This is a genomic window from Proteiniclasticum ruminis (genome assembly GCF_900115135.1).
Lineage (GTDB): Bacteria > Bacillota > Clostridia > Clostridiales > Clostridiaceae > Proteiniclasticum > Proteiniclasticum ruminis_A.
On sequence record NZ_FOVK01000014.1, the window covers coordinates 1 to 50,858 of the forward strand.

Below are 50,858 nucleotides of genomic sequence, written 5' to 3' on the forward strand. Positions count from 1 at the left end.
AATGGTGGTCGATCAGGGGTTCGAACCCTGGGCCCTACGATTAAGAGTCGCATGCTCTACCAGCTGAGCTAATCAACCTTGTTTACTGACAAAGATTATTATACTTATTCTACTGTTTTCTGTCAATAGAAGAATTATAATTTCTTGATGTTACCACACTCCCATCCAATCAAAATCAGGTCCACCGTGCTCTATTTCCACTGAATTTCAAAGAATTTTGGATCTGGATCTGAACATAAATTAGGAGGTAATCTTATTGTTCGAATTTACATTCCATATGCCCACTTCCATCATCGCCGGTAGAAGCTGTCTGGTAAAGAACAGCGTAAGACTCCGTGAATTTGGCAAAAAGTGCCTGATCGTCACCGGTGAGACTTCCTCAAAGCTCAACGGTTCACTGGAAGACAGCATTCTAGCCCTGGAGAACGAAAACATCAAGTATGTGATTTTTGACAAAATCGAAGAAACTCCTACCCTTTCCACCGTCGAAAAAGCCCATCGTGAAAACAAAGAAAAAGGCATTGACTTCATCCTTGCCGTTGGAGGCGGCTCTGCCATTGATGCGGCAAAAGCCATCTCCATCCTGTTCAAACAGGATATTTCAAAAGAAGAACTTCTTTCCCGAAAAAACCTCAAAGGTATTCCCATTGTGGCAGTGCCCACCACTGCTGGTACAGGTTCAGAGACCAATCCTTATTCCATCTTAGCCATACCGGAAGAGGGTGTGAATAAGAACATCGGGCAACAGGTTTACCCTGTTCTGGCCTTTCTGGATGCCAGATACACGCTGAACATGACCTATGAACTCACAGTGTGTACCGCGGTGGATGCTTTCTCACATCTGGCCGAAGGATACCTCAATACTAGAGCAAATCTTTTTACAGATACCTTGGCCGAAAAAGGCCTGCGCTTATTTGGCGAATGCATCGAACCCCTAAAAAACATGGACTGCAACATTGATATGCGGGAGAAGCTTCTCCTTGCATCCACCATAGGAGGTATGGTCATTTCTCATACCGGCACCAGTCTCCCTCACGGCATGGGATACCCCCTCACCTACGAGAAGAACATCCCCCATGGGGTTGCCAATGGAATTCTGTATCCTGGTTACCTGAAAGTCTTCAAGAAAAGCGATAAACTGAAAAGGATGCTTACTCTTATCAACGTTTCATCGGTGGAAGAGCTTTCTGGTATCCTTCAAAAAATTCTGCCCATGAAACCTCTGACACTATCTCAGGAGGAAATCAGGCGTTATGTCAACGGTCTTCTGTCCAACGAGAAAAAACTGAAGAATCATCCGGAGAAAGTGTCTCGGGACGACCTGATCAAGATTTATAAGACAATACTCACCCCTTAAGGAGGACGTTATGTGCGGACGGTTTCAGCTGGAACTCACCATGGAGGATATCATCAACCTCCTGGATGTCATCGGAGAAGTGAAGGAGCGGTATCAGGAAGACCGTTTGTCCTCTTTTGTGCAGGAGAAGAAGGATTTTCATCCTGGAAGCCTTTCTGTTACCGTGGATAAGAATGGCCTTCATAAAAACCTGTGGGGATTTCCGTTGGGCAAAAAACTGGTGTTCAACGCCAGACAGGAAACTCTTTTTGAAAAGCCCTTCTTCAGGCAGGCAGTCTTGAAAGAACGGTGCCTGGTTCCCGCTACGCTTTTTTATGAGTGGCAGGGAAAAGAAAAAATCAAGCATCTCATCAGGACTGAAGAACCCCTCTTTTTCATGGGGGCAGTGAAGGAAAAGTTTCCAGACAGCAGCGGCTCCATCACTGAACACTTTTCCATCATCACCACCGCTTCAGAAGGTGAAATGAAAAAAATCCATGAAAGAACCCCTTTTATTCTCGACAAGAAAGATATCCGAAGGTTTCTGGATCCGAAGGCTTCTCCCGATGAAATCAAGGAGATCTTAAACAAAAAGAACCTGAATCTTCTCATTGAGCGCGCAAGCAATGAGGAGCAGCTTTCATTCTTCTGAAGTCTCTTATAAAATAAGTTAAAAAAAGCTCCCTGCTTAAAAACAGGGGGCTTTACTCATTCTATACTTCTTTGTTATGGAAGAACTCAAGAACTTCTTTAGCTTTTTCCATAAGATCCTCCAGGCTTCCATCGTTATTGGCGATGAAGTCTGCTTTTTCTACAAGCAATGCCACTTCCTTTTCTGTATTGTGGTTTGGATTGCTGTTTTTTGCAACTTCTTCCCCGTCACGAATGGCCAGTCTGTGGAATCTGTTTTCCTTGGTAGCTGTGATCCCTACGATCAGAAAACCAGCTTTCTTCCAGAAATCAAAATCATCCTTCGTACGGCCACCAACGATCATTGGAAGAATGTTCTCATTGACTCTTCTCAGATTCTCATAAAGATCTTCCCATTTATTCTCCTGGGTTACCTTGTGAAGCTCCGCATTTTCGGTGATCATCTTTGCCAGAGCATACTTGTTGAGAATGTTCATGTCAATCTCCCTAAGCTTGTCTGCCATCAGCTGAAAAAATCCTCTTTCATTGCCGGACCATTCTGGGGAAATAGAAACGATGGGTTTCATATTTCTGATGATGTCTCCAAGACCATACTTCTTGGTCTTTGGTTCCATCTCAATGATGAAGTCCGCAAGGGTATCCTTTCCTGAACCCATTTCTCCAAAAATAATAATTCCGTTATAATTCATATTAACCTCCATAAACTCTCAGTTTTATCCGCTTCCGCACCAGAAGGGCAGGATGGTTTTTTCTGAGGTGTATCTAAATATTTCTTTCTAATCTCTTTCAATACTTCAATAAGTATATAGAGAATGCGCTTAGAATTCAAGAGAAAATCCTAGGCAATTTCCTCCACTTTCTCATCCTTGATCTTCAGGAAGAAGTATGCGCCAAGGATAAAGAGGATAATCAGGCTCAAAATTCCATGTCTGGTCTCCCCTGTGATGCTGATGACAATACCCATAAGAAGAGGACCAAAAATCGAGGAGACCTTACCGAATATGTTGAAAATAGAGAAGTACTCTGCGGATTTATTCTTTGGAATGAGCTTTCCAAAATAAGACCTTGAAAGAGCCTGAATTCCCCCCTGAGCGCTGGCTACCAGCATGGCAAGGATCCAGAAATCCAGCTCTGTCTTTAAAAAGAAGCCATAGATGGAGATCACCGTATAGGTGATGATTCCGGCCATGATCATTTTCCTTGCGCCGAAAACCTTAGCCAGTTTGCCATAAAGAATCGCAAAGGGAAATGCCACCAGCTGAATGGCCACAAGGATGATGAGAAGCCTGTCAGAATCTACGCCCACATCCACCCCATAGGCCGTGGCCATGGTGATGACGGTATGCACCCCATCAATATAGAAGAAATAAGCAATCATGAAATACAGGACCATCTTGTTCTTTGTGATCTCCAGAAGGGTTTTCCAGAGCACAGAAAAGCTTTCTTTGATCTTGGAAGGTTCTCCTTCAATATAGTATTTCTGCTTCACATTCTTCAGCATAGGGATTGTGAAAACCATCCACCAGAGTGCAGTGATGAGAAACGCCATCTGTGTAGCAAAGGTCACCGTGAGCCCCAGATTTTCAGCGCTTAGAATCAGCCCTAGGGAAAGCACAAAAGGAATGGTGCCACCCAGATACCCAAATCCGAATCCTTTGGAGGAGATGTCATCCATTCGGTCATCTGTGGTGACGTCCGTAAGAAAGGCATCGTAATAAATGCTGGACCCATTAAATGCCACGGCAGTGATGATGTAGATCACAAGAGCGTAAATCCACCGCCCTTCTCCCACGGTAGCAAGAAGTGCTGAGGAGATGATCGCAGTCAGTGTGAAGGCCGCAAAAAGCTTCTTCTTCACCCCTTTAAAATCTGCGATGGTGCCAAGAAGAGGAGCCAGAAGCGCAATTAGAAGCGTAGCAAGAGAATTGGCATAGCCCCAATACGCCGTGGAGGTGGCATCCGGCAGCTGACTGGCGGCAACCCCTTTAAAAAATATAGGTAAAATTGCTGTGGTGATGGTGATGGAATAGGCTGAGTTGCCGAAATCCTGCAAGATCCAGCTTCTTTCTTCTTTTGTCATAAAAGTTCCTCCTAACGCGTTATCCATTTAGAATCAGTGCAAAGGTATAGTGGTCTTGCCATTTTCCATTGATATAAAGATATTTTTCATTCTTCCCCACATAGTTGAATCCAAGTTTTTTAAGGACCTTTTGTGACCGCTCGTTGAAAAGGAGTGTAGAGGCTTCCAACCGGTGAAGCATCAGTTCTTCGTCAGCATATTGGATGACAGCCTGGAGCGCATCCTGCATGAGGCCTTTGCCTTCAAAATCCCGGTGGAGCGCATAACCAAGATGCGCACTTCTCAGTCCTCCGTATACCAGATTGGAGAGCTGCACCTTGCCGATGAGCTTTCCCTCAAGATACACGCCGAAATTGATGGCCTGTCCGTTCATATACTGCTTGAAACTCTCATCCAATGATCTTCTTTGTCCCTCCAAGGTATAGAACTCCGGACTTCTCTGGGGTTCATAGGGCCTTAGAAATTCTCTGTTTTCCATATAATACTGAAGATAATCCTGTGCTTTTTCAGGAGAAGCAAGGCTCAGATGCACTCTTTCTCCATCCAGCGCCAGAAGCTTGAACTCTTTCAGCTGGTTGAACCGTGTCTGGTCTGTTCCAAAAACATACTCATTGCTGATGAGCGAATTCTCATAGCGGTTCCCCACCAGAATCCCTTCCAAAGTGTAGCCAAGTTCCGTAAAAGGGAGCGTGGACACTTCATCCGCCACCAGAACATTCACCTTGTAAATACTGCCATCTTTCAGAAAGGTCCTGGTCATGATCCTTAGGGCCTCCCGCAGTAGAATCCGGTCTTTTTTATAGAATCTCAGACGGATCATCATGTTCTTCTGTCCCAGATTTCTCTCGAGAAGGGTAAATCTTCCGATGGTGATCCGGTCTGTATCTCTTAAAATATATTCTTTCCCCTCTGTATCTCTAATCTCTTCCATGGTAAGTTTCATTTTTTCCATTCACTTCTGTCTCCGTTCTATAAGATTTTCTATTGCAGTGCTGTTTCCTCGTTTTTTGTCTTTATTCTGATGAAGATCATAAGACACAGCGATATCCCCATGGAAAGGGGCAGCAGGAAGATGGCGAGCCTCGGCCCGATCCCATCCATGAGAATCCCCATCACAAGGTTCATGCTGTTCAGGATAAATGCCACCATTGTCATGATGAACCCCGTGGCCATGCCTGGTCTCTCTTTGAAAATCTTGGACACCAGGGACATGGTGGACGGAAACACGATGGAGAAGAACAGTCCTGAAATACTGATGACAAAAAGATAGGAGTTTCCAAAGAACACCCCGATAAAAAGCAGAATGAGTGCGGCGATTTCTGTGAAAATCACCGTACGCATGACTCCTGTTTTCTGGACTATGAATCCGCCTAAAAGCCTTCCCACAGCAAAAAGAAGGAAGAAGGCGCCTAAGTATCTAGCCCCAATGCTCTCCCTCAGCCCAAAGGCTTCTTTCAGATAATTGGGGAGCCATAAGGACATGCCCTGCTCCGCAAACACATAAAATCCCAGTGCTGCACCAAAAACATAAAGCATGGGATTCTTGAAGACTGAAACCTCCCCTTCTTTTACAGGGACCCGCTGTTTGTCCGGAAACCGGGTGAATTTAAACGCCAGCAGCACAATCACGTAAAGTGCGGCAATGAACAGATAGATGGTTCTCCAGGTTATGCCAAAATCAAGAAGAACACCAATGGCGTTTTGTGAAACCGTAGAGCCCGCTCCATACATAAAATGGAACAGGTTCATGGCCAAAGTGGAAGAACCCACAAAAATCATCGGCACCATGGTGTTGGAGGCTACACTGTATATGTTCAGTCCTGCAATGATTGGGATAAACCCTACAAAGAACATGAAATAGCTGTTGGAGAGTGCTTGGACCACCATACCGAGAATAAGGCAGAGGATACCAAGAAGTACCGTCTTCTTCTGTCCAATTTTCTCAATGAGCGCTCCACCTATGAAGGTTACCGCCATCCCCGCCAGGGAGACTCCGGTGATCATGGAAGAAATGGCGGTATTGGAAACTGAAAAATCTTCTTTGAAGATTGGGATAAAAATCCCTCTTGTATTTTCTATAAATGGAGCTAGGAACATCAGGGTGAATAACAGGAAAACCCCCAGCTTGTTCACTTTCGTCTCTTTCATCAAACGTACCTCATTTTCATAATCTATCGGGAGTTTTCGCCCGAATATATACATTATTATAAGCCATTGGGATATAATATAATAGAAGCGGCAGGCAAAATAATTCCCGAAGCCCTGCTCTTCAGAAACAGCGAGGTGTAAAAAATGAATAAAACAACCCTGGATAAGATGGCTTTCTTTTTCCTTGGTCTCAACAGCAGATACAACGAGAACAGAGAGATTTTCATAGAAATAGAGGTACGGTTCAAAGCTGGTTTAAAGTCATTTAAAGGAATCGGTATTCTGAACGAGGAGGAAACCCTCTCCTATAACTATAACGGGGTCACACGACTTCTGCCTTTTGACGATGTGCTGGAGGACATAAAAAAAGAGGCTGTGCACTATGACAGCCTTATTCTGACTTATAAAGAACGAGGAACGAAGCTCCTCATCGAGGCCAGCGCCAAAGGTGTTTCCATGAACACAGAAGCACTGAAATATGAAACTACAAAAGAAGAAAAGGAAACATCCACACTTCTGACCAGAGACTATCTCATTAAATCAAAAGAAGCAGCCCCTCTTCTGAAAGCCATTGGCATCATGTCCAAGGATGGAAAAGTCAAAAATGACAAGATCAGAAAGTACAATCAGATTGACCACTATGTGGAGCTTCTCAGCAAAAATTTTGAAACGCTGAAAAAGCAGGAAACCATCCACATCATGGATGTGGGCTGTGGAAAAAGCTATCTCAGCTTTGTCCTGAACTACTACTTAACAGAGGTGCTTCGAATGAAATGCCATTTCATCGGTATTGACATCTCTGAAGAAGTCATCGAGACCTCCAGAAAGATTCAAAAAGAGCTGGGATACCGCAACATGGAGTTCCACGCCATGGATGTGAAAGACTTCAAGGACTCCAGAAAAATCGATGTGGTACTGTCTCTTCACGCCTGTGATACTGCCACAGACATGGCTCTCTCCTACGGGGTCTATAAAGAGGCGGATTTCATCGTGGCAGTGCCCTGCTGTCATAAAGAAATGCTGAAAACTTACTCTTATGAACCATTTGAAGGTATTATGAAGCACGGGATTCTGAAAGCAAGGCTTGCAGATACCCTCACCGATGGTCTCAGAGGACTGCTTCTGGAGTCCCATGGATACGAGGTCTCCATTGTGGAGTATATCTCCCCTCTGGAAACTCCAAAAAACCTCATGATCCGTGCCATGAAAAAATGCAACTCTAACGAAAAGGCTGAAAAAGAAGCTTCTGCACTGATAAAGGCTCTTCAGATATATCCAGCATTCAATTATTATCTGGACCAGTATACCTATGGTACCGGAGAAGGATTCGGTGATTTCACATGATGGCTTATACCCTTGGGCTTCTAGTGACCCTCATGGTCATCCTTTTCCTTGCCATGATCCATGTCGGCTCCAAAGAAGCCTATACACTGAACAGAATCTATCAGAAGGAGAAAAATGGCATTCGCCTTTTCAACCGGTTTTACCTCAGCTATCTTCTTCCTTGGATCTTCCTGCCCTTTATCGGTTCCATCTATTTCAGAACCTATTATGTGCTTTATATCCTGATCTTCACCTTGGCTCTGGAAGATGGCCTCTATCTTTACGGATTATCCACCGGAAAGAACAAGGAGAAATTCATCGTGATGCTCCTTTTTAATGTCCTGTTGCTGGGCCTAATGTATCTTCTCATTCTGCAGTTCCTGAAAGGATTCACGCCTTTTCCGATGAACTAAGAAACGATACCTGGAGGTGATTTTATTGAAGATGACAAAACTAATCAGTGATGCCCCAGAGCTGACCAAAATCAAAGCCAAAAAACTTCTGAAAGAAAACAGTATCGGAAAGATCACCTACCGGAAAAATCTTCTTCAGGCACGGACAGAAGACGGTATGGACTATATCCAGAAAATCCTTCTGGAAGATCAGGAAGTGAAAAGCTACAGCTGCAGCTGCAACCACGAAGAGATCCTTTGCCCGCATCTTCTTGCCCTGCTCATGAAATGGGCAGAAAAACCTATAAAAGAAGTCACTGTGGACAAAACGCCTAAAGCTACCCTGAAAAACACCAAGAGCAATCTGAAGGAGATTCTTGACGGCGCCGATAAAGAAGAACTCATTGAATTTATTCTGTCTTTACGAAGTTATTATAAAGACATCCCAGTCATCATCAGAAAGAGTTTTCTAAGCTCCACCGATGAGGAGTTTATCCGGGAGACAAGAGAAGAACTCCTTTCTCTTTATCATGGGCTGAAACCCACCAGCAGCAAGGAGATCTTTTCCAGATATTTCAACAAACTCCTCTCTGCCCATGAAGAAGCGAGGCACGAAGCAAAGGAAAGAAACTATCTGAGAGCCACCCTTCTTTATCTCCTTCTCTTTGAAATGGTCAGTCTCCCCAGCGTCGGGATGGAGAGCTTTCTTTTTAACAGCCACTACATCAAGGTCTATCAGGAGGCCCTTTTTCCCCTTGCCGAAAAAAAGTACACGGTGCGCGAATCCCAGATGATCTTTGAATCCCTGAGGTCCATCTGCGTTTCACTGAAGGACCTCAGTAATATCACCACTCTCTTACGGATCATGAAGGATTACATCACCACAGAAAAAGACTTTGACCATTATTATGAAACACTTCTTCTGGTCTATGAAAAAGACACCGTGCTGCCTTATGACAAGAACAATCTCCTGTATCTTGAATATGAGCTCCTGATGATGATCGGAAAAGCTGAAGAAGCCAAGGAGCTGAGGCGTGAAAACCCCTCTGTTCCTGAGTTCCGCTTCATGGATGCGGAGTCTTATTTAGGACGCGGAAAACTCCACGAAGCCCTTCTCATTGTCCGGGATGGAATTGAAAAGGCTGGACGGAACTGGGATGAACTCATCCGCTGGCTGTACATGGAAGCAAGTATCCTGAAGCTTCTCCACAATCAGGAACAGTATGTTGAGGTCACGAAAAAACTGCTAACCTTGGGAGAATACAGAGCTTATACCGATCTCAAAAGAACCATCAGCCCCATGGAGTGGCATGGCATTTATGAAAAAATCATCGAAGACGAAGAAGTGAAGAAAAACCTGAAGGGCGTCTACAAAAGAATCATTCTGGAAGAAAAGGACAAAAGAAGACTGCTCGCTTATATTGAAGAAAACAAAGAGTTCATACCGGAGCATTATGATTTTCTCAGTCCTGAATATAATCTGGAAGCCTCCAGGATCCTGTCTGAGTTCATCGAAGACTCCGCCAGCAGCGCCAATGGAAAAAGAGACTACGAGTACCTTGCCCAACTGGTGGAAAAGCTCTATATCTATGGTCAGACGAAGCTGGGGAACGATACCATCATGAATCTTGTCATGAGATACAAAAACAAAAAATCACTGCATGCAATTCTCTTTGAGCTGAAAGACTCCTATAGTCAAAGCGGACCCTATATGCCTGAATAAATAAAAGAAGCAAAGTCTTGCACCTTATGAAGCGATGCAGGTTCTTTGCTTTTGTCCATTTTACAGCCTCTATCTATTTCAATCAAAGGAGCGACTGCCATGGAAATCATCAAAATCACAGGACTGAAAAAATACTACGGGAAGCAAAGAGGGGTGGAAGATGTTTCCCTTACGGTCAATCAAGGTGAAATTTTCGGGTTCATCGGTCCCAATGGTGCCGGAAAATCCACCACCATCAGAACGATGCTGAGCCTACTCTATCCAACAGCTGGCGAAATCAGCCTCTTTGGGATGGACATCCGAAACAGCACCGTGAAGATCGCTGAAAAAGTGGGGTATCTCCCTTCTGAGGTTGCCTATTATGAAGGCATGACGGTGAAGGAGCTCCTATACTACTCGGCTTCCTTCTATAAGAAAGACTGCAGCAATAAAATAGCGGAACTGTCCTCGCTGCTTGAGCTGGATCTTTCGAAGAAAATCGAGGATCTTTCCTATGGAAACCGGAAAAAAGTGGGTATTGTCCAAGGTCTGCTCCATGATCCGGAACTCATCATTCTGGATGAACCCACAGGAGGACTGGATCCTCTCATACAGCAGAAGTTCTTCACACTGCTTCAGGAAGAAAACAGAAAAGGGAAAACCATCTTCTTCTCTTCCCATATTCTCAGTGAGGTGCAGAGGCTCTGCCACCGGGTTGCCATCATTAAGGAAGGGAAGATCCTGAAAGTAAGCACCATGAAATCCCTTCGGGAAGAAAACTACAAGAAAATCACAGTGGAAACCAAGGATTCTTCAAGAGAGCTTTTCATGCACCTTCCTGGGGTGAAAGATCTTACAGAGAAGGAGCAGGAGCTGAAATTCATGTATAAAGGAAACTTGAAGGAGATTTTATCTCAGTTGCAGACTCTTGATCTTCAGAACCTTCTCATCGAAGAACCCAGCCTGGAAGAGATTTTTCTTCACTACTACGAAAAGGAGGAGATATAAGTGCCTCTATTTCGTTGGACTCTAAAAACGGAGAAGAAAGCCCTTATCCTATGGGCCGTTTCCCTCACTATAACTCTCCTTCTTTTTCTGTTCATGTACCCTTCTATTCTGAAAGAAAAAGAAGCCTATGAAAAAATACTGGCTGTCTATCCCAAAGAGGTTTTGGAGGCTTTTGCCATAGAACTGGATACTCTTCTCAGTTTCCATGGCTATCTTGGCTATGTCTACGGATACATCCTTCTCGCCCTTGGAATCTACAGCATGCGTCTTGGCCTCACCACCATCGGGAAAGAGATTTCAAGAAACACGTCGGAATTTCTTTTCACAAAACCCGTGAAAAGATCCCGCGTTCTTCTGGAGAAAGGTCTTGCGGCATTCCTTCTGATGCTGTTTCTTACACTGTCTCTCCTTTTGGCAGCACTCTTCATGGAGTATCTCTACGCAGAGAAAAAAGAACCGGGCATCACCTTTCTCATCGTATTCTCCGCATTTTTCCTCCAGATGCTGTTCTACAGTCTGGGTCTTCTCATGGGTATCCTGAAACGCAAAGTGCGCTTTTTCAGTTCCAGCGCCATTGGTGTTGTTTCCGCCTTCTACATCCTGTCCATGGTCAGTCAGGTGCTCCAAAAAGACTATCTCCGCTATGCTGCGCCTTTTCGTTACTTTGATGTCTCTGAGATCATGAGAAGTGGAACCTACGACAGGGTTTTTCTTCTCTTCTCTTTGCTTCTTACCACTCTGCTTCTGCTTTTTTCTTTCACCGCACTGAAGCGCAAAGCGCTTTCAGCAGGATAGGAGGGGAACGACTGATGAATCTATTTAAAAAAGAGCTGAAATTTGAACGTCTTTCCTTCTTTTACTGGACTGCGGGTCTCTCTTTGACTGTGTTTCTGTCCATGATGGCTTATCCCATCATGAAAGACACAGGGCAGGATTTTAGCGTATTTCTGGAAGCGATGCCAAAAGCCCTTCTTGTGCTCTTCGGTATGAACGGACTCAGCATCTCAAATGCCCTGGAGTTTCATGGCATCATCTATTTCTATGTGGTGTTCGGAGGGATTCTATATGCCGTAACCTTAGGAAACAGACTGGCTGCCAAAGAAGAACTTTTAAAAACAGGGGAGTTTCTTCTGGTGAAGCCTCTGAAGAGAAGCGCCATTCTGCTGTATAAAGCCCTTGCAGGAATCTTTCTTCTGAGCTTTCTTGTGCTGCTACTCCACGGCACAACGCTCCTCAGTTTCACTATGTATGCCAAGGAGGAAATTTCCCATCTGGTGCTCCTCAAAGAGAGCTTTACCCTGTGGCTTCTGATGCTCCTTTATTTTGCCCTTGGATTCTTTTTTGCGTCAAGTCTCAAAGAAGAGAAGAAATCCACTGGAATCTCCATGGGCATCACCTTAGGCACCTTTACCCTAGGCCTCTTTTATGACCTATGGGATTCACCTGCCCTTCTCCGGCCGTGGACACCTTTTCGCTATTTCCCGGTGAAGGACCTTCTGGAGGAGACTTCATTACCGCTACTCTATATCCTATTCCTTTTCCTTCTTCTCGGAGGACTCCTCCTCGCCTCTTTCCACTTCTTTCAGAAGCGGGATCTTCGGATGTAATGCCCCAAACTAGTGACGGAAATTAAAAAAACACCAGAGACTGTTTGATAAACAGCTTCTGGTGTTTTAGATTCTACAGATAGTTGGACAGTTTCAAGAATTTGGTTTCTTTATAATTATGAATGTCTATGGAGTAATCAAAAATCACGCCACTTTTTAAGAATGCCCGGTTGGTGGAGATGAGAGATGGTTCACCAGGGGTCAGTCCCAGTTCCCTGGCATCATGCTCGTTGAGAATCCCTGCCGTGATGACACGGTCTACGAACCCGATGGATTTTTTCAGTTCTTCCCGGATATACTGGTAGATGGAGCCTTTCACGATCTCCTCGCTGAGGTAGGGAATAAGCTCCCGATTATAGTAGGAATACTCCACAACATAGGGGACCCCAGCCACGCTTCTCAGTCTTTCAATGAAATACACCGGTGTGCCTTTTTCGCACTGCATCACCTGCGCGAGCTTTTCATCCGCTTCAATGAGTTTGAAGCTGTTCACTTTTGTCGTAACATGATTTTCCCCAAACCCTTGGGTAAGGCCATGGAAGTCTTCCAGATTGATGGCGCCATCCATGGACACACTTCTTAAGAAGACGCCGCTCCCTTGAATGGGAATCACAAGACCTTTTCTGGTAAGAAGATCTATGGCTTTTCGGATGGTATTTCTGGATACCTCAAACTGCTCAATGAGTTCTTCCTCTGTAGGCAGCTTTTTTGTATCCTGATATAATCCTTCCCTGATATTTTTCGCAATCTCCTCACAGATCACCTTATACTTCACATCCAAGTGTAATCCTCCCATCTGCTTCCGTTTCCTCTAGTTTTATTATATCCGTCACCCATTCTTGTGACAATGCATTTCCATTTTCTCTTAGCTCAGCTTCTTATGAATGTCAATGATTTCCTTCGCCATGATTCTGAAGGTCTCCGCTGCCATCATCTGATCTTCTGCATGTACCAGAAGAAGATCCACCTTCACCTTATCACCGGAAGCTTCCTGTGTGAGCAGACCGCCATGGGCATGGTGACCCTCAGCAAGCATCTTCTCTCCTTCTTCCATGAGCTTTTCCGCTTCCTCAAAATTTCCTTCTTTAGCCGCCTCGATGGCTTCCATAAAATAGGATCTGGCAGACCCATTGGCAGCAATCATTTCAAAACAGACCAGTTCTATACCTTCCATATTCTAACTCCTTATTCTTTTAGACAGTTTTCTCCATTTGTTTTTATGACGTCCTGATAGAAATAGAAAGAGTCTTTCCTGATTCTTGGAAGATCTTCCTTTTCAAAGTCCACGAACACAAACCCGTACCGTTTTTGGTATCCGTTGAGCCAGCTGAGCAGATCCGTGAAGGACCAGGTGCAGTATCCCATAAGGTCCACACCTTCGCCTATGGCATCATAGCAGGCTTTGATGTGTTCTCTGATATAATCGATCCGATACCCGTCCTGAACTTTTCCTTCTGAAACCTCGTCAAAGGCACCCATACCATTCTCGGAAATGAGGATGGGTTTCCCGAAGCGCTCTGAAATCTCCACCAGAGCATATCTGAGTCCATCAGGATCAATGGCCCAGTCCCAATCGGTGTACTTGAGCTTTTCATTGTAGACCTGACGGTACAATCCTGGAATGCCAGATTCCCGGAAGTTTCCTTTCTCCCCGGAAACATTAAAGTCAGACACACCAATACCGTCTTCTCCATTATAAGCCAAAGTAGCACTCTGATAATAGTTGATTCCGATGAAGTCCGTCATCTTGGCACTTTCCACCAGCACTTTTTCATCCTCAGGAAGGATCTTTGGCGCAAGACCTCTCTCATTAAAGTATGCATATCCCCAGGAAGGGTACTTTCCTTTAAAATAGATGTCCATGATATAGTGGTTCACGGTCTCATAGTATCTTCGTTGGGCTTCCACATCTTTTTCATCCTCCGTTTTTGCGTACCCCGGAGTATAAGCGATGGAGGAGCCGATCTTTCCTTCGTAGCCTTTCTCTTTAAAGAGCTTCACCACATAGGCATGAACCAGGGCTGTATGGTGATAGGTTTTCAGATACATCCCCATGTCTTTTATTCCCGGTGGATGAAGCGCCATGAAATAGCCCAGCTGCGTAAAAATATTGGGTTCATTGAGCACAATCCAGTACTTCACTTTCTTATGGAACTCATCAAACAGAATCTTTGCAAAGGCTGTAAAGTCCTCCACAATCTTCCGGTCTTCCCATCCGCCATACTCCTTCTGTAAAGCCAAGGGAAGATCCCAATGATATATGGTTACAACTGGCTCAATACCATTTTCCAGCAGCCCATCAATGAGCTTATGGTAAAACTCCAGTCCTTTTCTTTCAATTCTTCCACGCCCTTCCGGAAGGATCCTCGTCCAGGAGATGGAAAAGCGGTATGCTTTCAACCCCATTTCCTTCATGAGCGCAATATCTTCTTCTACTCTGTGGTAGTGATCCGTAGCCACATCTCCATTGGTTCCCTGGAAGGTTTTTCCAGGCAGTTTTACCCACTCATCCCAAATGGAGAGTCCTTTCCCATCTTCCTGATAAGCACCTTCTACCTGATATGCCGCGGAGGCGCTGCCAAAGAGAAAATTCTCCGGAAATCTATTTGACATATTCCACCATGAAGAACAGTGCTGGTCCCAGCTCTGATTTTTTAATGGCAGCTTTGGCGACAGAAGCGGCTCTTTCTGACTCCTCACTGGTATTGAAATACATTTTCATCTGCTCAGTTTTCACATATTCAAAGGTAATCCCGTCTATGGTTTTCCCATGGAGCAGGTCTTTCACAAAATCCCTTTTCAGGGGCATATTCACAATAATCATTTTTTCTCACCTTCCAGCATCTGTTTTAATGATTGAAGTTTCCTCTGCAGTTTCTTTTTTGCACCACTGCTTAGCACAGGCAGACTGAACAGCAGATAGTTGTACTTTCTCAGCATACTGTCACTGGTGGCTTCCTCTTTCAGCCGGACATAGGTGAATCCATCCCCCTCATCACGGAAACTGTACGTGGTCTTCACCTGGTCTTGCCCAAGAAACGACACAAAGGAAAGCAGCCTGTTCTCTTCCACCTCTGTAATGACCTGGCGCACTTTACGTTCCCCTTTCAGAGACGGCATATGATAGATCGACTCCTGATGAAGGAGCGGTCCTTTTAGTTTCAGCGCTTTTCTCAAATTGTCTTCTACCACGCTGTAAACTTCATGTATGTTTTTATAGATTAAAATTCCCTGTTCCATCTGTTTCACCCTCAATTTAGGAAGAATAGTCCCAGGACAAGCTCCTTGGGACTATTCCATCAGTTTCAGTTCTGCTTATGCGGTTTTTTCCAGTTCTTCTCTTTGTGCTTCATAACGGTTTGCAATCATAACAAATGGCATGTACACAAGGAAAGCGATGACAAGGTTCACAACGGAGACAACAACTGCTCCAAAGGATCCGTTGGTCGCAAGGAATGCATTCAGGATTGGTGGCGTTGTCCATGGTACTGAGTTGACAATAGGACCTGCAAAACCAATCTTTGTGGCATAGAATGCTACTAAGGTCAGGATTGGCTGTACAATGACAAATGGAATGAAATACACTGGATTCAGAACGATTGGCATACCAAAGAGCACAGGCTCATTGATCATAAAGACTCCAGGTGGGAATCCAAGTTTAGCCACTTCTTTCTGCTGCTTAACTTTGGAGAAGATGAGGATTGCAACAATCAGTGGAAGAGTTGCTCCAGAGCCGCCCATGAACACATAAGCATCCCAGGAACCTCTTACCCATACTGCAAGTTCATCTGCACCTGTTCCGATGGCACGGATACCATTGGAGAACTTGTCGATGTTTTCCAGACCTAGAGTTCCATACACAGGGCTCATGATGGCTTCCAGCATATTTGCGCCATGAAGACCAAAGAACCAGAGCAGTGGAATCAGGGTGGAGATGATAAGAATCGAGAAGATGTTCTGTCCTAGAACAGAAAGACCTGCAGCGATATTCACTTCAAACCATGCAAAGATGTTGAGACCTGAAGCTACATTAAAGAAGTAAGCCACAAGCGCCCAGAAGAATACAGCAATAAATCCTGGAATAACTGCAGAAAATCCTTTTGCTACAGCTGGAGGAACGGTATCAGGCATTTTAATGACCCAGTTCTTTCTCACGATGGCAAAGTATATTTCTGGAGTGATCAGACCTACAATCAGTGCAATGAAGATTCCCTGTGCGCCCAGGAAGTTTGTAACCCAGGATGCAACTGCTTCATTGTTTCTTGAAAGTGCTCCTAAAAGAACGAACGATGCAACAGAAATAAGTCCGGTGGATAGTGAGTCTTTCTCTTCATTGACCGCACGGTTATACCCCATGGAGAAGGTAAGACCTAATGCGATGATTCCGAAAGTACCGCTTTCCATAAGAGAGAACAGTGGAGCCAGATTTTCATTGGCCCATACGATAAATGCGCTTTCAGCACCAATATAGTTGGCGAGAAGAGACCATGGCACAAAGAATACATTGTTTAGAAGTACTGCGAATGCACCTACAAGAATAAGTGGCATCAGCGCTGCGAAAGAGTCTCTGATGGCTACCAGATGTTTCTGTCCGCCAATTTTTGCAGCCACGGGGACAAATTTTTCTTCAAGGAAATTAATAAAACGATTCATTTTGACCTCCTTTGAACTACTGACTTAATATCTTTTCCCCACCCATCGTCGACTTATGTTTGGGGTTTAAGACCATTACTTCTGCGCTAAGAGCGCCAGGGCACTATTAAGGACTTTCTCGCCTTCCATTCTTCCGTAGGACAGCATATCAATCACGTCTACCGGAACAGTAGCAAGTTTTACAAACTCATTTTTCATAAAGCGAACCTGGGGTCCCAGAAGGACAAGATCCACCTCTTTGAGTATTTTTTTACCTTCACCAGCAGAAAGCGCAAAGATTTCCACATCTATCCCTTTTTCTTTCGCTGCTTTTTCCATCTTTGTCACCAGCAGACTGGTGGACATTCCTGCAGAACATACGAGAAGTATTTTCATAAGATCCCCCTTTTGGGCTATAAACGATTACAGCCTTCTTAAAAAAATCAGCACCAATAAATTCATTGGTACAACTTTATGATATGATTATAACGAACTACTTTAGCAATGTAAATAGGAATTTTTGATTTCTATTATCTTTTTTATCTCATTTCTCCCTATATGATTCATTTTCAACATAAAAATCTCTTTATTTTTGATCGTTCCTTCATGGTTTTATAGCGTATATTTCAACATCCAGAAAAATCATCCAGGATTCCTAGGAAAAATAGTTGTAGGAACCACTATAATTTGTACCAATAATTTAGTATAATCTGAGTAAAGAAAAAAATTGAAATGGAGGTAGTATATGAAAACCTATAAAATTGTCACCATTGGTGGCGGATCCAGCTATACACCAGAGCTCATCGAAGGATTCATCAAGCGTTATGCAGAGCTTCCCGTAAGAGAACTCTGGCTTGTGGACATTGAAGAGGGTAAAGAGAAACTGAATATCATCACAAAGCTGGCTGAGAGAATGGTGAAAAAAGCGGGCATCCCCATGAAGATCTACAGTACCCTGAACAGGCGTGAAGCGTTGAAAGATGCTGATTTTGTCACCACACAGTTCCGTGTGGGGGGGCTGCATGCCAGATCCCTTGATGAATCCATTCCTCTATCCCACGGGCTCATCGGGCAGGAAACCAACGGTGCAGGCGGTATGTTCAAAGCACTGAGAACCATCCCCGTGATCTTTGACATCCTGAAGGACTGTAAAGAGCTCTGCCCTAACGCATTTGTCGTGAACTTCACAAATCCTGCGGGACTTGTGACCGAAGCTGTCCTAAACCATACCTCCTGGGAACGGTTCATTGGAGTATGCAATCTGCCCTATGGCATGGAAGTTGGCGTATCCAAGATCCTGGAGGCAGAAAAATCAAGAGTCCGCGTTCACATGGCAGGTCTCAACCACATGGTCTTTGGTTTGGATGTCTTTCTGGATGGCGTCTCCGTAAAAAGAGATGTTCTGGAAAAAATGGCAACTGAATCGGAATCTCTCAACATGAAAAACATCATGGATCTTCCCTGGTCTCCAGAATTTTTGAGGGGACTCGATGCCATTCCCTGCGCTTACCACAGATATTATTTCCAGAAAGATCAGATGCTGAGCCATATGCTGGAGGATTTTAAGACAGGCGAAACCCGTGCATCCCAAGTGATGGCTGTGGAGGAGGATCTTTTCAAAAAATATCAGGATGAAGATCTTGCCGATAAGCCAAAAGAACTGGAGTTAAGAGGTGGCGCATTCTATAGCGATGCAGCGGTGAACCTCATCTCTTCCATCGCCAACGACAAACGGGACATTCAGGTGGTCAACACCAGAAATAAAGGCGCCATCGCTTCTCTTCCCTTTGATTCAGCTGTGGAAGTATCTTCTATCATCACAAAAGATGGTCCAGTGCCTCTTGCAACAGGACTCCTGCCAGCAGCAGCCGAAGGAATTGTGCAGCAGCTGAAATCCTTCGAAAGACTTACTGTAAAAGCAGCTTTAAGCGGAAAATATGAAGATGCCTATGTGGCCATGGTCACAAACCCTCTGGTCCAAAGCGAGCATCTTGGCAGAAAGGTCCTGGATGATCTTCTTCTGGCCCATGAAAAGCATCTTCCTGCTTTTAAAGAAACCATTGACACCTTGAGGAACAGGCCATGAGGATCATCATCAACGGAGATGATTTCGGTTTCTCTGAAGGCCAGAACCTCGGTATCATAAAAGCCCACAAAGAGGGCATTCTTACCTCCACCACCGCCATGGCTGGAGGGCCGGCTCTTTCTCATGGTATGGCTCTTGCAAAAGAGTGTCCCAATCTCAGCATAGGTGTGCACCTTACTTTAGATGCACTGTGTCCACTCTCCCCCGTGGAGCGGATTCCAAGTCTTGTGGATGAGCACGGCAGATTCATAAGGTTTCCCATGGACCGCCCTCTTCCTGTCAAACCGGAAGAAGTGTATCTGGAGTGGACAGCCCAGATTGAAAAAATCAGGTCCTACGGAATTGAACCCACGCATTTGGACGGACATCATCATATGCATCTCCATCCAGATGTGCTGAAGGTTACCACCGTCTTGGCAAAAGAGTATACTCTCCCCATACGGCTGGTCCCATCCTATGTTTCAGGAGAGGATCTGAATTTTATTCGCAAAGAGAGGATTCAGACATTTTATGGACTGACGGATTTCTATAAAGAGACCGTTTCGGAAGATTATTTCCGAAGATTCCGGGAAGACCATGAAGGGCTGGAAAGTGAGATTCTCGAAATCATGTGCCATCCAGCCTATCTGGATGATGTGATTCTTGAAAACAGCAGTTACCAGATTCATCGGGTGAAGGAGCTTTCCATACTTGTGAACCCGGAAGTGAGAAAAGCAGTAGAAGCACAGCATCTCACTTTGGGAAGTGTGAAAGACTTTTTCTCTGTGACACCCTAACAGCAGCATAAGAAAGAACCTGATCATCCAAAACGATCAGGTTCTTTTTAATTTCTGTCACTATTTACGGTGAGCCCAATCCACATGAAACCCTCTTTTATAGGCAAAGAGCGGTGTCACATGACCTCTTCCTTCTTTGATCAGCACAAAAGGATCCCGCAAAAGCACCCGGCCAAGAGCCACAAGGTCTGCACGTTCATTCTGAAGAATCTCCTCTACCTGATCCACTTCTGTGATCATCCCTACGGTTATGGTCTCAACTCCACATTCTTTTTTCAGAATCTCAGAAAACTTCACCTGGTAGCCAGGATATACATTGATTTTCTGGTTCACATGAAGTCCCCCAGAACTTACGTGGATCATATCAAAGTCCTCTTTTACGAGATGAATGATTTTCACCATTTCTTCAATGTCTATGCCACCTTCCACATAATCTGCGGCAGACACTCGAAGAATCAGCGGGAAATTCTCTGGAAGTACGGATTTCACGGCTTTTGTCACTTCCTTCAGAAAACGGACACGGTTCTCCGTAGAACCGCCATAAGCATCCGTTCTATGATTGGAAAGAGGGCTCAAAAACTCATGGATAAGATACCCATGAGCTCCATGAAGCTCAATGAGTTCGTATCCCGCTTCAAGACTTCTCACAGCGGCTGCTTTGAATGCTTCCACGATTCTTTTGATGTCTTCTAGATCCATCTCCTTTGGCAACTTATAGTCTTCATTGAATGCAATGGCAGATGGTGCCAGTGTGGTGAGAGAAGAAATACCACATTTTCTTCCTGCATGGCCCAGCTGAACACCAATGTGGGACCCGTATTTTTTAGAGAGCTCCACTATTTTTCTATGTCCTGGAATCTGATCATCCTTCCAGATGCCCAGATCCCTCTCTAGAATCCTGCCCTCAGGAGTGACTCCTGTAGCTTCCACGATGATGAGCCCAATCTCTCCCAGTGCCGCATTTCCGTAGTGAATATAATGAAAGTCAGTTGGATGTCCGTCTTCTGCCATATTCATGCACATGGGCGGCATCACCACTCTATTCTTCAGGACCAGATCTTTGATCTTGTACGAACTAAATGTCTTCATCTCTCGGCTGCAAAAAACAGCACCCTCAACTCCTTTATGCCTCAAAATCTACTCAAACATATCCATTGTCCAATATGTAAACGTATCTACCATCAATTCTACCTTCTACCACGTATAAAGTCCACAGAAAGAAGGCGGCACCCTCATCCCGTGGACTCGTACAAATGTTGCATTTTGTTGTTAATCCATAGATAATATCGGCAATTAATTAACAAACTTATAATATTCATCAAACCTTTGTTAACAACTTACATTTTCTCATGGTTTTCTCTTATAATATGAGTAACATATACTACGTGCCTAATTTGAGGAGGAAGAAACATGAGTATGGAAACGGCCTTCACCCAGGAAAACATCATGGAGATGGACCCCTTTATTCTGCTCAGCACCATCAACACAAAGCTTCGCAACGATTTCGATTCCCTCGCAGCCTTCTGTGACCATTATCATCTGGATCAGAGCGCTCTGATGAACAGACTTGGAGAATTCGGCTACGACTATATTGGAGAAATCAACCAGTTCCGTATGCCTTAATCGAGAAGCCCCATAAGCTCTCTCATGACTTCAGAAGCAAGAAGAATCCCCGCCGCAGGCGGAACAAAGGAAGTACTCCCCGGAGTGCTTCTTTTTTTAAGGCTGCTTACAGCCCCTTCCACGGCTTCTCCTTCTATGGCTATGGGCACCAGTGGTTTCTCCGTGGATGCCACCACTTTCAGGTGAAGAATCCCACGGTTTTTCAGCTCTCTTCGCATCACTTTGGCCAAAGGGCACATGGTGGTTTTTTTGATGTCCGTCACGTGAAGCTTGGAAGGATCCAGCTTATTGCCCGTTCCCATGGAACTGATGATTTTTATGTTCTTTTCCTTACAGTAGGCGATGACCTGAAGCTTACTGGTTACTGTATCTATGGCGTCAATGACATAATCTGTGTCCTCGGTGATGATCTCCGAAAGATTCTCACTGCCTATGAAAGCTTTCACCCCAATCACTTCACACTGCCGGTTGATGCTTTCTGCTCTTTCCAAGGCAGCATCCACCTTATGCTTCCCGATGTGATCGTACGTGGACAAAAGCTGCCGGTTCAGATTGGAAAGAGTGAACACATCATCATCCACCACCACAATCTTTCCCACCCCACCCCTTACCAGGGCTTCAAAGCAGGTTCCTCCTACACCACCAAGTCCTAGAAGCACCACCTTGGACCTGTATAGTTTTTCCATATTTTCTGCTCCCAGGAGCATTTCTGTTCTTCTTAACTCATGCTGCATCTTCATCCATTCCTTTCATAAAACAAATGTAAATATATCGGAAATCTCTCCCTATTTCAAGTCTTTTCCAAAAACACTTCCTTTACATCTCTTCCCCTTATCTCTTATAATTAGATGCAAATAGAGTACAAGGAGATTATATCTAGATGAAAATAGGGATTATTTGTGCCATGGAGGAAGAACTGGCTCCTCTTAAAAAAATCATGTCCATCAAGGAAACCAGGACCAAAGCAAGAATGGAGTTCATCGAAGGCACTTTAGAAGAGAAAGACGTTGTCATGGTGATTTCAGGCATCGGTAAAGTCAACGCAGCGGTTTGTGCCCAGATCCTCGCGGATGACTACCAGGTGACCCACCTCATCAATGTAGGCGTAGCCGGAGGGGTCAAGGAGAATATCCAGCCCATGGATGTGGTGGTGGCAAAGGCTCTACTTCAGCATGATATGGATGTCACTGCTTTTGGCCTGAAACGTGGCGAGATTCCAAGATTTGAAAGCTCCCTTTTCAAGTCTGATGAGAAGCTTACCGCACTAGCACTGGAAGGCTCCAGAAAAAATGAGGACTATACCACCCATGAAGGCATCATCGTCAGTGGAGATCAGTTCATCTCCAGCAAAGAGAAAATTGAAGATCTTCTGGAAACCTTTGACGCCGCCGCCTGCGAGATGGAAGGCGCTGCCATCGCCCAGGCAGCTGATCTCAATCACATTCCATTCACTGTCATCCGGGCAATTTCAGACAACGCCAATACCGGTGCAAGCATGGATTATGAGAAATTCAAGGACTTAGCCGTGGAAAACACCGTATCCATCCTCACCTATGTTCTTAAAAATCTATAATTGAAAAAAAATCCCAGGAAAGCAGCTCTGTGAAAAGCTGTGCCTGGGATTTTATTATTTCATAAGAAGGTTCATTAGAATCCGTAGATCTTAGAGTACTTCTCTTCCAGATACTGGAGGAAATACTTGGCGTTCAGTGGTTCTCCCGTGATTTTCTCAATGAGTACCTTGGGTTCATAGGTTCCACCGTGGCTATGGACATGATCCGCCAGCCATTTCGTGATTTCAGAAACCTTACCTTCACGGATGAGCTCATAGTAATTTGGCAGATCTCTCAGCATGCCTTTGTAGAGCATCTGTGCGCCATAAAGATTTCCGAGAGCATAACTTGGGAAATACCCAATCATTCCGCCAGACCAGTGAACATCCTGAAGGACTCCCTTGGCATAGGATTCTGGAGTTACCCCCAGATATTCTGTATACTTATCCGCCCAGATTTGGGGAAGCTCATCAAAATTCACCTCTCCATTGATCAGCATTTTTTCAATCTCATAACGGATGATGATATGGAGACTGTAGGTGAGTTCGTCCGCATCGATTCTGATGAGAGATGGCTCTACCTTATTGATGGCTTTATAGATATCTTCTGGACTGTAATTTTTCAGTCCTTCGAACGCAGACACCATATTGAGATATTCTGTTTCAATGAACTCTTTTCCTCTGCCTAGAATGTTCTCGTAGTATCTGGATTGGGATTCATGGATTCCCATGGACACACCGCCACCGATGTTGGTTTTTGTGATGTCATCCGGAATGTTCTGCTCATAGATGGCATGTCCTGTTTCATGAATGGTGGAGTACATGGCTGTCACAGGATCTTCTTTGCTGTAAGCCGTTGTGATTCTCACATCCTTGTTTCCGAAGTTTGTGGAGAATGGGTGTGCGCTTTCTGCAATGGCACCTCTTTCAAAATCATAGCCCAGTCTCTTCGCAAGCTCTGTGTTATATTTCTTCTGTGGCTCTATGGCATATTCACCTTTCAGGATGCTGCTGTCAATCTCCACAGCACTTTCACCGATTTTTTTCAGAAGAACCAGGAGACCATCCCGAAGCTCCTTGAATACACCATCAATCTCCTCCACTGTTGCACCAGGCTCATACATATCCAAAAGAGCATCATAAGGAGTTTTCTCATAGCCGATGTATCCGGCGATCTTCTTGTTGAAATAAACAATCTTCTCCAGAATAGGCTTGAAGGACTCATAATCATTCTTCTCTCTGGCTTCTGCCCAGTAGGTTTCTCCTGAAGCCACAAGCTTGCTGTATTCAAGATATTCTTCTTCTGGAATTTTCTTCATGAAATCCAGTGACTTCTTAGCCGCCTTCACCATGGCTTTTTCTTTGTCGTTCATTTCTTCCAGATGCTCATAAAGACCAAATACCAGATCCTGATACTCTTTTCCGGTCTCCAGCTTGTACATGAGCTGGCTTAGGTACCCCACAACCTCAGAGCGTCTTTCCACGCCTTTGGACGGCATAATGGTTGCCATGTCCCAGTAAAGAACCCCTTGAGCATCTCCGATGTTTTTCATTTCTTCCTGGATTTCCAGAAACCTTTTGAATGATTCTTTGTAGTTTTCCAATCCTTTGTCCTCCATTCTATTCCATATTTTTTAGCTTATAGTATCTTTCTATCATAAGTTCACGCTCTCTGTCCATAGGCGGCGCCAGTTCCAGCACAGATTCTGTTTCCCTGCAGTACTTAACTGTTATGCATTGCCCCAGATTTCTCGGGCACCTGTAGCAAAGACAGGAAGGATCATTCCCATCACAGCTTTCTCCGTACTCCGGACAATGTTTGCAGTTTTCTGCTAAGTTCTCTCTCATAGAATATTCTCTCCCCGATATTTGTCCATCAGTTTCTTCATGATTTCCGTGTTGGATGGTGGTGTATAGGTGATGGCATTGGCTCCTGCCTCAATGGTCTCCAGAATGCTCTCCTCTGTAGGACCTCCCGTGGCTATGATGGGGAATTCCGGATACTTCTCCCGGATTTTCCGCACGATCCTTGCGGTGTTTTTTGCACCTGAAACATTGAGAATGGTGGCGCCAGCTGCAATTCTCGCATCAATATCATCTTCTTCCGAGATCACCGTGATGACGATGGGAATATCGATGACATCCCGGACTCCATTGAGAATCTCATTTTTCGTCGGGCTGTTCAGAACCACACCGATGGCTCCTTTGAACTCCGCATCCAGAGCAAGATTGATGACCCTCTTTCCTGTGGTTGTACCACCTCCAACACCACAGAACACCGGTACATCAGAAGCATTGATGAGGCTTTGGGTGATGATGGGCTGTGGGGTAAAAGGGTAAACACTCATCACCGCATCCGCATTGGTGTTCTTAATGACGGCAACATCTGTGGAAAAAATAAGAGACTTGATTCTCTTTCCAAGAATCACAATACCCGTAGCCTTTCTAATCACTTCCGGCACTTCTATCATATGACCCCGAAGATTTGTGGTAATCACCGGGGCAGTTCTTTTATCCATTTTACGCCCTCCTTTTTGATTCGAGACATTTTCATCATTATATCACCGGAATGATCTCCTGAGTTCTTAACATTTTTAGAACAGACCGGCTTCTTCTCTAAACACAACAGGGACAGACTTCGACAGCTCCAGGGAGCTTTCTGTAATTCTGCAGTCATAGGCAAAAAGATCCACGCCTTCCATTTTAGCCCGGTAAAGCATGGCTGAAAATAAAGGATCCTGTTCATACGCTGGTGTGAATCCCTTCATGCCATCCATCTGAAGCACAAAGAGAACCCCAGCCCCATGCCCTTCCTTCTTGACAGAAATCAGCTCCTCCACATGACGGGTTCCTCTTTCTGTAGGCGCATCCGGAAAACTCGCCATGGCTTCCGTCTCTAATGTGACGCCCTTCACTTCCAGATAGTACTTTTTCCCCTCAGGGCTTTCCAAAAGGAAATCAAACCTGCTTTTTCCATAAAATTTCTCCCGCTTAATATCTGTATATTCCTTCAGCTTAGGAATCTTTCCAGCAAGAAGCGCTTCTTCCACCACTTTATTCGGTATCTGGGAATCAATGTTGATGAGTGCTTCTCCTTTATAGGCCGCAATGAGGCTATAGGCAGTCTTTCGGTTTGGGTTGTCTTCCTTCCGAAGGATCACTTTTGTGCCAGGAATCAGGATTTCTTTCACCCGTCCGGTGTTTGGCACATGAACCATGATGGTTTCCCCTTCATATTCCACATATCCCTGAAAGCGGTTTGGCCGTTTCACAAAAACAGCAGGAACAGTTTGTTTTATGAATTTCATAATGTATTCTCCTTGAAATCTTCTTGTGGATATGCTTTCCCATCCAGGAAAAGTATCCACAAATTGTGTAGGCTTTTATCCACATTCCTGTGGATAATGTGTAAAGGAACCGGGAAACATTCAGTATCAACTTGGATGTTATCCACAATAATTGTTATTTTTCCACAATCTCTGTGGATAAGTACAGATGTTTCTTTTTTCTTTTGTCAAGTCTTCCTTATGATTTGTCAATTCCTTAATCTTTTTGATATTTCAGACCACTTAGACATAATGTTCTCCTCTTCATCCTACTCCATGATTCTTAACAGAAACTTTGGATTTCTACTCCATCCTGAATGATTTCCTTCAAATTGTAAAGAGAAGGCCAGTCCCATTCATAGTAAATTTACTTTGCATAAGATTCCTTAAAACCGTAGGGAACCCCACAGATGATATAATAGAAGGAAGAAATCATAACCTTTCATAGGTTGTACGAGGAGTGTTTTTTATGAAATGGAGAAACAGGCGACAAAGTTCCAATATTGAGGACCGCCGCGGAAGAAGTGCCCCCATGGGGGGATTGGGCGGCAAGAGCATCATGGGCGGCGGCATCGGGCTTATCCTTCTTCTTGTCTTTGCGCTGCTCGGTGGAGATCTTGGTTCCATGCTTTCCCCACAGATCACCTCTCCCGAGAATATTCCCTATGAAGCTTCCCAGGAGGAAGAAGACCTGGCTGATTTTGTATCCGTGGTTCTGGCAGATACAGAGGATGTCTGGACAAGCCTTTTCAGAGAGTATAATAGAGAATACGAGAAACCCACTCTTGTTCTCTTTAACGACCGGGTGGAGTCCGCCTGCGGAGTAGCTGGTTCGTCCACTGGCCCCTTTTACTGTCCGGCCGACAAAAAGATTTATATCGACTTGAGTTTTTATAAAGAACTCAGCCAGCGCTTCGGCGCTCCGGGAGACTTCGCCATGGCGTATGTGGTAGCCCACGAAGTGGGGCATCATGTCCAGACTCTTCTTGGCATCTCCCAGCAGGTGCAGCAGCTGCGTGGTCGGGTCAGCGAAGCTGAGTATAACGAGAATCTTGTAAGACTGGAGCTTCAGGCGGATTATCTTGCAGGCGTTTTCGCAAACTATGTCCACGGCAGAGGATATCTGGAGGAAGGCGATATTGAAGAAGCCATCAATGCAGCCAATGCCATTGGAGATGACACGCTGCAGAAAAAAGCCCAGGGCTATGTGGTACCTGACAGCTTTACCCATGGTACTTCTGCGCAGCGTATGAAGTGGTTCAGGCTGGGTTTCCAGCATGGTGATTTGGAGCATGGTGACACCTTCAACACAAACGACTTATAAAAATCCTTCTATATTAGAAGAAAGAACCCTCGGAGCAGATCCTTCATGGATGCTCCGGGGGTTCTCTCTGTTAATTTATAACTTACCCTTCAAAATTCACTTCTGACTCCGGACGCATGATCTGAATAAAGGTCTTCCCTGGCTGGAATGCCATTTCCTTTCCCTCTTCATCATAATACTTTGTCATGGAAGATTCGTTCTCACGGACCCAAGTTCCCTTTTTCATGGTGCCGCCAATGAAATACTCTGCTGCACCCGTTCCGATCATTTCCATATTGGTATACACCGTATCCTTCACATGGTAATGTTCCACATGCTGGACAATGATATTCTTCACAGAAATCTGTGTATTGTTTTCTTTGTCCATCATAGGTTCTCCATTGATGAAGCGGTCATATACCCCTTCCTCTTCTCGAAGCTCATAGGTGATCTTATTGTCTGCCCGATAGGAGAGCGATACTTTTGAAGCCGGCTGACCTCCTTCCACTTCCTTGTCAAGGTAGGCAAGGGTCCTGTCCTTGGGCTCAAAGTCATAGGCTTCTGCCATGACCAGTTCCAGATTGGTATAAGCATTGTGAGGTGCAACCCTGTCGGTGGATCTGGAGAATCCTACGGACGTGATGGTTCCATCGAGCCTCTTGGCTGTGATGCCCAGATCCTTTCTCCAGGTGTCTATGTCCTGGCCTTCCAGATTCTTGGAACCACCATAATAAATGTAGAGATAGTTCCACTCACTCCAAAGGAACATATGCTGTTTTCGCGCACTTCTTACTGGCCCCGCCTTTTGGGGATACGTTCCATGAAAAAATGCCGTCAGCCTTGTGATGGTGCTTTCCACTTCCATTTCGTAAATGATGCCTGCTTCAGACAGTCCACTGTGCGGCCGTGCGGCTTTGGTGTTTTCCATCTGCACCATGATGACTTTTCCGTCCCCCTCATAGGGAAGTCCAGTCAATGGCGAAAGCCCAGGCACTACTTCTCCGTAATGATGGGAAAGTGTCTCTGCCGGCTCTTCTATTGGAGTTTCCACAGGCTCCTCCACAGGTTCTTCTTCAGCTGGAGTTTCCACAGGCGTTTCCGCCGGAACTTCCGGTGCCTCTTCTTTCTTACAGGAGAATAGCCCGAAGGAAAGAGATAAAATACATAAAATAATCACTGCTTTTTTCATATGAGTGCCCCCGTTCTGAAATCATTCTACTCTCATTCTATCACAGCACCTCGACTTAGAAGAACGAATTTTCAAAATCATTTGCATTCTACCTGGTACAGTTCTTATAATGGATGTAATAAACAGGTGGAGTGTGATTGTATGAGTTACCAAAAAACAGTTGAGACCATCCCCAGCACCAATCATCTTTACAATGTCCACATTTATATCTACACGCCGAAAACCAAGCCGCGGTATATGCTTCAGATCACCCACGGCATGTGCGAATATCTGGAGCGCTATGAACCCTTCATCCGCTACATGACCAGTAAAGGGGTTCTTGTGGCAGGCCACGACCATGCGGGTCACGGAAACAGCATCCGCACCATGGAGGATCTTGGTTATTTCTCTAAGGATCCGTATGATCTTACCCTAGTAAAAGATCTGAAAAATGTCTCCGATCTCCTTACAGAAAGATACAGCCAGCTTCCGCACTTTATTCTTGGACACAGCATGGGCTCCTTTATGCTGCGCAAATATCTCATGAAATATGGAAGAAGCCTCAGCGGAATCTTTATCAGCGGTACTGGTGGTGCAAACAAAGGGATCGCACCCGGAATCACCTTGGCAAAGTCCATTGCCGCTCTCAAAGGAGACACCCATAGAAGCACCCTGTATAACTCCATTTTCTTTCAAGGATTCAACAAGAACTTTAAAGACGAGGATGATGAATTCTCCTGGCTCTCCAGAGACAAGAAAGTCCGTGATGCTTACAGAAAAGATCCCAAATGCAATTTTGTTTTTACCTTAAATGCCTTCAAGGGATTTCTTGCTATTATGAAGGATGTCACCCACGAAAACTGGGCAGACAGCGTTCCCAAGGATGTCCCTTACCACCTTTTCAGCGGAAAGGAGGATCCTGTAGGCGCCTACGGAAAAGGCGTTCAGGAAACCTATGAGCGGCTTCTGGAAGCTAAAGTGAAAGAAGTTACCCTAACACTCTACGAAGGCGGACGCCATGAAATGCTCAATGAAACCAATAAAAAAGAGGTCTACGAGGACCTTTTCAAAAGGATGGAGGAAATGATCCACGATCGGTCTTGAAATCCCATTATAAAACGACTGGAGCTTTTTTAATGCCCCAGTCGTTTTATGTTCTGCCCTTTGAGGCTCTGGATTCAACCGCCTTTCAGAAAGCTCTGTCTATGCTCTTCTGAAAAACCCCATAAAAAAATACATCCGTTGAAATCCAGTTGGGAAGCTCTTTCAGAGAACTATCCGTAGATTTCAAGGATGTACTTGTAATGGTGACCCCTAGGGGAATCGAACCCCTGATTCCAGCGTGAGAGGCTAGCGTCTTGACCGCTTGACCAAGGGGCCACATTCGTTATGACCTTTCAATAATATCACTCACAGATGTTCAAGTCAACCACTTTTCCCACCTGTTGCACTCAAAAGATGCCTTCGATTTTGTGAATGATTTGTAAATACTACTAACTAGTACAATATTAACCCCCGGTACACACTTTCTTAATTAATTGTACACAATCTAATGATATAACTGAAACATCGAAATATTACGGATAAAAGAAAGGGAGTTTGAAACATGAGTAAAGTTAAAGTAGCCATTATCTATTACAGCGCCACAGGAGGAAACTACCAGATGGTCCAGTGGGCAAAAGATGCAGCTGAGAAAGCAGGCGCCGAAGTAAAGGTGCTGAGAGTACAGGAGCTGGCGCCAGAATCCGCCATCGCATCCAATCCTCTTTGGAAAAAGCATTACGATGAAACCAAGGATCTCATCCCTGTAGTTACCCCTCAGGATATGGTAGATGCAGATGCCATCATCTTCTCCACACCAACCAGGTATGGAAATGTGGCTTCACAGTTCAAGCAGTATTTGGATACCCTCGGAGGCGTATGGTCCCAGGGTCTACTTGTGAACAAGACCATCACTGCCATGTCTTCTGCTATGAATGCCAACGGGGGCGTAGAAGAAACCATCCGTTCCATTTACACCTCAGCAATGCATTTTGGTGCAATCATTGTCGCACCTGGATACACAGATCCAAGCATTTATGCAGCAGGTGGAAATCCTTACGGTGCATCAGCTTCCATCATCGACGGAGAAATCAAGAACGATGTGGAAGGCGCTGTGCGACATCAGGCAAAGAGACTTGTGGATGTGACAAGACAGTTCCTCGGCAAGTAACTCCCATATATGATCACAGGAGAATCCTTCGGGGTTCTCTTTTTTTTATGCTGTTTTTTCATTTTTGCCTATTTAATTTGACAAAATTGAATTTTGCCATTACTATATTACTAGTTAAATAAATAACCAAGGAGTGTAAAAAATGAGCATTTATGATTTTAACGCTAAGGATATCGACGGTCAGGAAAGAGAACTGAAAGAATTTGAAGGTAAGGTGCTGCTCGTTGTCAACACCGCCAGTAAGTGTGGGTTCACTCCGCAGTTTCAAGGTCTTGAAACCCTTTATGAAAGGATGAATGGTGAAGGATTTGAGGTCCTTGGGTTTCCCTGCGGACAGTTCAACGATCAGGAACTGGAAAGTGCAGAAGGCATCAAGAACTTCTGTGAGCTGAACTACGGGGTTTCTTTCCCCATGTTTGATAAAATCGATGTGAACGGAGATGCTGCACATCCATTATTCAAACACTTGAGAAAAGAGACCAAAGGTCTCCTGGGTGATGCGGTGAAGTGGAATTTCACAAAATTCCTGGTGGACAGAAACGGAAAGGTCCTCAAGCGGTATGCCCCTCAGGTGGATCCTCTGGATATTGAAAAAGATATACGAAAGCTTTTGTAACACCAATCAGCTCTCTTTGAAAACAGCCTGGAAACAGGCTCTTTTCTTTATTGTCTTGCATCCAATAATATTTGACAAAGCTTATTATTTGTCTTATTCTAAGAATAATAAATAACACAGTATGAGGTGTATGATGAATATCTATGACTTTACCGCAAAAGACATTGATGGTGTAGAGACTCCACTGAAGAACTTCGAAGGAGAAGTGCTTCTGATTGTAAACACTGCCAGCAAATGTGGATTTACACCGCAGTTCAAAGATCTGGAAACCATCTATGAGAAACACAAAGACCAGAAGTTCTCTGTCTTAGGCTTTCCCTGCAATCAGTTCAATCAGCAGGATCCTGGAAGTGAAGAGGGCATCAAGAATTTTTGTGAGCTGAATTATGGGGTCACTTTCCCCATGTTTTCAAAGATTGATGTGAACGGAAAATCCGCTCATCCACTTTTTGTCCATTTAAGGAAAGAAACCAAAGGACTTTTGGGCGACTCTGTCAAATGGAACTTCACTAAATTTCTCGTGGACAGAAACGGAAAGGTCCTCAGAAGATACCCACCTACCACCAGTCCTCTGGCCATTGAAAAGGATATTGAGGAACTGTTATAAAGAATAAGGATTAGGAGATTCCCATGAAAAGACCGTATTTGCTCGTATGCTTACTGTTCTTTCTCAATTTCATGACTGCCTGCGGACATAAAGAAGGGTATATTCATCGGGAAGACGCGCTGAAAAGAGGCTATATTGTCCTGGAAGGCACCAACAGCCATAATCATGAGCGTTTTGACATGTTCCTGAAGAATGTGGACTTAAAACGGGAAGATCAGATTACCATTATCATCTATGATCTTGTTCAGAACCAGTATGTCCTCACCGTAGAATACGATGGCGAACACTATCATGCAAGCCGCTACTTTATGGATCAGAACCAGAAGAAATCCCAGGTCATTGAGAACCTTCTATTCACACACTTAAGCTATACCTCCTCAAAGAATTATTTTCTCACCCACGAAAACAAAATCCACAGTGATCTGTGGATTTATCAGGGAAAATAATTTTTAAACCCTACTGTTCTAGGATAAAAAACTTTGTTATACTATTCATAGGAAGTTCAGTATGATTCTCACTGAGCTTTTGATAACCAATACACGGACAAAAGGAATCCCGAGGGTAACCTCAAATTGCTTTAAAGAATGGACATGACTTCTGCAATTTCATTGCAGAAGTCTTTATTTTTGCCCTATTATTCCTTATCACTGAAAAACACTTCTTTTCCAAACTTGAATGCTTCCAGAATCTCCTGGGTTTCCAGACCGTTCCGTCCGCTGTCCTCAACACTTGTTTTTCCAAGCATTGCATCGGAAATCATTGAAATCATCTCCATCTGGGAATGTTCCGGCTCTTGAAATTCAAAGATTTCAGTACCATGATCTGTGATTAATGATACCGGCTCCTGGTCCATGATGGAAAACCGCAAGGCTCCTTTACTTCCAGCTATGGTTAGAAGATCTTCTCGTATCCCGCAGCTTGCAGTGATGTTCAAGGTTCCTTGAATGCCATTCTCAAACAAGAAGAAACCTGTGGTCACATCCTCCACAGACAATGCCTGAGAGAGATTTCCTGATTTCCCCGAAACCATAGAGGGTTCACCAAAAAGAAACAGAAAAAGATCAATCATATGAGAGCCCACATCATAAAGGATGCCCCCGCCAGACGTCTCTTCCTGAAACAGCCAAGGCCTGTTTGGATCAAATTGAGGCACCGGCCTCAGATAGCTGTAGGTAAAAGAGCGAACTTCTCCGATGGCACCTTCCTCCAGAAGGCTTTTGACTTTCAGAAATTTCTTCTGCGCTCTTCTGTAGTACGCTACATAAAGCTTCACTCCGTGCTCTTCACACACTTTTCTCATTTCTCTGCACTCATCACTGGTCAGCGCCATGGGCTTTTCCACATAAACATCTTTTTTATGTTCTGCCGCAAGCACTGTGTAATATTTATGCATATGGGGCGGCGTAGCAATATAAACCGCATCCACGTCCGGGTCGCGCAGCATGTCGAGAACTTCTGTAGAATAATACGGGATTTCATGTCTTTTGGCATAGTCTTCCAGTTTCTTCTCATCTCTTCTCATGACCCACTGCATCTCGGTCTGGGGCAGTTTTCTAAATGCAGGTCCGCTTTTTCTTTCTGTTACATCTCCACATCCAATCATGCCGAACACAATCTTAACTTTCATTTTTCGTCTCCTCCTCATGCTCATAGGCCTGCAGATACACCTCTGCTGCCCTGTATTTCTCCAGTCTTCTCTGGTCCTCCGCGCTGAAAGGCTCAGGAAGTCTCTCCCGATTTTGATTGTCCTTCAGATCAGAGAGTTTGACCCTACGGGAAAGAGGATTTTCTGCCAGCCTTCTGATATACTCCTCATAGTTCTCTTCATCGCTTCTTGTTAAATGAAGAACACTGTCCACAATAGAAGAGGAGAAACCACTCTCCAAAAGATCTTCCGCTGTGAGTGCTGTGTCTTCCAGAAGATCGTGGAGAAGCGCAGTGATTCTCTCCTCCTCCGTTTTCATGTGGAGCATCACTCGGAGCACATGAAGAATATAAGGCTCTCCCCCTTTATCCAGCACACCGCTGTGATGGATTGCAGCTAAAGCTAAAGCCCGCTCAAACTCCGGCAATTTTAGAAGTTCTTCTCTTTCCACACTGACACCTCACTTCATTAAATCAGGAAACTACCTTATAATATAGAAAGATAGTTCTGCTTTTCCTCTAAGAACAGTATACGACAGGTTCGATGGAAACGCACAAGAAAAGGAGACTCCAATGAAAAAAGAAACAATCTTCCTGGAACTGATGAATGACGGACAAGCACCTGTTTATGCCAATCACAATGATGCTGGAGCTGATGTCTTTGCTTCGGAGGATTTCGTGCTATGTCCAGGTGAAACAAAGGTGCTGCCTCTTAAAATCAAAGTGGCTCTGCCAGACCACCTGGAAATGCAAGTTCGCCCCAGAAGCGGCCTATCCCTGAAAACTTCTCTGAGGATCCCTAACAGTCCAGGCACCGTGGATGCAGGCTACCGGGATGAAGTAGGTATTATTCTGGAGAACTCCTATAATCTTTCTCTACTTCCTTATGAAATGCTCAGAAATCCAAGCCTCTTGGATACCATAAAGAAAGACTATGAGATTCTGTTCCCCATGGATATAGAAGCAGTTTTCACCGTCTATAAAGGAGAGCATTATGAAACGCCACAACTTCTGAACTTATCTCCCTTCCTCATTTTAGATGAGAACCATCATCCTTATGGCACCATCTACATCGAGAAGGGGATGAAAATCGCCCAAGTGGTCTTCAATGAGGTCATTAAAGGGGAGTTTGAAGAGATTGAGGATGTGACAACAAAAGGAACGAACCGGGGCGGCGGTTATGGAAGCACAGGATTATAGTAATAAAAATGAGCCTGACATTGGAATTCATGTCAGACTCATTTTTTATAAGTATTTTTCAAGCAGTCCTTCAAAATAGCTGCGGTCTCGAAGACCAATGGCTCCTTCTTGTGGAATTCCATCCTTAAACAGAATCAGGGCCGGTATACTTTGAATCTTGTAAAACTTCGCAAGTTCCGGGCTTTCATCCACATTCAGCTTCAGAACATCCAGTTTCCCGGAAAAATCAGAAGCCACTTCCTCCAGCACCGGTGTAATCATACGGCATGGGGCACACCATGGAGCCCAGAAATCCACAAGAACCAGTCCCTTTTTATGAAGTACATCTTCCCGAAAGGTTCCATGACATGTCTCTTTCATCTTATCCTCTCCATGTTTTTGTCAAATTAGATTTTATAAAATTTATTATACCGGATAATTAGGTTTTGCGCAATATATTTGGGGAAGAGATTGAAAAAACCCCATACTGACATATCAGCATAGGGTTTTTCGTAAAAAGGTCTATTCTTTGTCTGTATACTCAAAAGAAAGAGTGTAGCTCATCTCTGCCACATGAGACAGTGTCTGATACACAGAGCAGTACTCTGTGGCCAGTCTCATGGCCTGATCCAGACCCTTTTCTTTTTCAGGATTCTTCACAACCACATCCACATGTACAGTCTTCAGGGTAGTGGGCACTTCCGTTCTCTTCTCTCCGGACACCTTCATGGACACGCCTTCATAAACGATCTTTTTCTTCACGGCGATATCCAGGAATGTGGAGTAAAGGCAGGAGCCCAAGGCGCCGAACACCATGTCGTAAGGCTCTATGGTACCTTCCTCGATTCCAATTGGCACTGTGCCTCTCTTGGCCTTCAGTGTTCCTTTAAATCCATACTCAAAATCCATGGTTACCCATTTCATTAAAATCAATCCTCCCAGGTTTTCATTTATTTGAACTGATTCAATTTTACCATAGAGAATCCTGGTTGTCATTTTCTGCTTATAGAGGTCATTAACTCTTCAGAGACTCTTTTAATGTCCGGATGATGACTTCACCTTCCTCGGAGTGAAGAAACCGATAAGTACACTCCGGCACTAGTCCTTTCAGCTCTTCCAGCCTGTCTTCGGCCAAATACTTCCGGACCCGGGAGGCACTAATAACCTCACTATCATACTCTTTCCTCGGAAGGATCACCAGCTGGAGATCCTCCCCAAAGACCTTCTTCATAGACTCATTATATATATTCGTTGCAAAGGATAGAGGCTCTTCCCCCACAAACCGTGTTGTGATGCCCAGAGCTTTGGCAATATGGTTTTTGAAGATCTTCGCGTCCAGCGTCGCCTGGACTTCTGTGGTGTCTTTGTCCTCTTTGAGGAAATAGGAAGGGAAAGTTTTTGCAGAAACCATATAGTCTCCTGTATCGTGGATCCGCACATTGGGAAGATGCCTTGTGCCCTCCTCCACCAGTCTTTTCCGCACTTTAGCCGGAAAAAGAGACACATCTTCGCTGAGCACAAACACATGTAGGAGATCGCTCTTTGCAGAGGCAGTCTCAATGAGATACTGGTGGCCTAAGGTGAAAGGATTGGCATTCATGACAATACCGGAGATCTTCTCCCCCTCCTCTTTCTTCTTTGCCAGCTCATTCAAAAACGACTGGAATCCCCAGACCGCTTTCTCCAAAAACACCAGATCATCTTCGACCCGTTCAATCTCCTCAAATCCCATATAGAGAAATGACTGTACTGATTGCGGCTTCGTGTACACATAACAGCGTTCAAACCCCGCATCAAAAATCTCAGTCATAAGATGGGAAATAAGAAGGCTTACTACCTCGCCTCCGGTATAATCTTTACAGACCGCAATGCATTTCAGCACATTCTTATATCGGGAACCCGTTGCAACAAGCTTCTCCCCGTCGTAGATACCCACGGTATATTCCACCAGTTCTTCGGTTCTTATAGACGCTTGGTGGAGAAGATTTTCCCAGGCCTCTCTCTGAGATCTGCTGCTTGCAATCCACATTCTTTGTATTGTATAGTTCATTGGTTTCACCATCCAAGATATAATCATTTGAAAACTTCTAAAATCATTATACGATATTTTGGACCTAAGGTTTGCTTTTTTGTTGCACTGCAAAAAAGCACCCGAAAACGGGTGCTTCATTCTAGAAAACAACAGTGACATGCTGCTCTTCAATATCATAGAAAGGATCTTTTCGTTTCTTCAAGAAAGGTAAAGCCAGTGTTGGGAAAAGTGCATACATCAGCACATCTTCTGTGGATTCCGCTAATGTTCCAATTTCGGCTTTGAAACGGTCCATTTCTGGCTTCAGAAGGTCAGCCGGTCTCATGGTGAGTACTTCTTCATCTTTAATGATCTTCTCCACCATTTCCTTGGAAATCTCTCCTGGAGGAGTCCCATAGAGACCCTTCACATAATCCTTGATCTCCTTAGGCACCATCTTGTAACGTTCACCACTGACTACGTTCATCAGCGCCTGGGTACCTACCATCTGGGACAGTGGAGTCACTAGCGGTGGATAGCCCAGTTCTTCACGGACCTTCGGCACTTCCTTCAGTACTTCCTCATAAAGATGCTCCTTGGAAGCTTCCTTCAGCTGGGAAAGAAGGTTTGAGAGCATGCCGCCAGGCACCTGATAAATCAGGGTATCAGGCTCCACATCCATCACCTTGGGGTTCAGGATACCATCTTTTCTGAACTGCTCCTTGATGGGTTTAAAGTGTTCCGCAACGGTCTTAATTTTCTCGAAATCCAGCCCAGTGTCATAGCCCAGCTCTTCCAGCGCGATCCCTAAGGACTCAGTGGCAGGCTGACTAGTGCCGCCTGAGAAAGTCGATACTGCAGTATCAATGACATCTGCACCCGCTTCCACCGCCTTCATGTAGGTCATTTCAGAAATACCGGATGTAGCGTGGGTATGCACCTGCACAGGCACATCGGTGACCGCCTTGATTCCCTTCACCAAAGCGTAGGCCACGGAAGGAGTCAAGATCCCTGCCATATCCTTAATGGCAATGGAATCTGCCCCCATCTTAGCCATCTGGTCCGCCAGGTGCACATAGTACTCCACGGTATGAATGTCACTGATGGTGTAGCAGATACACATCTGACAGTGTCCGCCGAACTTCTTGATGGCCTTCACAGAGGTTTCCAGGTTTCTCAAATCATTGAGCGCATCGAAAACACGGATGATGTCAATTCCATTGGCAAGAGATTTCTCAATGAACGCCTCTACCACATCATCAGGATAGTGCTTGTAGCCGAGAAGATTCTGCCCTCTCAGCAGCATCTGGAGCTTTGTGTTTTTCACATGCTTCCGGATGGTCCGCAGTCTTTCCCAGGGATCCTCATTGAGATATCTGAGGCAGGAGTCAAAAGTAGCCCCTCCCCAAACTTCCAGAGAGTAATACCCGGCTTCATCCAGGGTTTCCAGGACTGGAAGCATCTGTTCTGTGGACATTCTTGTAGCAATAAGGCTTTGATGGGCATCCCGGAGGATGGTATCCATAAAGCGAATCTTTTTATCCAAATTCAATCATTCTCCTTTCCATTTTCATGCACTCCCGTATCTGTTCATGCAGTTCTTGCAGGCTGTGGGTCCGCGCTCCTGAGCAGATCTTCGCCTCTTTGCCGCACACAAGGCATGTTCTCGGAGGATACCCCACCTCAGTGCGTTCTATGGATCGTATGTGGTCCATCTCCCGATGGAGCACATCAATGTCATATAGCCTTCCCAGCGGCATGGACTCCTCCAGATCTGCCATGGCCTTTTTCAGCTCTATGGCGTCCTGGCTGACCACAAGAAACCATTCCGGTCCTGTATCCGCATCTACCTTCTTTTCAAGTAATGGGGATAGGTTCTTCTGCGCCAGAAGATTTTCTATATCCTCCACGCCGACCTGGAACATCCGGAGGATCACAGGATTTCTTTTCACCGGTCCCGGGATATTCAGCTTGAAGCTGAGGAGACTTTTCTCCGGAAACCTCAGGAGAAGCTTCTCCTGAAGATCCCACCGAAGTTCTCTTCCCCGCAGCACCTTCTCCAGGGAAGGCCGGTCTCCGTTTGTGAAGAGCTCTGACATCTTAATCACTGATCCTTTATTAGTCTCTTACTTTTCTTACAACATCGATGACGGAACCGTCACGGTACTCAATGACCGCAACCACCTTGTCCTCATAGACAACAGGGTCTGGAGTTCCTACTACAGAATAAGCCTTTTCTTTCAGCTCTTCAATAGTAAATTGAGGTACCTTGAGTTTCGCAAAAGCCTCCACAAGATCTTGTCTTCTTGGGTTTACGGCTATACCAAGCTCGGTCACCACCACATCCACACTTTCTCCAGGTGTGATCACTGTATTGACTTTCTCTACAATGGTAGGGATTCTTCCACGGATGAGCGGTGTCAGAATGAGGCTCAGCTTGGATCCTGCGGCAGTGTCGCTGTGTCCGCCTGAAGCGCCTCGGATGATTCCATCGGAACCGGTCATGACATTGACATTGAAGTCGGTGTCGATCTCTAAGGCAGACAGCACAACCACATCCAGCTGGTTCACTGCAGCACCCTTGTTTCCAGGATTCGCATAGAAGGATGCACTGATCTCATAGTGATTTGGGTTGTTCTTGATGGACTCAATGGCTCCTCTGTCAAAGCTCTGGGTGTCGATGACTTTCTCAATAAGCCCCTCTTCCATCATTTCACAAAGATGGCCGGTGAGACCACCTAGAGCATAACCAGCTTTCACGCCATCTTTTCTCATGGCATCCGCAAGGAATCTCGCCACCGCCAAGGTGGATCCACCGGAACCTGCTTGGAAGGAAAATCCTTCTTTATAATATGGAGATGCAGTGATCACTTTGCAGGCGTTTTCGGCAATGAGGAGCTCCTTTGGGTTGCTTGTGATTCGCGTTGCACCTTTGGCAATACCATTGGGGTCTCCAATGGAATCCACCACCACCACATAGTCCACATGATTCTGCGGAATGCTGATGGGTGTATTGGGATAAGGAACCAGATTATCCGTGATGATGATCACCTTGTCTGCAAACTCCGCATCCACTCGGGCATATCCTAAAGAACCACAGGTGGCTTTTCCGTGGGAACCGTTGGCGTTTCCATAGCAGTCGGAGCTTGGCGCACCGAGGAATGCCACATCGATATGGATCTCTCCTTTTTCAATGGCTCTGGCTCTTCCGCCGTGGGACCGGATGACCACAGGGTTTTCCATGAGGCCGTGGGAAATGGCGGCACCTACCTTGTCTCGAAGACCGGAAGAGGTGATATTTGTAATCACGCCATTCTTCACATGCTCAATGATAGGCTCATGGACGTTGGCGATGGAGCTGGAGGCCAAAGTCAGGTTCTTGATGCCTAGACCTGCAATCTCTTCCATGACCATGTTGAGCACCGCATCTCCTTCACGGAAATGGTGATGGAAAGAAATGGTCATTCCATCTTTGAGACCACTCTTTATGATCGCTTCCCGGACAGAATACAGCATTTTGGATTCTCCTGGCACCACTGCATGAACCTGTCCAGATGCTCTCTGGTAATCATGTTTCTTTGCGAACTGTCCTTCAAAAACTCCAAAAACGTCCGCAATTTCTGAAGGGATTTCTCTACCTATCTGATTTTTCACCATGATTATTCTCCTTTCCTGTATATGCCTGCTGCTTCAGCCAGCGCCAGAACACGTTCTGCACGCTCCACGATTGGCTTATCGATCATCTTGCCGTTAAGTGCAATGACACCTGAACCCTTGGCTTCTGCTTCTGCAATAGCATTCATGACATTAATCGCATTTGTGATTTCTTTTTCTGTTGGCAGGAATACGGAGTTCACTACTGAAATCTGTCTGGGGTTGATGACAGATTTTCCGTCAAAGCCCAGCTGCTTGATGATTTCAGTTTCTTTTCGCAGTGTCTCCTGATCATTCACATCAGAGAACACTGTATCCAAAGCTGCAATGCCTGCAGCACGTGCTGCGTGGACAATCATGGACCTGGCAAAAAAGAGCTCTTCACTGTTCTTTTCCGCATATCGTCTAGTTTTCATTGCAGTAACATAGTCTTCGGACCCCAGTGCGATGCCTATGAGCCTTTTGCTGGAAGTTGCAATGGACAGCGCGTTCAGTACACCCATTGGGCCTTCGATAGCTGCCATGATCTTGGTGGAGCCTACTTCTCTTCCGCACTTCTTTTCCACTTCTTCGATGACGGCTTCTGTGGCCAGAACATCTTCTTTGGACTCGGTCTTTGGCAGACGGATGACATCAATCCCAGCGCGCACCATGGCTTCAATATCGTCTTTACCGCCCATATCCAGTGCATTGATTCGCACTACAGTTTCCACATTGCCATAGTCGATGGTCTTCATGGCTTGGTACACCAGGAATCTGGAGGTGTCTTTTTCTTTCAGGGAGATGGAGTCTTCCAAGTCAAACATGATGGAATCAGCTCCATAAATATACGCATCTCTCAGCATACCTGCATTGCTGGCAGGCACAAACATCATGGTTCTTCTTAAACGTTCCATTCTTCAATCGCCTCCCAGTCAATTTTGTCCACAGCATCTGCGGCTCTATGCACTGCGGCGATGGTTCTTGCCACGATGGTGCAGTCCAGAGCGCCCTTATCTGTGACCATAAGTCTTGCATCTGTAACACCCAGATTGCTCAGGGTGTTTTGAAGCACCTCACGGATTCTTCTTCCGTACTGGTTCTCCACGCTGCTCTTGAGCTCAATTTCAATTCCTTTTCCATCATTTCTGTCGATGAGAATCTGAAGGTCTGAAGACTCCAGAGTTCCCGCAACAGCTTGTTTTTCAATGACAAACTTTTGCATTTTTTCCACTCCTTCTATACGTTTACACCATAAATTTCAAAAAAAAGAGAGCACCTCAAGACATCTATTTCCAAATCAGCTGAACTTCGGAGATATTTTTCCTGACTGTGTCTGTTGGTTCTGTGCAGAATGCATGAGCCTGGCCGGGCTCACAGTGCTTGTAGGATTCATTGCTGCACTCTTTAGGAAGCGCTTCTGCCAAAGGCCTGACTGGGAAGCGCTCCTCAAAGAGGGCTGGACAGGATGTCCAGCAGAGAGACTGTGCTGCCTCGCAGCCCGTCTCCCCTTCTACTTATCTATTTGTTCTTATCATTGGGGAACACTTTGATCAGTGCCAGGCTCGCCAGGTAGAGAATGATTGCCACAACAAAAATACCTGCCATGCCGAAAGCCATGATTTCTAGTCCCTGTCCAATAAGTTCCGGATCAAAATTTATATTCATTGTTTTCTCCTTTCAGTCCGTTCTTACAGGAAGTAGGACAGAATCAGTCCACCTGCAATGACGGAAGCAATCTGACCAGATACGTTGGCGCCGATGGAGTAGTTCAGAACGAAGTTCTGTTTGTCTTCTTCACTGGCAAGTTTCTGCACAACTCTGGCAGACATTGGGAATGCGGAAATACCTGCAGCACCAATCATCGGATTGATCTTCTCTTTTCGGAAGAGATTGAGGAATTTCGCAAAGAGAACCCCACCGATGGTATCCATCACAAAAGCCACCAGACCAAAGGCGATGATCATCAGCGTCTGTAGATTCCAGAACTGGTCTGCGGTCATTTTTACGGAGATGGTCAGTCCCAGGAGAATGGAGACCAGGTTCACCAGTTCATTCTGAGCGGAGGAGCTCAGTCTGTCGAGCACTCCACATTCTCTCAAAAGGTTACCAAACATCAGGAATCCTACCAGAGGGAGAGAAGCAGGGGCAATGAATCCTGCCACCACGGTGATGACAATCGGGAAAAGAATCTTTGTCAGCTTGGATACGTTGGAAGCCTTATAATGCATTCGGATTCCACGTTCCTTCTTGGTGGTCACAAGCTTGATGGCGAAAGGCTGGATAATCGGCACCAGCGCCATATAGCTGTAGGCAGCCACAGAGATGGGTCCGAGAAGCCCCGGTGCCAGCTCATTGGCTACGAAGATGGAGGTGGGACCATCTGCTGCACCGATGATTCCAATGGAAGCCGCCTCTCTGATATCAAATCCGAAGATCACCGCGACGATGATGGTGAAGAAGATACCAAACTGAGCAGCTGCTCCGAAGAGAAGCATGAACGGGTTCTGTAGAAGAGGCCCGAAGTCGATCATGGCACCGATACCGATGAAGATTAAAAGCGGGAAAAGCTCTGTGGAGATACCCGCATCGAAAAGGACATTCAGTACGCCTTTGGATTCACTGCCCACCTGGGTGACCAGTCCTGAGCCTGGGAAGTTTACAAGGATGGTTCCAAGTCCCATAGGCACCAGTAGAGTTGGTTCATATTCTTTCTTGATTCCTAAATAAATCAGGAGTCCGCCGATGAGCATCATAATAATCTGCGGTCCTGTGATAGACATAATTCCTGCAATAATTTGTTCCAAAATGTTTCCTCCTACGATTAGGCGATGGTGACCATTGGTGTGCTTACATCAATCGCCGCACCCTTTGTCACATATACGCCAGTTACAGTACCACTCTTTGGTGCAACGATCTCATTTTCCATTTTCATGGCTTCTAGAATCACCAGCACCTGGTTCTCACTTACAACATCTCCTACCTTCACCTTCACATCCAGAATGGTACCTGGCATTGGCGCTTCCATGGTCAGCCCTTCACCTTTTACAGGCGCTGCTGGTGCTGGCGCTGCCACGGGGGCTGCTGGTGCTGCTGGTGCTGCTGCTACAGGTGCTGCTGCCACGGGGGCTGGTGCCGCGATGGGGCCAGCTCCTGGCTGCACTCCAAGCTCTTCCATCTCCACAAGATATTCTTTCTCATTGATTTTGATTCTAAACTTTCTTAACATTACTACTCCTGCCTTTCTATGATTTACTTTACTTCTGTGATGCTTACAAGTCTGAAGGCCGATTCAGGACGGTCTCCAGCCAGTACCGCGGAAACTACAGCTGCTGCGATTTCTTTGTCTGTATCAATACCCTGAATGCTCTTCACTTTGAACTTGGCATCGGGATGGCTTCCCGCCGCAATGGATGATGCGACAACCGCAACCAGTTCCTTCTCTTCTTCCGTGATTTCACGTGTGAAATCTACTTTAGAAAGCTTCTCAACCGGTTTCTGCTCTGTCTGCTTCTCCAGAGGGTTCACTGTACTCTTCTGTTCAGGCTCTGGTTTTTTCTTTCTGAATAAATCAAACAACCCCATAGGCTCTCCTCCTGTATGAACTTAAAATAATAACCATGTTTATTATATAACGTGATTTGAAAATGTTGTGTTTTTCTGTTGTTCTTTTCTCTCCTTCCAGATTTTCCATCTTTTTGCATTCAAATATCATCTTTACTGACCACCCCCCTTACCTATTTTATCGTAACTCAACTGATAATACACCTTCAAAGGGCTCTAATATATTAATGAAAGGATACCTCCTTTCATTGACAAGTCCTGTCAACTCGCTGTTTTTTGAGTGTATTTTCGGTGTCTGGCTACTTGTTGCAAACGTTTATTTTCAATATACTGAACATGTTCTAAAACAAAAAAGGAGTGAAACCTATGTTAACATTTTTGTCCTGGGCTATGATCGTTGTCTTCATGGTTCTCATCATGAAGAAAAAATTGACCCCATTCTCTGCACTTATTCTAGTTCCTTTTGTTTTTGCTCTCATCGGTGCTCTGCTTGGTATGTATGGACCACAGGTTACTGAACTGAAAGAAATCGCAAATCCAACCATTATGGACCAGATCCTGATTCTTGGAGATTGGACTGTAGATGGCGTTAAAAAAGTATCTGTTACTGCAGTAATGCTGCTGTTCGCTATCCTCTACTTCGCCATCATGCTGAACGCTGGTATGTTTGATCCAGTCGTTAAGAAAATGATCAAGATCGCTAAGGGCGATCCAGTCAAAGTACTGCTTGCTACCGCTGTGGTTGCTGCTACTGTATCTTTGAATGGAGATGGAACCACCACAACGCTGATCTGCTGTACTGCCTTCATTCCAATCTACAAGAAGCTTGGACTCAAGATGATGAACCTTGGTGTGCTCGTTATTTTGATGAACACCATCATGAACCTGCTGCCATGGGGCGGCCCAACTGCTAGAGTAATCTCTGTACTTGGACTGAATGAGCAGGAAATCCTGAGAGCTCTGACTCCTGGTATGATTGCTTCTGTCATCTTCATGCTTGGTGTTGCTTACTACCTGGGACTGAAAGAAAGAAAGAGACTGGGTATCCAGAAGCTTACCGATGCTGACATCGAAGCACTGACAGCTCCTAAGGATGAAGAAGAACTCGCACTGAAGAGACCTAAGCTTGTTTGGGTAAACGGCATCATGACCATCCTTCTGGTATTCATGCTGATCAAGGGAACTTTCCCATCCGTATTCCTGTTCCTTCTTGGAACAGCACTGGCACTTGTGATCAACTACAAGTCTCTGAAAGATCAGAAGAACAGAATCCAGGACAATGCTGGAGATGCTGCTCAGGTAGTAATCCTTGTCCTTGGTGCTGGTATCTTCATGGGACTCTTCACCAATTCCGGTATGGCTGACGCCCTGGCTCTGAGCCTTGCAAACGTCATTCCAACAAGCTGGGGAAGATTCTGGGGTCTTATTGTTGCAATACTGTCCGCACCAGGAACCTTCTTCCTGTCCAATGATGCTTTCTACTATGGCGTTCTTCCAGTACTGGCAGAAGCTGGAAAGCAGTACGGATTCACCGCACTGGAACTGGGTGTTGCCTCCCTTCTTGGACAGGCATTCCACCTGCTCAGCCCACTGGTTGCCTTCATCTATCTGCTCCTGAACCTTACCGGTCTGGACATGGGAGAATGGCAGAAAGAGTCTGCAAAATGGGCTCTTGGAATTTTCGTAATCTTCATTGCTCTTGCAGCAATCACCGGATCAGTTCCGCTATTCAAATAGCAAATGCTCCCCGAAAAAGACACTGGAATGAAAATTCCGGTGTCTTTTTTTGTAATCATTGACATCACAAAAAAAGAAAGACTGTTCCAAAAAAACAGTCTCTCCTTATTCAAACAGTTCTATTTATATAAGTTTTTCGAGTTTTCCGAGGACAATGGCCAAGGAGAGCAAATCTGCTGCTCCACCTGGAGATAGATTTCTGCGGATAAACGTTTCATTCATTATCTGTATTTTTTCATAGGCATCCTTTTGCTTCATCCCGCCACCAGCTAAGAACTTCTCTGCTTCTTTTCTTACATAATGCAAGCTTTCTATACCGCCACGGGTGACGATATTGGAGTCTTCGACATGCCTCATCAGAAGAAACAGCACTTCCAAAAGGCTTTCTTCGTAAGACAACTTCTCCTTCCGATGTCTGAGATATGGCAGCACTTCATCCCGGAGTACTGGATATCCTTTTTCTGCTTCTCCCCGGATTCCTGCAAACCCATGCTCCAGGTAGAGTTTCTCTCCATTGGTCAGTACTCTTTTCTGATGTATATTGGCAAAATCCTTGGATACAAGCCCTTCTGTTATGCCCATGATCACAGAGAAAATACGTTCAGTATCCTTTGGATTCAAAGCAGGCATTCTATCTCCATCAATCTGTTCTTCTTTCATCAGCCTGCCAAGAGCTGCCAGAAGTAGCCCCATAGAGAAAATGATACCTTTATGGGTATTGATTCCTTTTGTAGCTTCAAACATTTCCTGTTCCATGCGGATTCCAATGGGGCGGATGACCGCAAGAAGTCCATTCCGCGAAACTGGAGACGTGGCTCCGCTGAGAAACATTTCTTTGAAGCCCTCGCGGAGACTCACTGCACTCCGGACGAAGGTGAAGATATCCATATCCTTGTGGGCACCGGAGTCCTTGGCATCTACAAGACCGGGCTTGGGTGTCAAGAGTGCCTCTGTAAGGATAGCTTCTTCTGCGAGCTTTGAACAAGCTTCTGCCAGGATCATCCAGTTACTTTTTACTTCCATGGACCTGTCCTTTCTGTGAATCCTCTTCTTCCAGTCTTCTCATCTCTTTCAGGATGAACTTCTCCGAGTAATCCAGATGCTCCTCAGTAATCAGCGCCACCGCATCATAGTTTTTGCTTCTCATATTCTTGTAAAGCAGCCAGTGTTCATCTAAGGCTTTTCGTCGTCTGTCATTTTCAGTGAGAGATATATCACGGAATCTCATGAGATACTGCCGAAGTTTCTTTGCAATAACATCCAGCCGAGGCATCTTACAATAAGTATAGATCATATCATTGAACTGTTTGGACAGCTCAATGACTTTTCTATAGTCTCCCCTAGCATCGGCTTCATCGGTTTTTTTAAGCAGCGCTTCCATCTCGTCAAACTGTTCATCTGTCATGATGGTCATAGCATTCTGCGTTGCAAGTATATCTAGCGCCTTCCTGATCTTATAGATTTCAATGGCATCCTCAATGGTCACTTTTTTTACAACAACACCGTAATGAGGCACATACTCTACCAATCCTTCTTCCTGGATTCTCCTTAAGGCTTCTCTTACAGGGGTCCTGCTGATGTTCATGCGCTCCGCATAAACGGACTCATTGATTCTTTCCCCGATGGGAATGATGCCTTTGATGATGGCATTTCTCAGTCCTTCAAATACAATTTCATTCAAGGGTTTGTTCTGGCTCAAATCCGCTAATTTGATAACTTCCTTCATGTAATCATCCATTTTTTCGCCTCCAAAATAGTGTCTGCACACTGTATACAGTTACATTATAATAAAAAATACAAGGAGCACCTACAGTTATTTTTTGAAAAACAGTAAAAAAACAGTGCCTATTTTCCTTGATACTTAAGGATTTTACACAATGAAAGGGCGGTGTCTCCACCGCCCTGAGTTATGTTTATCCCAGATATTTAACTAAGGTGTTTCTTACAGCATCTTTGCCTGCGATGAGTTCCAGGAACATTCCTTCCACCTTATCGCCAAGACCTACTTCGTAAAGATCTACCCCAAAAATCACTGCATTGGATAGTATATTTTTCAGCTGGCCCTTGTAGGAGTCTACATCTCCAACCTTGATACCCGCAAGCTTTCCCTGAAGCTCTGAAAGCATTGGGTCACTGGATAGCTCAAATGCTTCCATTTTATCGTTCACGCCTAGGAGATATCTCATCCAACCTGCCAGTGCCAATGGAATGAAAGTCAGATCTTTTGGAGAAAGGTCCTCTCTCTTCGCATAAGACTTGATGGTTTCTCCAAAGCGGATGGCTACCTTCTGACTGGTATCTGTGGCAATTCTCTGTGGCATGTCTGGTATAAATGGATTTGGGAGTCTTTCCTCAATTACTTCTTTAATGAAGCTCTCAGGCTTGATGATCTTTGGATCTACAACCACAGGCATTCCTTCTACATAACCGATTTTTTCCACCAGGGCTTTCAGCTGAGGATCGTTCATTTCCTTGTATATGCTGTCGAATCCAAGAACACATCCGTATACAGCCAGTGCAGTATGAAGTGGGTTCAGACATGTCGTAACTTTCATGGTTTCTGTGTTGTTCACGGTGTCCCTATCGGTGAAGTACACGCCAGCTTCTTCCAGTGCTGGTCTTCCGTTCGGGAACTTATCCTCAACCACCAGATATTCTGGCACTTCTGCATTGACATAAGGCGCGATAAAGGTATTCTTGGAAGTAACGATGGGTGCCATGTTCTCTACACCCAGTTCATCCAGATTCTTTTTCACTTCTTCTGATGGTCTAGGGGTGATCTTATCTATCATGGACCATGGGAAGCTGATCTTGGACTCGTCAGCAACATAAGCAACAAATCCTGCATCCACATAGCCTCTATCCAGCCATTCTTTCGCGATTCTCTTTACAGCGAGCTCCACTTTTTCTCCATTATGGCTGCAGTTGTCCATGCTGACCACTGCCAGTGGATACTGACCTTTCTGATAACGGGTATACAGCAGTGAGGTCACAACGCTCATGGCATGGCTTGGGCTCTTTGGTCCATTTTCAAAATCCTTTGCCACAAATGGGAATACCTCTCCGCTGGCATTGGTCAGTGCATATCCTTTTTCGGTGATGGTAAAGCTGATCATCTGAAGAGATGGATTTTCAAAAATCTCTCTTAATCTTGCAGCACTCATTTCATCAGACAGATTTCCTTTTACACCTTCTGCAATGCTTGCCACCACAGAGTTCTTGGTGGAACCATCTGCATTAAGGCTGACCAGGAGGGTCAGATTATCATAGGGTGTATAGATCTTGTCGATGATATCAAAGTCAAAAGTCTCTGCAGCTATGATACCTTTGTCGCTCAGTCCTTTTTCCAATAGTGTGTTCTGGAGATTTGCAATGAATCCTCTAAAAATGTTTCCTGCACCAAAATGCACCCACGTTGGATCCTTCTTTGTTTTTTCTATCATTCCTTCCACATCAAAGGATGGAGTCTTTATGCCTTTTGATGCCAAGTCTTTTAATTGGTTTAGCTTCAGTTCCATTTTTACACCTCTTATCATATTTCTGTATCTTGTACAGTTTTCTTAACTTCAGTGTATTGTAAACCATTAGAAATATCTATAAAAAAAAGGGAACACGGCAATATTTGCGATAATTACGACCTAAATCGCCATATGTTGTCAGAAAAAAGAAAAGACCAAGATAAACTTGGTCCAAGTGTTTATAGTCTAGGTAAGATATAGGTAATCACAAAGTACAGGATAATCAGTAGGATGATAATATACGCTGAGTACTTGATAAACGTAGATCCTACCAGCCCTGGCTGTTCATTTCGTGTTACATTCTTTTTCTCAATATTGATATCTTTATTCTCATTCATAGCTAATTCTCCTTTTTCTTTCATGTTTGGTTGATTTAAAAAGATTATACCCAATCAAATTGTAAACTTCAAAAGAGATTCTGTAGCAATTCTTTTAATGGTTTTTAACAAACACCAACAATACTTTACCGTATTATGCTTTATCCACTTATTATCGCAAGAAAAGCCCTCCTTATTTGGAGAGCTTTTCTAAGGATCCTGTGGCTCCTCGTATGAAGAGCGACTAGTATTGACAATGGCCAGTACCGACTGTCCCATTTCAATCCACGCTCCTCGTATGAAGAGCGACTCAATTGACTTATTACTTGTGCACCCAGCGTGATTTCAATCCACGCTCCTCGTATGAAGAGCGACAGTAGTGCTTCGAAATCAAGCACTACCAAACAAATCAACTGATAAACCCGCGAAACTCTAATACTGTACTTCAATTACCTATCTATAAAGGATAGGGCACTATGTTCACTTATGGTTCGCGCTGACAAAATTATAGGTAATGAGATGTCACCTCCCTCTCCGTATACTCTGCCAAAGTTATTTCCACTTTTGCTATCATTGTTCTTGATACTTCATTTTAGTATAGTATATGCGTATAGATTGCTTTTTTCAAGATACAAATCATAAATAACATGCAACTTATTTTATCTTCACTGATGAGTATTTCCTGTTGAGTGCAAGTAAAAAGAGTGAGGCAGATTGCTGCTTCACTCTTTTTACATCATTCCAATATGGTACTGTTTTGCTCTATTGAATTTGTCACGCTCGAATAATGTTGTTTCAAAATACAAATATAGTTCATTTTCCTCCACTCCTCTAACCCCCTATCCACCCCATTCTTGAATTGACTCAAGTTTCCACAATTGTTTATTCAATTCTTGTTTCCGCCTGTTTTTTATCCACATAAAGTTGTTTCAGAACACTTTTATCCACATATTTATCCCACTCATTCACTCACACATTTCTCCTAGTTTTATTCGTTTACCCGATTTTTCTTCAGGAGTTTAACTGTCTAAACACAGTTAAATCAATACTTTGAGCAGATTCGTAGCACGCATCAGTTCGGGAAATGATAGGATAAGAGACAATTTC

56 protein-coding genes and 2 tRNA genes are annotated in these 50,858 nt (G+C 44.7%); 20 read left to right on the forward strand and 38 right to left on the reverse strand.

What is annotated here, in order from left to right; translation table 11 throughout:
• Positions 1 to 2: 2 nt before the first annotated feature.
• Positions 3 to 78, reverse strand: a tRNA-Lys gene (locus BM243_RS12945).
• A 178-nt stretch (positions 79 to 256) separates the two neighbouring features.
• Between BM243_RS12945 and BM243_RS12950 the strand changes: the two genes are divergently transcribed.
• Both BM243_RS12950 and BM243_RS12955 read left to right on the forward strand, forming a co-directional pair.
• Complete coding sequence (locus tag BM243_RS12950) at positions 257 to 1,357, forward strand: iron-containing alcohol dehydrogenase family protein (protein WP_083422806.1); 1,101 nt, start codon at positions 257 to 259, stop codon at positions 1,355 to 1,357.
• Positions 1,358 to 1,367: 10 nt separating this feature from the next.
• The gene (locus BM243_RS12955; RefSeq protein WP_074912769.1) at positions 1,368 to 1,988 is read left to right on the forward strand and encodes an SOS response-associated peptidase; all 621 of its coding nucleotides are present in this window, start codon (positions 1,368 to 1,370) and stop codon (positions 1,986 to 1,988) included.
• Between the two features lie 61 nt (positions 1,989 to 2,049).
• Here the strand turns inward: BM243_RS12955 and BM243_RS12960 are convergent, their stop codons facing one another.
• The 4 genes from BM243_RS12960 to BM243_RS12975 all read right to left on the reverse strand — a co-directional run bounded on the left by BM243_RS12960 (position 2,050) and on the right by BM243_RS12975 (position 6,215).
• Positions 2,050 to 2,676 carry a nucleoside/nucleotide kinase family protein gene (locus BM243_RS12960; RefSeq protein ID WP_074912770.1) on the reverse strand — a complete coding sequence of 209 codons (627 nt, stop codon included), beginning with the start codon at positions 2,674 to 2,676 and terminating at the stop codon, positions 2,050 to 2,052.
• A gap of 149 nt (positions 2,677 to 2,825) precedes the next feature.
• Positions 2,826 to 4,067: an MFS transporter gene (locus BM243_RS12965; protein WP_074912771.1), complete on the reverse strand. Its 1,242-nt coding sequence runs from the start codon at positions 4,065 to 4,067 to the stop codon at positions 2,826 to 2,828.
• Between the two features lie 19 nt (positions 4,068 to 4,086).
• A complete protein-coding gene (locus BM243_RS12970) occupies positions 4,087 to 5,019 on the reverse strand; it encodes a GNAT family N-acetyltransferase (protein ID WP_074912772.1) in 933 nt (310 codons plus the stop codon).
• Between the two features lie 29 nt (positions 5,020 to 5,048).
• Positions 5,049 to 6,215, reverse strand: a complete 1,167-nt coding sequence (locus tag BM243_RS12975) for an MFS transporter (RefSeq protein ID WP_074912773.1) — start codon at positions 6,213 to 6,215, stop codon at positions 5,049 to 5,051.
• A 144-nt stretch (positions 6,216 to 6,359) separates the two neighbouring features.
• Between BM243_RS12975 and BM243_RS12980 the strand changes: the two genes are divergently transcribed.
• From BM243_RS12980 to BM243_RS13005, 6 genes are all read left to right on the forward strand, one after another.
• Positions 6,360 to 7,559 carry a class I SAM-dependent methyltransferase gene (locus BM243_RS12980; RefSeq protein WP_074912774.1) on the forward strand — a complete coding sequence of 400 codons (1,200 nt, stop codon included), beginning with the start codon at positions 6,360 to 6,362 and terminating at the stop codon, positions 7,557 to 7,559.
• Positions 7,556 to 7,951, forward strand: a complete 396-nt coding sequence (locus BM243_RS12985) for a hypothetical protein (protein ID WP_074912775.1) — start codon at positions 7,556 to 7,558, stop codon at positions 7,949 to 7,951. Before BM243_RS12980 ends, BM243_RS12985 begins: the two co-directional genes overlap by 4 nt.
• A 25-nt stretch (positions 7,952 to 7,976) precedes the next feature.
• The gene (locus BM243_RS12990; RefSeq protein WP_074912776.1) at positions 7,977 to 9,653 is read left to right on the forward strand and encodes an SWIM zinc finger family protein; all 1,677 of its coding nucleotides are present in this window, start codon (positions 7,977 to 7,979) and stop codon (positions 9,651 to 9,653) included.
• A 99-nt stretch (positions 9,654 to 9,752) separates the two neighbouring features.
• Entirely contained in the window at positions 9,753 to 10,640 is an 888-nt protein-coding gene (locus BM243_RS12995) for an ABC transporter ATP-binding protein (protein WP_074912777.1), read from the forward strand.
• The gene (locus BM243_RS13000; RefSeq protein ID WP_074912778.1) at positions 10,641 to 11,435 is read left to right on the forward strand and encodes an ABC transporter permease subunit; all 795 of its coding nucleotides are present in this window, start codon (positions 10,641 to 10,643) and stop codon (positions 11,433 to 11,435) included.
• A 14-nt stretch (positions 11,436 to 11,449) separates the two neighbouring features.
• Entirely contained in the window at positions 11,450 to 12,247 is a 798-nt protein-coding gene (locus tag BM243_RS13005; RefSeq protein ID WP_074912779.1) for an ABC transporter permease subunit, read from the forward strand.
• 73 nt (positions 12,248 to 12,320) lie between these two features.
• Here BM243_RS13005 and BM243_RS13010 read toward each other — a convergent pair whose 3' ends face one another.
• From BM243_RS13010 to BM243_RS13040, 7 genes are all read right to left on the reverse strand, one after another.
• Positions 12,321 to 13,022 (reverse strand): GntR family transcriptional regulator, encoded by a 702-nt coding sequence (locus tag BM243_RS13010; protein WP_242943567.1) that lies wholly within the window; start codon positions 13,020 to 13,022, stop codon positions 12,321 to 12,323.
• 90 nt (positions 13,023 to 13,112) lie between these two features.
• Entirely contained in the window at positions 13,113 to 13,421 is a 309-nt protein-coding gene (locus tag BM243_RS13015) for a PTS sugar transporter subunit IIA (protein WP_074912781.1), read from the reverse strand.
• 11 nt (positions 13,422 to 13,432) lie between these two features.
• Complete coding sequence (locus BM243_RS13020) at positions 13,433 to 14,860, reverse strand: glycoside hydrolase family 1 protein (RefSeq protein WP_074912782.1); 1,428 nt, start codon at positions 14,858 to 14,860, stop codon at positions 13,433 to 13,435.
• Positions 14,850 to 15,071 carry a hypothetical protein gene (locus BM243_RS13025; protein ID WP_074912783.1) on the reverse strand — a complete coding sequence of 74 codons (222 nt, stop codon included), beginning with the start codon at positions 15,069 to 15,071 and terminating at the stop codon, positions 14,850 to 14,852. Before BM243_RS13025 ends, BM243_RS13020 begins: the two co-directional genes overlap by 11 nt.
• A complete protein-coding gene (locus BM243_RS13030) occupies positions 15,068 to 15,487 on the reverse strand; it encodes an SRPBCC family protein (protein WP_074912784.1) in 420 nt (139 codons plus the stop codon). The genes BM243_RS13025 and BM243_RS13030 overlap by 4 nt, the downstream gene beginning before the upstream one ends.
• Before the next feature lie 75 nt (positions 15,488 to 15,562).
• On the reverse strand, positions 15,563 to 16,900 hold the full coding sequence (locus tag BM243_RS13035) for a PTS sugar transporter subunit IIC (RefSeq protein WP_074912785.1): 1,338 nt from the start codon (positions 16,898 to 16,900) through the stop codon (positions 15,563 to 15,565).
• A 75-nt stretch (positions 16,901 to 16,975) separates the two neighbouring features.
• Positions 16,976 to 17,275 carry a PTS sugar transporter subunit IIB gene (locus tag BM243_RS13040; protein ID WP_143093595.1) on the reverse strand — a complete coding sequence of 100 codons (300 nt, stop codon included), beginning with the start codon at positions 17,273 to 17,275 and terminating at the stop codon, positions 16,976 to 16,978.
• Positions 17,276 to 17,624: 349 nt separating this feature from the next.
• On the opposite strand from BM243_RS13040, the gene BM243_RS13045 reads away from it, so the two are divergent.
• Both BM243_RS13045 and chbG read left to right on the forward strand, forming a co-directional pair.
• A complete protein-coding gene (locus BM243_RS13045) occupies positions 17,625 to 18,965 on the forward strand; it encodes a 6-phospho-beta-glucosidase (RefSeq protein ID WP_074912787.1) in 1,341 nt (446 codons plus the stop codon).
• Positions 18,962 to 19,741, forward strand: a complete 780-nt coding sequence (gene chbG, locus BM243_RS13050) for a chitin disaccharide deacetylase (RefSeq protein ID WP_074912788.1) — start codon at positions 18,962 to 18,964, stop codon at positions 19,739 to 19,741. Before BM243_RS13045 ends, chbG begins: the two co-directional genes overlap by 4 nt.
• Positions 19,742 to 19,801: 60 nt before the next feature.
• Here chbG and namA read toward each other — a convergent pair whose 3' ends face one another.
• Positions 19,802 to 20,830, reverse strand: coding sequence for an NADPH dehydrogenase NamA (gene namA / locus BM243_RS13055; RefSeq protein ID WP_074912789.1), 1,029 nt, complete (start codon positions 20,828 to 20,830; stop codon positions 19,802 to 19,804).
• 321 nt (positions 20,831 to 21,151) lie between these two features.
• On the opposite strand from namA, the gene BM243_RS13060 reads away from it, so the two are divergent.
• Positions 21,152 to 21,364 (forward strand): DUF4250 domain-containing protein, encoded by a 213-nt coding sequence (locus BM243_RS13060; protein ID WP_242943566.1) that lies wholly within the window; start codon positions 21,152 to 21,154, stop codon positions 21,362 to 21,364.
• On the opposite strand, the gene BM243_RS13065 is transcribed toward BM243_RS13060, so the two are convergent.
• Positions 21,361 to 22,098, reverse strand: a complete 738-nt coding sequence (locus BM243_RS13065; protein ID WP_177213525.1) for a tRNA threonylcarbamoyladenosine dehydratase — start codon at positions 22,096 to 22,098, stop codon at positions 21,361 to 21,363. The two genes, BM243_RS13060 and BM243_RS13065, sit on opposite strands and share 4 nt — an antisense overlap.
• 146 nt (positions 22,099 to 22,244) lie before the next feature.
• Here BM243_RS13065 and BM243_RS13070 point away from each other — a divergent pair, with 146 nt between their 5' ends.
• Positions 22,245 to 22,937 (forward strand): 5'-methylthioadenosine/adenosylhomocysteine nucleosidase, encoded by a 693-nt coding sequence (locus BM243_RS13070; protein ID WP_074912791.1) that lies wholly within the window; start codon positions 22,245 to 22,247, stop codon positions 22,935 to 22,937.
• 74 nt (positions 22,938 to 23,011) lie between these two features.
• On the opposite strand, the gene BM243_RS13075 is transcribed toward BM243_RS13070, so the two are convergent.
• From BM243_RS13075 to sfsA, 4 genes are all read right to left on the reverse strand, one after another.
• On the reverse strand, positions 23,012 to 24,520 hold the full coding sequence (locus BM243_RS13075) for a carboxypeptidase M32 (RefSeq protein ID WP_177213526.1): 1,509 nt from the start codon (positions 24,518 to 24,520) through the stop codon (positions 23,012 to 23,014).
• Between the two features lie 16 nt (positions 24,521 to 24,536).
• Positions 24,537 to 24,764: a hypothetical protein gene (locus BM243_RS13080; protein WP_074912793.1), complete on the reverse strand. Its 228-nt coding sequence runs from the start codon at positions 24,762 to 24,764 to the stop codon at positions 24,537 to 24,539.
• Positions 24,761 to 25,435, reverse strand: coding sequence for a hydrolase (locus BM243_RS13085; protein WP_074912794.1), 675 nt, complete (start codon positions 25,433 to 25,435; stop codon positions 24,761 to 24,763). Before BM243_RS13085 ends, BM243_RS13080 begins: the two co-directional genes overlap by 4 nt.
• A gap of 75 nt (positions 25,436 to 25,510) precedes the next feature.
• Complete coding sequence (sfsA, locus tag BM243_RS13090; RefSeq protein WP_074912795.1) at positions 25,511 to 26,224, reverse strand: DNA/RNA nuclease SfsA; 714 nt, start codon at positions 26,222 to 26,224, stop codon at positions 25,511 to 25,513.
• A gap of 487 nt (positions 26,225 to 26,711) precedes the next feature.
• Here sfsA and ypfJ point away from each other — a divergent pair, with 487 nt between their 5' ends.
• Positions 26,712 to 27,566: a KPN_02809 family neutral zinc metallopeptidase gene (gene ypfJ, locus BM243_RS13095; RefSeq protein ID WP_074912796.1), complete on the forward strand. Its 855-nt coding sequence runs from the start codon at positions 26,712 to 26,714 to the stop codon at positions 27,564 to 27,566.
• Between the two features lie 82 nt (positions 27,567 to 27,648).
• Here ypfJ and BM243_RS13100 read toward each other — a convergent pair whose 3' ends face one another.
• Positions 27,649 to 28,734, reverse strand: coding sequence for a DUF3048 domain-containing protein (locus BM243_RS13100; protein ID WP_074912797.1), 1,086 nt, complete (start codon positions 28,732 to 28,734; stop codon positions 27,649 to 27,651).
• Between the two features lie 141 nt (positions 28,735 to 28,875).
• Here BM243_RS13100 and BM243_RS13105 point away from each other — a divergent pair, with 141 nt between their 5' ends.
• Positions 28,876 to 29,817, forward strand: coding sequence for an alpha/beta fold hydrolase (locus tag BM243_RS13105; RefSeq protein ID WP_074912798.1), 942 nt, complete (start codon positions 28,876 to 28,878; stop codon positions 29,815 to 29,817).
• A gap of 201 nt (positions 29,818 to 30,018) precedes the next feature.
• On the opposite strand, the gene BM243_RS13110 is transcribed toward BM243_RS13105, so the two are convergent.
• Positions 30,019 to 30,093, reverse strand: a tRNA-Glu gene (locus BM243_RS13110).
• Between the two features lie 226 nt (positions 30,094 to 30,319).
• Here BM243_RS13110 and wrbA point away from each other — a divergent pair.
• The 4 genes from wrbA (at position 30,320) to BM243_RS13130 (ending at position 32,594) form a co-directional block, all read left to right on the forward strand.
• On the forward strand, positions 30,320 to 30,925 hold the full coding sequence (gene wrbA / locus BM243_RS13115; RefSeq protein ID WP_074912799.1) for an NAD(P)H:quinone oxidoreductase type IV: 606 nt from the start codon (positions 30,320 to 30,322) through the stop codon (positions 30,923 to 30,925).
• 142 nt (positions 30,926 to 31,067) lie between these two features.
• The gene (locus BM243_RS13120; protein WP_074912800.1) at positions 31,068 to 31,541 is read left to right on the forward strand and encodes a glutathione peroxidase; all 474 of its coding nucleotides are present in this window, start codon (positions 31,068 to 31,070) and stop codon (positions 31,539 to 31,541) included.
• Positions 31,542 to 31,674: 133 nt separating this feature from the next.
• Positions 31,675 to 32,148, forward strand: a complete 474-nt coding sequence (locus tag BM243_RS13125) for a glutathione peroxidase (RefSeq protein ID WP_074912801.1) — start codon at positions 31,675 to 31,677, stop codon at positions 32,146 to 32,148.
• A gap of 23 nt (positions 32,149 to 32,171) precedes the next feature.
• Positions 32,172 to 32,594 carry a hypothetical protein gene (locus tag BM243_RS13130; protein ID WP_074912802.1) on the forward strand — a complete coding sequence of 141 codons (423 nt, stop codon included), beginning with the start codon at positions 32,172 to 32,174 and terminating at the stop codon, positions 32,592 to 32,594.
• Between the two features lie 188 nt (positions 32,595 to 32,782).
• On the opposite strand, the gene BM243_RS13135 is transcribed toward BM243_RS13130, so the two are convergent.
• Positions 32,783 to 33,775, reverse strand: a complete 993-nt coding sequence (locus BM243_RS13135) for a Gfo/Idh/MocA family protein (RefSeq protein WP_074912803.1) — start codon at positions 33,773 to 33,775, stop codon at positions 32,783 to 32,785.
• A complete protein-coding gene (locus BM243_RS13140; RefSeq protein ID WP_207646205.1) occupies positions 33,765 to 34,244 on the reverse strand; it encodes an HD domain-containing protein in 480 nt (159 codons plus the stop codon). The genes BM243_RS13135 and BM243_RS13140 overlap by 11 nt, the downstream gene beginning before the upstream one ends.
• A 121-nt stretch (positions 34,245 to 34,365) precedes the next feature.
• Here BM243_RS13140 and BM243_RS13145 point away from each other — a divergent pair, with 121 nt between their 5' ends.
• Entirely contained in the window at positions 34,366 to 34,992 is a 627-nt protein-coding gene (locus BM243_RS13145) for a dUTP diphosphatase (protein ID WP_074912804.1), read from the forward strand.
• Positions 34,993 to 35,037: 45 nt separating this feature from the next.
• Here the strand turns inward: BM243_RS13145 and trxA are convergent, their stop codons facing one another.
• The 12 genes from trxA to BM243_RS13200 form a co-directional block, all read right to left on the reverse strand.
• A complete protein-coding gene (gene trxA / locus BM243_RS13150; protein ID WP_074912805.1) occupies positions 35,038 to 35,352 on the reverse strand; it encodes a thioredoxin in 315 nt (104 codons plus the stop codon).
• A gap of 141 nt (positions 35,353 to 35,493) precedes the next feature.
• Positions 35,494 to 35,895, reverse strand: coding sequence for an OsmC family protein (locus tag BM243_RS13155; RefSeq protein ID WP_074912806.1), 402 nt, complete (start codon positions 35,893 to 35,895; stop codon positions 35,494 to 35,496).
• A 91-nt stretch (positions 35,896 to 35,986) separates the two neighbouring features.
• Positions 35,987 to 37,021 (reverse strand): [citrate (pro-3S)-lyase] ligase, encoded by a 1,035-nt coding sequence (gene citC, locus BM243_RS13160; RefSeq protein ID WP_074912807.1) that lies wholly within the window; start codon positions 37,019 to 37,021, stop codon positions 35,987 to 35,989.
• A 121-nt stretch (positions 37,022 to 37,142) separates the two neighbouring features.
• Positions 37,143 to 38,528: an oxaloacetate decarboxylase subunit alpha gene (locus BM243_RS13165; protein ID WP_074912808.1), complete on the reverse strand. Its 1,386-nt coding sequence runs from the start codon at positions 38,526 to 38,528 to the stop codon at positions 37,143 to 37,145.
• Positions 38,521 to 39,081 carry a citrate lyase holo-[acyl-carrier protein] synthase gene (citX, locus tag BM243_RS13170; RefSeq protein ID WP_074912809.1) on the reverse strand — a complete coding sequence of 187 codons (561 nt, stop codon included), beginning with the start codon at positions 39,079 to 39,081 and terminating at the stop codon, positions 38,521 to 38,523. The genes BM243_RS13165 and citX overlap by 8 nt, the downstream gene beginning before the upstream one ends.
• A 19-nt stretch (positions 39,082 to 39,100) precedes the next feature.
• Positions 39,101 to 40,639, reverse strand: a complete 1,539-nt coding sequence (citF, locus tag BM243_RS13175) for a citrate lyase subunit alpha (RefSeq protein WP_074912810.1) — start codon at positions 40,637 to 40,639, stop codon at positions 39,101 to 39,103.
• 2 nt (positions 40,640 to 40,641) lie between these two features.
• Positions 40,642 to 41,532: a citrate (pro-3S)-lyase subunit beta gene (gene citE / locus BM243_RS13180; protein ID WP_074912811.1), complete on the reverse strand. Its 891-nt coding sequence runs from the start codon at positions 41,530 to 41,532 to the stop codon at positions 40,642 to 40,644.
• Complete coding sequence (gene citD / locus BM243_RS13185; RefSeq protein WP_074912812.1) at positions 41,520 to 41,840, reverse strand: citrate lyase acyl carrier protein; 321 nt, start codon at positions 41,838 to 41,840, stop codon at positions 41,520 to 41,522. Before citD ends, citE begins: the two co-directional genes overlap by 13 nt.
• A gap of 296 nt (positions 41,841 to 42,136) precedes the next feature.
• Positions 42,137 to 42,283 carry an OadG-related small transporter subunit gene (locus BM243_RS15300; protein WP_177213527.1) on the reverse strand — a complete coding sequence of 49 codons (147 nt, stop codon included), beginning with the start codon at positions 42,281 to 42,283 and terminating at the stop codon, positions 42,137 to 42,139.
• Positions 42,284 to 42,306: 23 nt separating this feature from the next.
• Positions 42,307 to 43,422, reverse strand: coding sequence for a sodium ion-translocating decarboxylase subunit beta (locus BM243_RS13190; protein WP_074912813.1), 1,116 nt, complete (start codon positions 43,420 to 43,422; stop codon positions 42,307 to 42,309).
• A 17-nt stretch (positions 43,423 to 43,439) separates the two neighbouring features.
• The gene (locus BM243_RS13195) at positions 43,440 to 43,844 is read right to left on the reverse strand and encodes a biotin/lipoyl-containing protein (RefSeq protein ID WP_074912814.1); all 405 of its coding nucleotides are present in this window, start codon (positions 43,842 to 43,844) and stop codon (positions 43,440 to 43,442) included.
• A gap of 23 nt (positions 43,845 to 43,867) precedes the next feature.
• Positions 43,868 to 44,200, reverse strand: a complete 333-nt coding sequence (locus BM243_RS13200; protein WP_074912815.1) for a hypothetical protein — start codon at positions 44,198 to 44,200, stop codon at positions 43,868 to 43,870.
• Between the two features lie 345 nt (positions 44,201 to 44,545).
• On the opposite strand from BM243_RS13200, the gene BM243_RS13205 reads away from it, so the two are divergent.
• Positions 44,546 to 45,916, forward strand: a complete 1,371-nt coding sequence (locus tag BM243_RS13205; RefSeq protein WP_074912816.1) for a CitMHS family transporter — start codon at positions 44,546 to 44,548, stop codon at positions 45,914 to 45,916.
• Positions 45,917 to 46,039: 123 nt separating this feature from the next.
• Here the strand turns inward: BM243_RS13205 and citG are convergent, their stop codons facing one another.
• The 4 genes from citG to BM243_RS15305 all read right to left on the reverse strand — a co-directional run bounded on the left by citG (position 46,040) and on the right by BM243_RS15305 (position 49,772).
• Complete coding sequence (gene citG / locus BM243_RS13210) at positions 46,040 to 46,939, reverse strand: triphosphoribosyl-dephospho-CoA synthase CitG (protein ID WP_083422811.1); 900 nt, start codon at positions 46,937 to 46,939, stop codon at positions 46,040 to 46,042.
• The gene (locus BM243_RS13215; protein ID WP_074912817.1) at positions 46,923 to 47,654 is read right to left on the reverse strand and encodes a GntR family transcriptional regulator; all 732 of its coding nucleotides are present in this window, start codon (positions 47,652 to 47,654) and stop codon (positions 46,923 to 46,925) included. Before BM243_RS13215 ends, citG begins: the two co-directional genes overlap by 17 nt.
• Positions 47,655 to 47,829: 175 nt before the next feature.
• Positions 47,830 to 49,434: a mannitol dehydrogenase family protein gene (locus BM243_RS13220; protein WP_074912818.1), complete on the reverse strand. Its 1,605-nt coding sequence runs from the start codon at positions 49,432 to 49,434 to the stop codon at positions 47,830 to 47,832.
• Positions 49,435 to 49,613: 179 nt separating this feature from the next.
• Positions 49,614 to 49,772 (reverse strand): hypothetical protein, encoded by a 159-nt coding sequence (locus tag BM243_RS15305; RefSeq protein ID WP_177213528.1) that lies wholly within the window; start codon positions 49,770 to 49,772, stop codon positions 49,614 to 49,616.
• Positions 49,773 to 50,858 lie beyond the last annotated feature (1,086 nt).

Bases quoted from the DNA above. Each gene is read 5' to 3' on its own strand.
- BM243_RS12955 (WP_074912769.1), top strand. From the start codon at position 1,368: ATGTGCGGACGGTTTCAGCTGGAACTCACCATGGAGGATATCATCAAC.
- BM243_RS12960 (WP_074912770.1), bottom strand. From the start codon at position 2,676: ATGAATTATAACGGAATTATTATTTTTGGAGAAATGGGTTCAGGAAAG.
- BM243_RS12965 (WP_074912771.1), bottom strand. From the start codon at position 4,067: ATGACAAAAGAAGAAAGAAGCTGGATCTTGCAGGATTTCGGCAACTCA.
- BM243_RS12970 (WP_074912772.1), bottom strand. From the start codon at position 5,019: ATGGAAAAAATGAAACTTACCATGGAAGAGATTAGAGATACAGAGGGG.
- BM243_RS12975 (WP_074912773.1), bottom strand. From the start codon at position 6,215: ATGAAAGAGACGAAAGTGAACAAGCTGGGGGTTTTCCTGTTATTCACC.
- BM243_RS12980 (WP_074912774.1), top strand. From the start codon at position 6,360: ATGAATAAAACAACCCTGGATAAGATGGCTTTCTTTTTCCTTGGTCTC.
- BM243_RS12985 (WP_074912775.1), top strand. From the start codon at position 7,556: ATGATGGCTTATACCCTTGGGCTTCTAGTGACCCTCATGGTCATCCTT.
- BM243_RS12995 (WP_074912777.1), top strand. From the start codon at position 9,753: ATGGAAATCATCAAAATCACAGGACTGAAAAAATACTACGGGAAGCAA.
- BM243_RS13005 (WP_074912779.1), top strand. From the start codon at position 11,450: ATGAATCTATTTAAAAAAGAGCTGAAATTTGAACGTCTTTCCTTCTTT.
- BM243_RS13015 (WP_074912781.1), bottom strand. From the start codon at position 13,421: ATGGAAGGTATAGAACTGGTCTGTTTTGAAATGATTGCTGCCAATGGG.
- BM243_RS13020 (WP_074912782.1), bottom strand. From the start codon at position 14,860: ATGTCAAATAGATTTCCGGAGAATTTTCTCTTTGGCAGCGCCTCCGCG.
- BM243_RS13025 (WP_074912783.1), bottom strand. From the start codon at position 15,071: ATGATTATTGTGAATATGCCCCTGAAAAGGGATTTTGTGAAAGACCTG.
- BM243_RS13030 (WP_074912784.1), bottom strand. From the start codon at position 15,487: ATGGAACAGGGAATTTTAATCTATAAAAACATACATGAAGTTTACAGC.
- BM243_RS13035 (WP_074912785.1), bottom strand. From the start codon at position 16,900: ATGAATCGTTTTATTAATTTCCTTGAAGAAAAATTTGTCCCCGTGGCT.
- BM243_RS13040 (WP_143093595.1), bottom strand. From the start codon at position 17,275: ATGAAAATACTTCTCGTATGTTCTGCAGGAATGTCCACCAGTCTGCTG.
- BM243_RS13045 (WP_074912787.1), top strand. From the start codon at position 17,625: ATGAAAACCTATAAAATTGTCACCATTGGTGGCGGATCCAGCTATACA.
- chbG (WP_074912788.1), top strand. From the start codon at position 18,962: ATGAGGATCATCATCAACGGAGATGATTTCGGTTTCTCTGAAGGCCAG.
- namA (WP_074912789.1), bottom strand. From the start codon at position 20,830: ATGAAGACATTTAGTTCGTACAAGATCAAAGATCTGGTCCTGAAGAAT.
- BM243_RS13060 (WP_242943566.1), top strand. From the start codon at position 21,152: ATGAGTATGGAAACGGCCTTCACCCAGGAAAACATCATGGAGATGGAC.
- BM243_RS13065 (WP_177213525.1), bottom strand. From the start codon at position 22,098: ATGCAGCATGAGTTAAGAAGAACAGAAATGCTCCTGGGAGCAGAAAAT.
- BM243_RS13070 (WP_074912791.1), top strand. From the start codon at position 22,245: ATGAAAATAGGGATTATTTGTGCCATGGAGGAAGAACTGGCTCCTCTT.
- BM243_RS13080 (WP_074912793.1), bottom strand. From the start codon at position 24,764: ATGAGAGAGAACTTAGCAGAAAACTGCAAACATTGTCCGGAGTACGGA.
- BM243_RS13085 (WP_074912794.1), bottom strand. From the start codon at position 25,435: ATGGATAAAAGAACTGCCCCGGTGATTACCACAAATCTTCGGGGTCAT.
- sfsA (WP_074912795.1), bottom strand. From the start codon at position 26,224: ATGAAATTCATAAAACAAACTGTTCCTGCTGTTTTTGTGAAACGGCCA.
- ypfJ (WP_074912796.1), top strand. From the start codon at position 26,712: ATGAAATGGAGAAACAGGCGACAAAGTTCCAATATTGAGGACCGCCGC.
- BM243_RS13100 (WP_074912797.1), bottom strand. From the start codon at position 28,734: ATGAAAAAAGCAGTGATTATTTTATGTATTTTATCTCTTTCCTTCGGG.
- BM243_RS13105 (WP_074912798.1), top strand. From the start codon at position 28,876: ATGAGTTACCAAAAAACAGTTGAGACCATCCCCAGCACCAATCATCTT.
- wrbA (WP_074912799.1), top strand. From the start codon at position 30,320: ATGAGTAAAGTTAAAGTAGCCATTATCTATTACAGCGCCACAGGAGGA.
- BM243_RS13120 (WP_074912800.1), top strand. From the start codon at position 31,068: ATGAGCATTTATGATTTTAACGCTAAGGATATCGACGGTCAGGAAAGA.
- BM243_RS13125 (WP_074912801.1), top strand. From the start codon at position 31,675: ATGAATATCTATGACTTTACCGCAAAAGACATTGATGGTGTAGAGACT.
- BM243_RS13130 (WP_074912802.1), top strand. From the start codon at position 32,172: ATGAAAAGACCGTATTTGCTCGTATGCTTACTGTTCTTTCTCAATTTC.
- BM243_RS13135 (WP_074912803.1), bottom strand. From the start codon at position 33,775: ATGAAAGTTAAGATTGTGTTCGGCATGATTGGATGTGGAGATGTAACA.
- BM243_RS13145 (WP_074912804.1), top strand. From the start codon at position 34,366: ATGAAAAAAGAAACAATCTTCCTGGAACTGATGAATGACGGACAAGCA.
- trxA (WP_074912805.1), bottom strand. From the start codon at position 35,352: ATGAAAGAGACATGTCATGGAACCTTTCGGGAAGATGTACTTCATAAA.
- BM243_RS13155 (WP_074912806.1), bottom strand. From the start codon at position 35,895: ATGAAATGGGTAACCATGGATTTTGAGTATGGATTTAAAGGAACACTG.
- citC (WP_074912807.1), bottom strand. From the start codon at position 37,021: ATGAACTATACAATACAAAGAATGTGGATTGCAAGCAGCAGATCTCAG.
- citX (WP_074912809.1), bottom strand. From the start codon at position 39,081: ATGTCAGAGCTCTTCACAAACGGAGACCGGCCTTCCCTGGAGAAGGTG.
- citF (WP_074912810.1), bottom strand. From the start codon at position 40,639: ATGGTGAAAAATCAGATAGGTAGAGAAATCCCTTCAGAAATTGCGGAC.
- citE (WP_074912811.1), bottom strand. From the start codon at position 41,532: ATGGAACGTTTAAGAAGAACCATGATGTTTGTGCCTGCCAGCAATGCA.
- citD (WP_074912812.1), bottom strand. From the start codon at position 41,840: ATGCAAAAGTTTGTCATTGAAAAACAAGCTGTTGCGGGAACTCTGGAG.
- BM243_RS15300 (WP_177213527.1), bottom strand. From the start codon at position 42,283: ATGAATATAAATTTTGATCCGGAACTTATTGGACAGGGACTAGAAATC.
- BM243_RS13195 (WP_074912814.1), bottom strand. From the start codon at position 43,844: ATGTTAAGAAAGTTTAGAATCAAAATCAATGAGAAAGAATATCTTGTG.
- BM243_RS13200 (WP_074912815.1), bottom strand. From the start codon at position 44,200: ATGGGGTTGTTTGATTTATTCAGAAAGAAAAAACCAGAGCCTGAACAG.
- BM243_RS13205 (WP_074912816.1), top strand. From the start codon at position 44,546: ATGTTAACATTTTTGTCCTGGGCTATGATCGTTGTCTTCATGGTTCTC.
- citG (WP_083422811.1), bottom strand. From the start codon at position 46,939: ATGGAAGTAAAAAGTAACTGGATGATCCTGGCAGAAGCTTGTTCAAAG.
- BM243_RS13215 (WP_074912817.1), bottom strand. From the start codon at position 47,654: ATGGATGATTACATGAAGGAAGTTATCAAATTAGCGGATTTGAGCCAG.
- BM243_RS13220 (WP_074912818.1), bottom strand. From the start codon at position 49,434: ATGGAACTGAAGCTAAACCAATTAAAAGACTTGGCATCAAAAGGCATA.
- BM243_RS15305 (WP_177213528.1), bottom strand. From the start codon at position 49,772: ATGAATGAGAATAAAGATATCAATATTGAGAAAAAGAATGTAACACGA.